The 57,671-nt window shown below is 37.9% G+C and carries 50 protein-coding genes and 1 other RNA gene (2 of these 51 cut by a window edge); 35 read left to right on the forward strand and 16 right to left on the reverse strand.

Features of this window, described 5'->3' with window-relative positions; translation table 11 throughout:
- The 9 genes from ACFIKY_RS02820 to gshB all read right to left on the reverse strand — a co-directional run.
- Positions 1-776: the 5' portion of an aminopeptidase gene (locus tag ACFIKY_RS02820; RefSeq protein WP_375635966.1), read on the reverse strand. Its footprint begins 472 nt before the window's first position; 776 of the gene's 1,248 nt are visible here — the first part of the coding sequence; its start codon is at positions 774-776; the stop codon falls past the left edge of the window.
- Positions 777-950: 174 nt separating this feature from the next.
- On the reverse strand, positions 951-1,787 hold the full coding sequence (locus ACFIKY_RS02825; protein WP_375661385.1) for a cell wall hydrolase: 837 nt from the start codon (positions 1,785-1,787) through the stop codon (positions 951-953).
- A 229-nt stretch (positions 1,788-2,016) separates the two neighbouring features.
- Entirely contained in the window at positions 2,017-2,283 is a 267-nt protein-coding gene (locus tag ACFIKY_RS02830) for a hypothetical protein (protein WP_375661386.1), read from the reverse strand.
- Between the two features lie 88 nt (positions 2,284-2,371).
- On the reverse strand, positions 2,372-3,094 hold the full coding sequence (gene phoU / locus ACFIKY_RS02835) for a phosphate signaling complex protein PhoU (protein ID WP_375635969.1): 723 nt from the start codon (positions 3,092-3,094) through the stop codon (positions 2,372-2,374).
- 21 nt (positions 3,095-3,115) lie between these two features.
- The gene (pstB, locus tag ACFIKY_RS02840) at positions 3,116-3,874 is read right to left on the reverse strand and encodes a phosphate ABC transporter ATP-binding protein PstB (RefSeq protein WP_273787813.1); all 759 of its coding nucleotides are present in this window, start codon (positions 3,872-3,874) and stop codon (positions 3,116-3,118) included.
- 51 nt (positions 3,875-3,925) lie between these two features.
- Positions 3,926-5,215, reverse strand: a complete 1,290-nt coding sequence (pstA, locus tag ACFIKY_RS02845; protein ID WP_375635970.1) for a phosphate ABC transporter permease PstA — start codon at positions 5,213-5,215, stop codon at positions 3,926-3,928.
- Positions 5,212-6,672 (reverse strand): phosphate ABC transporter permease subunit PstC, encoded by a 1,461-nt coding sequence (gene pstC, locus ACFIKY_RS02850; protein WP_375635971.1) that lies wholly within the window; start codon positions 6,670-6,672, stop codon positions 5,212-5,214. The genes pstA and pstC overlap by 4 nt, the downstream gene beginning before the upstream one ends.
- Before the next feature lie 75 nt (positions 6,673-6,747).
- The gene (locus tag ACFIKY_RS02855; RefSeq protein WP_375635972.1) at positions 6,748-7,794 is read right to left on the reverse strand and encodes a PstS family phosphate ABC transporter substrate-binding protein; all 1,047 of its coding nucleotides are present in this window, start codon (positions 7,792-7,794) and stop codon (positions 6,748-6,750) included.
- A 142-nt stretch (positions 7,795-7,936) separates the two neighbouring features.
- Positions 7,937-8,875: a glutathione synthase gene (gshB, locus tag ACFIKY_RS02860; protein ID WP_375635973.1), complete on the reverse strand. Its 939-nt coding sequence runs from the start codon at positions 8,873-8,875 to the stop codon at positions 7,937-7,939.
- 87 nt (positions 8,876-8,962) lie between these two features.
- On the opposite strand from gshB, the gene ACFIKY_RS02865 reads away from it, so the two are divergent.
- Positions 8,963-9,757, forward strand: a complete 795-nt coding sequence (locus tag ACFIKY_RS02865; protein ID WP_375635974.1) for a molybdopterin-synthase adenylyltransferase MoeB — start codon at positions 8,963-8,965, stop codon at positions 9,755-9,757.
- An 892-nt stretch (positions 9,758-10,649) separates the two neighbouring features.
- Here the strand turns inward: ACFIKY_RS02865 and ACFIKY_RS02870 are convergent.
- Complete coding sequence (locus ACFIKY_RS02870) at positions 10,650-11,213, reverse strand: c-type cytochrome (RefSeq protein ID WP_375635975.1); 564 nt, start codon at positions 11,211-11,213, stop codon at positions 10,650-10,652.
- Between the two features lie 104 nt (positions 11,214-11,317).
- Here ACFIKY_RS02870 and ACFIKY_RS02875 point away from each other — a divergent pair, with 104 nt between their 5' ends.
- The 24 genes from ACFIKY_RS02875 (at position 11,318) to truB (ending at position 37,130) form a co-directional block, all read left to right on the forward strand.
- The gene (locus ACFIKY_RS02875) at positions 11,318-12,049 is read left to right on the forward strand and encodes a 3-deoxy-manno-octulosonate cytidylyltransferase (RefSeq protein WP_375635976.1); all 732 of its coding nucleotides are present in this window, start codon (positions 11,318-11,320) and stop codon (positions 12,047-12,049) included.
- On the forward strand, positions 12,046-12,909 hold the full coding sequence (locus ACFIKY_RS02880; protein WP_375647129.1) for a prephenate dehydratase: 864 nt from the start codon (positions 12,046-12,048) through the stop codon (positions 12,907-12,909). The genes ACFIKY_RS02875 and ACFIKY_RS02880 overlap by 4 nt, the downstream gene beginning before the upstream one ends.
- 344 nt (positions 12,910-13,253) lie before the next feature.
- On the forward strand, positions 13,254-13,661 hold the full coding sequence (locus tag ACFIKY_RS02885; protein WP_375635978.1) for a hypothetical protein: 408 nt from the start codon (positions 13,254-13,256) through the stop codon (positions 13,659-13,661).
- A gap of 1,587 nt (positions 13,662-15,248) precedes the next feature.
- Positions 15,249-15,346: signal recognition particle sRNA small type (gene ffs / locus ACFIKY_RS02890), an RNA gene on the forward strand.
- Between the two features lie 223 nt (positions 15,347-15,569).
- Positions 15,570-17,510 (forward strand): DNA polymerase III subunit gamma/tau, encoded by a 1,941-nt coding sequence (locus tag ACFIKY_RS02895; RefSeq protein WP_375661387.1) that lies wholly within the window; start codon positions 15,570-15,572, stop codon positions 17,508-17,510.
- Between the two features lie 14 nt (positions 17,511-17,524).
- A complete protein-coding gene (locus tag ACFIKY_RS02900; protein ID WP_012754643.1) occupies positions 17,525-17,848 on the forward strand; it encodes a YbaB/EbfC family nucleoid-associated protein in 324 nt (107 codons plus the stop codon).
- Positions 17,849-17,877: 29 nt separating this feature from the next.
- Positions 17,878-18,483, forward strand: a complete 606-nt coding sequence (gene recR / locus ACFIKY_RS02905) for a recombination mediator RecR (protein ID WP_012754642.1) — start codon at positions 17,878-17,880, stop codon at positions 18,481-18,483.
- A gap of 49 nt (positions 18,484-18,532) precedes the next feature.
- Positions 18,533-19,561 (forward strand): YeiH family protein, encoded by a 1,029-nt coding sequence (locus ACFIKY_RS02910; protein ID WP_375661388.1) that lies wholly within the window; start codon positions 18,533-18,535, stop codon positions 19,559-19,561.
- 739 nt (positions 19,562-20,300) lie between these two features.
- Positions 20,301-20,987: a tRNA (adenosine(37)-N6)-threonylcarbamoyltransferase complex dimerization subunit type 1 TsaB gene (tsaB, locus tag ACFIKY_RS02915; RefSeq protein WP_375652637.1), complete on the forward strand. Its 687-nt coding sequence runs from the start codon at positions 20,301-20,303 to the stop codon at positions 20,985-20,987.
- On the forward strand, positions 20,987-21,469 hold the full coding sequence (rimI, locus tag ACFIKY_RS02920) for a ribosomal protein S18-alanine N-acetyltransferase (RefSeq protein ID WP_375652636.1): 483 nt from the start codon (positions 20,987-20,989) through the stop codon (positions 21,467-21,469). Before tsaB ends, rimI begins: the two co-directional genes overlap by 1 nt.
- Positions 21,470-21,509: 40 nt before the next feature.
- The gene (gene miaB / locus ACFIKY_RS02925) at positions 21,510-22,886 is read left to right on the forward strand and encodes a tRNA (N6-isopentenyl adenosine(37)-C2)-methylthiotransferase MiaB (RefSeq protein ID WP_375656052.1); all 1,377 of its coding nucleotides are present in this window, start codon (positions 21,510-21,512) and stop codon (positions 22,884-22,886) included.
- 158 nt (positions 22,887-23,044) lie between these two features.
- The gene (locus ACFIKY_RS02930; RefSeq protein WP_375661402.1) at positions 23,045-24,169 is read left to right on the forward strand and encodes a PhoH family protein; all 1,125 of its coding nucleotides are present in this window, start codon (positions 23,045-23,047) and stop codon (positions 24,167-24,169) included.
- Complete coding sequence (ybeY, locus tag ACFIKY_RS02935; RefSeq protein ID WP_375635984.1) at positions 24,166-24,657, forward strand: rRNA maturation RNase YbeY; 492 nt, start codon at positions 24,166-24,168, stop codon at positions 24,655-24,657. The genes ACFIKY_RS02930 and ybeY overlap by 4 nt, the downstream gene beginning before the upstream one ends.
- An 85-nt stretch (positions 24,658-24,742) precedes the next feature.
- Positions 24,743-25,768 carry a hemolysin family protein gene (locus tag ACFIKY_RS02940; protein WP_375635985.1) on the forward strand — a complete coding sequence of 342 codons (1,026 nt, stop codon included), beginning with the start codon at positions 24,743-24,745 and terminating at the stop codon, positions 25,766-25,768.
- Positions 25,731-27,365 (forward strand): apolipoprotein N-acyltransferase, encoded by a 1,635-nt coding sequence (lnt, locus tag ACFIKY_RS02945; RefSeq protein WP_375661390.1) that lies wholly within the window; start codon positions 25,731-25,733, stop codon positions 27,363-27,365. Before ACFIKY_RS02940 ends, lnt begins: the two co-directional genes overlap by 38 nt.
- 148 nt (positions 27,366-27,513) lie before the next feature.
- Positions 27,514-27,927 carry a helix-turn-helix domain-containing protein gene (locus tag ACFIKY_RS02950; protein WP_012754634.1) on the forward strand — a complete coding sequence of 138 codons (414 nt, stop codon included), beginning with the start codon at positions 27,514-27,516 and terminating at the stop codon, positions 27,925-27,927.
- A gap of 130 nt (positions 27,928-28,057) precedes the next feature.
- Positions 28,058-29,326: a methionine adenosyltransferase gene (metK, locus tag ACFIKY_RS02955; RefSeq protein WP_273787797.1), complete on the forward strand. Its 1,269-nt coding sequence runs from the start codon at positions 28,058-28,060 to the stop codon at positions 29,324-29,326.
- Positions 29,323-30,024, forward strand: a complete 702-nt coding sequence (locus tag ACFIKY_RS02960; protein ID WP_375635987.1) for a tRNA (guanine(46)-N(7))-methyltransferase TrmB — start codon at positions 29,323-29,325, stop codon at positions 30,022-30,024. The genes metK and ACFIKY_RS02960 overlap by 4 nt, the downstream gene beginning before the upstream one ends.
- A gap of 127 nt (positions 30,025-30,151) precedes the next feature.
- On the forward strand, positions 30,152-30,802 hold the full coding sequence (gene rimP, locus ACFIKY_RS02965) for a ribosome maturation factor RimP (RefSeq protein WP_375652677.1): 651 nt from the start codon (positions 30,152-30,154) through the stop codon (positions 30,800-30,802).
- Positions 30,803-30,849: 47 nt separating this feature from the next.
- Complete coding sequence (gene nusA / locus ACFIKY_RS02970; protein WP_375625637.1) at positions 30,850-32,481, forward strand: transcription termination factor NusA; 1,632 nt, start codon at positions 30,850-30,852, stop codon at positions 32,479-32,481.
- Positions 32,482-33,117: an RNA-binding protein gene (locus tag ACFIKY_RS02975; protein ID WP_375661392.1), complete on the forward strand. Its 636-nt coding sequence runs from the start codon at positions 32,482-32,484 to the stop codon at positions 33,115-33,117.
- Complete coding sequence (infB, locus tag ACFIKY_RS02980) at positions 33,114-35,633, forward strand: translation initiation factor IF-2 (RefSeq protein ID WP_375661393.1); 2,520 nt, start codon at positions 33,114-33,116, stop codon at positions 35,631-35,633. Before ACFIKY_RS02975 ends, infB begins: the two co-directional genes overlap by 4 nt.
- Before the next feature lie 122 nt (positions 35,634-35,755).
- Positions 35,756-36,163: a 30S ribosome-binding factor RbfA gene (rbfA, locus tag ACFIKY_RS02985; RefSeq protein ID WP_375635991.1), complete on the forward strand. Its 408-nt coding sequence runs from the start codon at positions 35,756-35,758 to the stop codon at positions 36,161-36,163.
- Positions 36,164-36,167: 4 nt separating this feature from the next.
- The gene (gene truB, locus ACFIKY_RS02990) at positions 36,168-37,130 is read left to right on the forward strand and encodes a tRNA pseudouridine(55) synthase TruB (protein ID WP_375635992.1); all 963 of its coding nucleotides are present in this window, start codon (positions 36,168-36,170) and stop codon (positions 37,128-37,130) included.
- Between the two features lie 468 nt (positions 37,131-37,598).
- Here the strand turns inward: truB and ACFIKY_RS02995 are convergent, their stop codons facing one another.
- Positions 37,599-39,227, reverse strand: coding sequence for an MFS transporter (locus ACFIKY_RS02995; RefSeq protein ID WP_375635993.1), 1,629 nt, complete (start codon positions 39,225-39,227; stop codon positions 37,599-37,601).
- A gap of 314 nt (positions 39,228-39,541) precedes the next feature.
- Here ACFIKY_RS02995 and rpsO point away from each other — a divergent pair, with 314 nt between their 5' ends.
- From rpsO to ACFIKY_RS03010, 3 genes are all read left to right on the forward strand, one after another.
- Complete coding sequence (gene rpsO, locus ACFIKY_RS03000) at positions 39,542-39,811, forward strand: 30S ribosomal protein S15 (protein WP_005774142.1); 270 nt, start codon at positions 39,542-39,544, stop codon at positions 39,809-39,811.
- Positions 39,812-40,062: 251 nt separating this feature from the next.
- The gene (pnp, locus tag ACFIKY_RS03005) at positions 40,063-42,258 is read left to right on the forward strand and encodes a polyribonucleotide nucleotidyltransferase (protein WP_375635994.1); all 2,196 of its coding nucleotides are present in this window, start codon (positions 40,063-40,065) and stop codon (positions 42,256-42,258) included.
- A 72-nt stretch (positions 42,259-42,330) separates the two neighbouring features.
- Entirely contained in the window at positions 42,331-43,326 is a 996-nt protein-coding gene (locus ACFIKY_RS03010; RefSeq protein WP_375635995.1) for a class I SAM-dependent methyltransferase, read from the forward strand.
- 18 nt (positions 43,327-43,344) lie between these two features.
- Here ACFIKY_RS03010 and hslU read toward each other — a convergent pair whose 3' ends face one another.
- The gene (hslU, locus tag ACFIKY_RS03015) at positions 43,345-44,655 is read right to left on the reverse strand and encodes an ATP-dependent protease ATPase subunit HslU (RefSeq protein WP_012754622.1); all 1,311 of its coding nucleotides are present in this window, start codon (positions 44,653-44,655) and stop codon (positions 43,345-43,347) included.
- The gene (gene hslV, locus ACFIKY_RS03020; RefSeq protein ID WP_012754621.1) at positions 44,656-45,237 is read right to left on the reverse strand and encodes an ATP-dependent protease subunit HslV; all 582 of its coding nucleotides are present in this window, start codon (positions 45,235-45,237) and stop codon (positions 44,656-44,658) included. It lies immediately after the preceding gene.
- Between the two features lie 220 nt (positions 45,238-45,457).
- Here hslV and ACFIKY_RS03025 point away from each other — a divergent pair, with 220 nt between their 5' ends.
- The 4 genes from ACFIKY_RS03025 to ACFIKY_RS03040 all read left to right on the forward strand — a co-directional run bounded on the left by ACFIKY_RS03025 (position 45,458) and on the right by ACFIKY_RS03040 (position 49,975).
- Positions 45,458-46,447, forward strand: coding sequence for an asparaginase (locus ACFIKY_RS03025; RefSeq protein WP_012754620.1), 990 nt, complete (start codon positions 45,458-45,460; stop codon positions 46,445-46,447).
- 121 nt (positions 46,448-46,568) lie between these two features.
- Positions 46,569-47,567, forward strand: a complete 999-nt coding sequence (gene coaA, locus ACFIKY_RS03030) for a type I pantothenate kinase (RefSeq protein WP_012754619.1) — start codon at positions 46,569-46,571, stop codon at positions 47,565-47,567.
- Positions 47,568-47,580: 13 nt separating this feature from the next.
- Positions 47,581-48,954, forward strand: a complete 1,374-nt coding sequence (locus ACFIKY_RS03035; protein WP_375661394.1) for a M17 family metallopeptidase — start codon at positions 47,581-47,583, stop codon at positions 48,952-48,954.
- Positions 48,955-49,111: 157 nt separating this feature from the next.
- On the forward strand, positions 49,112-49,975 hold the full coding sequence (locus ACFIKY_RS03040) for an NlpC/P60 family protein (RefSeq protein ID WP_375639199.1): 864 nt from the start codon (positions 49,112-49,114) through the stop codon (positions 49,973-49,975).
- 790 nt (positions 49,976-50,765) lie between these two features.
- Here the strand turns inward: ACFIKY_RS03040 and mutT are convergent.
- From mutT to ACFIKY_RS03055, 3 genes are all read right to left on the reverse strand, one after another.
- Positions 50,766-51,179 carry an 8-oxo-dGTP diphosphatase MutT gene (mutT, locus tag ACFIKY_RS03045; protein ID WP_012754616.1) on the reverse strand — a complete coding sequence of 138 codons (414 nt, stop codon included), beginning with the start codon at positions 51,177-51,179 and terminating at the stop codon, positions 50,766-50,768.
- 126 nt (positions 51,180-51,305) lie between these two features.
- Positions 51,306-52,538 (reverse strand): bifunctional glutamate N-acetyltransferase/amino-acid acetyltransferase ArgJ, encoded by a 1,233-nt coding sequence (gene argJ / locus ACFIKY_RS03050; RefSeq protein WP_375636000.1) that lies wholly within the window; start codon positions 52,536-52,538, stop codon positions 51,306-51,308.
- Between the two features lie 131 nt (positions 52,539-52,669).
- Positions 52,670-53,623 carry a peptidylprolyl isomerase gene (locus ACFIKY_RS03055; RefSeq protein WP_273787784.1) on the reverse strand — a complete coding sequence of 318 codons (954 nt, stop codon included), beginning with the start codon at positions 53,621-53,623 and terminating at the stop codon, positions 52,670-52,672.
- Between the two features lie 435 nt (positions 53,624-54,058).
- On the opposite strand from ACFIKY_RS03055, the gene secA reads away from it, so the two are divergent.
- The 3 genes from secA to prfA form a co-directional block, all read left to right on the forward strand.
- Complete coding sequence (gene secA, locus ACFIKY_RS03060) at positions 54,059-56,776, forward strand: preprotein translocase subunit SecA (protein ID WP_375661395.1); 2,718 nt, start codon at positions 54,059-54,061, stop codon at positions 56,774-56,776.
- The gene (locus ACFIKY_RS03065) at positions 56,715-57,206 is read left to right on the forward strand and encodes a Fur family transcriptional regulator (protein ID WP_026500203.1); all 492 of its coding nucleotides are present in this window, start codon (positions 56,715-56,717) and stop codon (positions 57,204-57,206) included. Before secA ends, ACFIKY_RS03065 begins: the two co-directional genes overlap by 62 nt.
- A 222-nt stretch (positions 57,207-57,428) precedes the next feature.
- Positions 57,429-57,671 carry the 5' end (the start) of a peptide chain release factor 1 gene (gene prfA / locus ACFIKY_RS03070; RefSeq protein WP_375644642.1) on the forward strand. The gene runs 834 nt beyond the window's last position, so 243 of the gene's 1,077 nt are visible here — the first part of the coding sequence; it begins with the start codon at positions 57,429-57,431; its stop codon lies off the right edge, out of view.

Genomic DNA, 57,671 nt, shown 5'->3' on the forward strand with positions numbered 1-57,671 from the left:
GTGAAAACTTCTTCTGTCGGAATATTCGGATTGCAAATAACACCATTTTGAGCAACGGATGCACCACCATGCCATTCATGATCATCTGCCAAACCAACAGTTAAATCAGTCCCTGGCCCTGTAAAGTGTAAGGCAGAGAAACGCTGCTCATTAAGCCAAGATGATCGTTTCTTTAAATTCTCGTTATGGACACCCCACGCATGTACTGGATCTTCTTCTGTAACACGTGAAGCAGAAAAAATTGCATCGGCTAATTTTTTAATCGCCTCATTCAGTGGTAAAGAAGGAAACATTGCCTCAGCCCATCCTGCTGTTGGATAAGCAACAATTGACCAATTTATAGAAAAATTCGATATTTTTTTGAGAGCAGGCTGGTAAGCTAGTGAAGTCGCCTTATTCAAACGCGCAACCTTATCAAAATCTTGATTGGAAAGGAGCAAAGGATTATCACCAACAATTGCTAAACGCGCTGCCCCATTTTCAAAAGCCTTTGCCATTCCCTCATAAAGCCAAGAAGGGGCACAATCAAAACTAGCTGTATGGGCATTTTCAAAACGTGTAATCGATAACATATCATCACTAAAAATTGGTGTAATGACACCAGCACCAACCTTATAAGCATGATATGCAATACGCCGAACAAAAGGTAATGCTGAAACTGGAGCAGTCAAAACAAGATCTTGCCCCTCTTGTAAATTCAACCCCACTTTTACTGTAATTTCTGCAAGACGATTAAGCATTTCAGGCGAAATTGTCTCATGAATATCAAAGTACATTACCAATACCCTTCTTTAAATAAAATGCGTTCTTTACGTCGTCATATTATAAATTGTTTTTTAGATCCTTTGAGTTTACTTTCTCTACGTATATTGATGCGTGTCATTATCGCTAAAGGATCACTTAATTCATAAACCGCAATGGGCGTATAACCCTTCTTTTGTCGTGAAAACTTACCAGTTTCTGTGTCGTTTTTCTAACATTGCAACAATTGCATTTAATTGATCTGATGAAGGCAAAGTCATAATCGTTTTATTTTCCTCTTTCCTAGCTAGATGTTGAGGTGCATAGGCAGGAATAGGAACTTTATCAAGCTGTACCATAGCAAAATGCGCAGGATGTGCCGTTTTGGACTGTGCTACTTCCATCGAAGGAGATGCACTTTTCTCTACCTTTACTCCCCTACTTTCTGTGCCTTCATCTATAAAGCTTGGCGCATGACCAGAACGTTCTTGAGCAAAAGCATAAGCAACATCATAAGGGCGATTATTTGTAGGAACTTGAAGTTCCCCATCACGTGATCGTTTTTCATAAAAAGCATTTCCCCCTGCAACCTGAACATAATGCATGTTTTTATACGGAAAAGACAAACCAGCGGTATGAAAAAACTTAGCGTGTTTAACTTTCTTATCTCGTTCACCCCGTAAAACAGCATCAGCCGCCTCTCTTACACGAGCAACAGATGCTTTCTCCGTCATAGGACGCGTTAAAACACCAGGAGCAAACTGCTTATATTGACCAACAACACCACAAATCGTCTTAGGATAGGCGGTTGAATTAACACGATTCATAACAACCGTCCCAACGGCAATCATTCCTTCACGGCTTGTGCGATTTGATTCAAAATACATCGCTCGCATAAGACATTGACGCTCTGTCAATGGATACGTAACTGTTTTTGTCTTATTATTATTTACTTTTCCAGTATCTAAACGATTTGAAGCACACCCCACAACAACTAACGGCGCTACACAACAGGTAACAAAAACATTCCAACGATTTTTTTTCATCTTATGCAACACATTCCTATAATCTCTGAGCTATTCAAATTTTGAAATGAGCTTTAAATGTATCTCTTAATAAAGTACATAGCCGATTGTTACCACTCAGTAAAATTTTAATACAAGAGGTAATAAAAAAATATCTATGCAAAATAAAAAATAAAAAACTCTTAATTTACAGATCAATATTGTTATTCTTCATGGTCCAATATAGGCCATAATAACCCACACGTTTCAATTACAATAAAGCAACACTATCCACTTCTTCTACATCCAAAAAAATTTGGATACCAAAACTCTTTGCATCGATATTGAAAAAAATAATACAGATATCCCCTTTAATATAAAAACATAAAATTTTAACAAAATGATCTGGAAGAAAACTCCCCTCCGGCCATAATACGAGTGATGATATCATCCAATATACAAATATGTCAAACCAAGAGTTAGCAATCTGCCATGCTTCTCTGAAAAAACTCTTTGTTGCTTCTTTGTACTTTTCCATAATATGGCTATCTTATTCTTTCTATAGCCGCACTGTAAGAAAATACTCATAGTATCTACAAACTTATCTTATACATATAAGAAAAATTTTAATCTATTTTCTTCTCACCTACCCCAACTTTATAAGTAAGGTCATCGCGAGGACGATCAGAAGACATATGGTAACCCGTTATGATATAATGCAGCATTTCAGCAATATTAGTAACATGATCACCAATTCGTTCAATATTCTTTAAACAAAACAGCAAGTGTGTACAAACCGTAATATTGCGCATATCTTCCATCATATATGTCAAAAATTCACGAAAAAGAGAAGTATACAAAGCATCAATCTTCTCATCACGCTCACGCACAGCGTCAACACGCTCTAATAGGCGACTCGTATAAGCATTTAAGACTTCTTTTAATTGATTGAGTGCTAAAGCTGTAATTGTTTCAAGCCCATGATAAACAGAAGCAGATTGACGTATTTCTGAAAGTGCAACTGTCCTTTTAGCAATGTTTTTAGCCATATCCCCAATCCGCTCAAGATCAGAAGAAATACGAATGGCTCCAATAATTTCACGCAAATCAACAGCCATCGGTTGGCGTTTGCAAATAATAGCAACCGCTTTTTCATCAATGTCACGTTCTGCTTCATCTAAAAACACATCATCGGCAATCACTGTCGTTGCAAGTTGAAGATCACTACACACAACCGATGCGACAGAACGTTCAATCATCCTTTCTGCATGGCTCCCCATTTCTGTAATCCTTGCTTTTAAATATTTTAGTTCTGCATCATAAGAACGGACAGTATGGTTCATAGACATATCTTACACTCCTCAATTCACCTATCCAAAACGCCCCGTAATATAATCTTGCGTCCGTTGCTCTTTTGGTGAGGTAAAGATCATTTCAGTTGCACCAACTTCTACCAAGTGCCCTAAATGAAACATAGCCGTATATTGAGAAACACGTGCAGCCTGTTGCATGGAATGCGTTACGATAACAATTGTATAATTTTGCCGTAATGCATCGATAAGCTCTTCAATCCGTGCCGTCGCAATGGGATCAAGAGCTGAACAGGGCTCATCCATCAAAATAACTTCAGGACTAACCGCAATAGCACGTGCAATACACAAACGCTGTTGTTGTCCCCCTGATAAACTTGTTCCAAGATCATGAAGACGGTCTTTTACTTCTTCAAATAAACCTGCCTGCCTCAAACTCTTTTCAACTATATCATGCAATTCAGAGCGCGTTTTAACTAAACCATGAATGCGTGGACCATACGCAACATTTTCAAATATAGATTTTGGAAAAGGACTAGGCTTTTGAAAAACCATTCCAACACGAGCGCGCAATTCTACAACATCAATCCTCTGGTCATAAATATTTTCCCCATCTAAAGTAATAAGACCGGTTGTTTTAGCGCCTTCAATCGTATCATTCATACGGTTAAAACAACGCAAAAAAGTCGACTTTCCGCATCCTGATGGACCAATCAAAGCTGTTACTTGATGTTCAGGAATATCAAGTGTAATACCGTGGAGTGCTTCTTTGTCTCCATAAGAAACCTTCACATCCTGACCTCGCATTTTAATCTTCATTGCAAAAATTCACCTTACAAAAATCTTATCAAAACTGTTATTTTATTAAAATTACTGGCGGCGTTCAAATCGTCGACGTAAACAAACCGCAGAAATATTCATGATTGCAAGAAAAATCATTAATACAATAATAGCACCTGACGTCTTTTCAACAAAAGCGCGCTCTGCTTCACCCGCCCACATAAAAATTTGAACAGGCAAAGCCGTTGCTGGATCCATGGGGGTTGTAGGAATATTAACAACAAAAGCAACCATTCCAATCAGAAGCAAAGGCGCTGTTTCACCCAAAGCCTGTGCGACTCCAATAATTGTGCCTGTCAAAATACCAGGCGCAGCTAAAGGAACAACATGATGAAAAATCATTTGTGTTTTTGATGCTCCCAGTCCTAAAGCTGCTGCACGAATAGAGAGAGGAACTGCACGCAGAGCAGAACGTGTTGCAATAATAATCGTGGGAAGAGTCATGAGCGCTAAAACAAGACCACCAACAAAAGAGGCTGAACGTGGTAATCCTAAAAAATTAACAAAAAACGAGAGTCCTAAAAGACCAAACACAATTGAAGGAACAGCTGCAAGATTATTGATATTAACCTCTATAAAATCTGTAAATTTATTTTTGCGTGCATATTCTTCCAAATAAAGAGCCGTTGCTATGCCTATCGGAAGTGAAACTAATAAAACGATGCCTATCATATAAAGAGAACCAATAATCGCAACACCTAATCCCGCAGTCTCAGGACGACTTGAAGCGCCAAATGTAAAAAAACCAATATTAAATGTTTTATAAAGCGTACCATCATGCGCTAAACGCTTTATCCATTCTACTTGTCGATTAGAAACTTTACGGTTTTTTTCTGCTACACGCAGATCAATCTGTCCCTTATAAGCAGAATCAATATCCGCAGATGCCAAAACCTTAACTTTTTGCATTGTGCCAATCAGTTTTGGATTCTTTGTTACCATTTCACGCAGCTGAACGCGGACACCATTTGAAAACATACGGTTAACTTCTCGAAGAGAGGCGCGGTCATTTTGATCTATATTAAGTTTCTTTGCTAAAGCATTGCGTACAAGAAGTGGATAATTCGCCGTCATGAGCACTCGCGGTTTTGTTTTATGTTGACCACTTGGATCAATGATCTTTTCATCCAAATAAATCAATAATGTCATTTCACTTTGAAAAAAAGCTGTATAACCCTGACTAATGATAGACCATAAAAGCGTAAATAAAAAAAACAAACCAATAAAAATAGCAATCAAACCATAGGCACGAAAACGACGTTCAGCCCAATACCGACGCTTGAGGCTAATATTGCGACGAGGGAAAAAATCTTCATTCATTCATATTGTTCCCGATATTTACGCACAATATAAAGAGCCAGAATATTCATCAAAAGTGTCATAACAAAGAGCGTCATCCCTAAGGCAAAAGCCACCAGAGTTTGTGGAGAATTAAACTCAAAATCACCGGTCAATTGATTAACAATCTTAACAGTCATCGTAGTCATTGCTTCGAAAGGATTGAGTGTTAAGTTTGCTGCAACACCTGCCGCCAAAACCACAATCATTGTTTCTCCAATTGCACGCGATGCCGTTAACAAAATGGCCCCCATAATCCCTGGAAGCGCTGCTGGTATAACAACTTTTTTAATTGTTTCAGATTGCGTTGCGCCTAAACCATAAGAACCTTCACGTAAAATGCGTGGAACAGCCGTAATAACATCATCCGATAAAGAGGAAACAAAAGGTATCAACATAATTCCCATCACAACTCCAGCGGTCAAAACACTTTGTGCCATAATAAACCCAACCCCATCTGAGAGAGAAACAGAGAGATCACGTAAAAATGGTCCTACAACCTTCAAAGCAAAAAAACCATAAACAATGGTTGGAATGCCAGCAAGAACTTCTAATAATGGTTTTACAATTGCTCGCAATCGCGCAGAAGCATACTCAGCCATATAAAGAGCTGAAAATAGCCCTATAGGTACAGCAAAAAGCATGGCGACAAATGCAATATAAAGCGTACCAGCAAGAAGCGGTATTAAACCAAATTGTCCTACTTCATCGCTTGAGCCGCTCGCGGAAAAACGCGGATCCCAAACTGTTCCTAAAAAGAAATTTGAAAATGATACAGACTGAAAAAAGCTTACTGTCTGAAAAAGCATAGAAAGCGCAATGGCTATTGTTGTCAAGACTGCAACAATAGATGCACAAATTAATCCAATAATAATAAAAGATTCAACCTTATTGCGCGCACGCTGATGAGGCGCAATTTGCACCATTCCACAGATAAAACCCAAAGACGCAATAATAAAAAGGAAACCATAGCCTATAAACTTAAGCTTTTCAGAAAAGAATACCCACGACTGTGCTATTTTGAACACATCATCCGATGCTTCACTAGGTAAAATCAATCCCTTCGCGAATAACTGTGCCTGCACTTCCTTATAGGAAGCGGTAGAAAGATTCCCCTCAAAGCGATGAATCATTTTGACGAGACTTCGAAGTGTCTCCCAAAGTAGATCATGATTTACAGACTTTGTTACATGCGCACTATACGCCCCAAGCTCTCGAGAGGCATTATATTCTAAATAAATTGTACTCCCAGCATCCCAAACAATTAAAAAAATAAAAGCTGGAATAACAGTAATCAAAAATGTCCACCAGCCATAATAATACGCACGAGAATGCATCTTATGTTGTTTGTATTCAAGAATGCGTGCTCGCATATAAGAAATACAAAAGCCACAAAATCCAAAAATCAATAATAGAAAAATAATGAAGGAAATGCGCATTTTATCTTTCAGTTTTTATAAAAAATAGCACCTAAATTTCCTATCCCAGAAATCCAACCAATTATTCCCTGCAAATTATTTCAATGTCATTACTCGACCAGTAGAAAAATCAGAACGCTGTGCTTGACGCTCCTTTTCAGGAGAAACAATCAAACCATATTCAGCCAAAGGACCATCTGGACCAATCATTTGATCAGAAAGAAAAAAGTCAACATACTCTCGCAAACCTGAAACAATATCTAAATGTGCTTTCTTAATATAGAAAAAAAGCGGTCGAGAAACTGGATATTGTCCACTAGAAATCGTCTCAACTGTTGGCGCAAAACCGTTAATATCGGCAACCTTTAGCCTATCAGCATTATTTTGATAAAAAGACAAACCAAAAATACCAACCCCTGTTTTATTAGAAGTTAGACGCGCAAATGTTTCAGAATAATCACCATCAATATCAACCGCTTTTCCATCCTTACGTACCGCAATACAAGCAGTGTGTATCTCCTTATCATCCATTCCTAAAGACTTCATCACCTCAACTGCCCCACTCTCTTTACACCCCTCAGTAAGTAATTTTTCCTCAAAAACTTCACGCGTCCCATGCTTCTCTCCAGGAATATACGCTGCTATCGTCCAATCAGGAAGAGCACTATTAACTGCACTCCATTTCAAAACATTATTCGGTTGCAACTTTCCATCTATAATAATTCGAGCAGCAAGAGCTTTATAAACATCTACTGGCTTTAATTTCCAATCAGGACCTTTAATATCTGTTGCAAAAACAATACCATCATACCCAATACGTATTTCCTCAACATCTTTTACACCAGCATCAACACAAGACTGTAATTCACTCGGTTTCATGGCTCGCGAAGCATTAACAATATCAACGGTGTTCTCCCCAATACCACGGCAGAATTCCTTAATACCAGCTCCTGTTCCACCCGATTCGATAACAGGAACCTTAAAATGGGGATAAATTTCTCCAAATGTCTCAGCAACAATCTTTTGATAAGGTAAAACTGTAGATGAACCAGTAATCTGTATTTGATCGCGCGCATTGCCTCCATTTGCTGACAGCAGTAGCGCAAAAATCAATCCCACTCCAATTGATAATACCCTGCTCATCTATAAACTCCCTAAAAATTGAGGACAAAGCCTCTTAATTTATATCATACGGTCATTCTAGTTCACATTTGCAACATAACAAATATAAAAAACAACATGGATCATTTTTTTAAAACCATGTTTTTGTCCTCTGTCAAATAAATTAATTTGAACGCTTGAACTCAATAACATCCCAAAACAAATGAGCAACATCTGTACCGCAGAAGTGTTTAATTTCACGAATTCCTGTAGGAGACGTCACATTAATTTCTGTTATATAATCTCCGATCACATCAATCCCCACAAAAAGAAGACCACGTTCCTTTAAGGCTGGAGCAATGCGTTCACAAATCTCATAATCACGTTTTGTTAACTCAACATTTTCCGCGCGACCTCCAACATGCATATTAGAGCGCACATCTGTTTTTGTCGGAATTCGATTAATAGCTCCAACGGGTGTACCATCAAGCAAAATAATCCTTTTATCTCCTTTTCGTACTGCCTCTAAATAGCGCTGAACAATAAAAGGTTCATGATAAATTTCTGCAAACATTTCCAACAATGATGCTAAATTGCGATCATCTTGTTTTAAATAAAAAACACCAGCGCCCCCATTTCCATAAAGTGGTTTAACAATAATATCGCCAAATGTCTCTCTAAAAGCTGTTATTTCTTCAATATCTTTGGTAATTAATGTTTCTGGCATCAGATCAGAAAATTCAGTAACAAAAATTTTTTCTGGACTGTTGCGTACCCATGCTGGATCATTCACAACGAGTGTTTTAGGATGAATACGTTCTAACAAATGAGTCGTCGTGATATAATTGAGATCAAAAGGTGGATCTTGGCGTAAAAGAACCACATCCATATCTGTTAATTCCGTGCGAACAGGCTTTTCTAATTGATAGTAGTTTTCCTCTTTATCATGCACAATCAATGGCTCTAGTCGTGCAATCACACAACCATCGCACAGAGATAAACGATCTGGTGTATAATGGAAGAGAGAATGTCCACGTTCTTGTGCTGCTAAAGCGAGTGCAAATGTCGTATCTCCTTGAATCCGAACTGTTGAAATATGATCCATCTGAATAGCAATTTTCATAAATAAATCCTCCCTATCCTAAAAGCAGACTGGTCTATGCACCATAAACTTAGTAAACAATAAAAGAACTATGACAAGAGAAAATTTATGACACAAGAAACAGATACAAAATTAAACAACAAAGAAATCGAACGCTATGCACGCCACATCATTTTGGCTGAGATTGGTGGTGCAGGGCAACAAAAGCTAAAAAAAGCACGTGTTCTTGTTGTGGGCGCTGGTGGTCTTGGTGCTCCTGTCTTAACCTATTTGGCTGCCGCAGGTGTTGGAACCCTTGGAATTGTCGATAACGACATCGTTTCACTTTCCAATTTACAACGCCAAGTTATTCATAAAACAAATGCAATAAACAAAAGAAAAACAGACAGTGCTGAAACCACTATAAAAGCAATAAATCCCCATGTTGTAGTTGAAAAACACACCCTACGCCTAGATAAAAGTAATGTGGATAAACTGCTCAATGCTTACCACATCATTGTTGATGGAAGTGATAATTTTACGACACGCTATCTTCTTGCTGATCACGCTGCCCAATGCAAAAAACCTTTAATAAGTGGTGCTGTAGAACGTTTTAATGGTTCATTAACCGTCCTTATGCCGTATAAAGACAATAATCCTCACTATCGCGATTTATTTCCCACGCCTCCGGCTCACGGAACTATCCCAACATGCGCTGAAACTGGAATCATCGGTGTTTTACCTGGCGTTATTGGGACCCTACAAGCAATGGAAGTTATTAAAATGATCACAAATATTGGTGAACCCTTAGTGGGAAAAATTCTTCTCTACAATGGATTATTAGCGCAATTTAATATTATTACTTATAAACGCTCAAATTATAAGGAAAATGCCATAGTTATTAAGAAGCTTGGGGAATCATGATTATGTCTCCTCGCGCATTAATTTTTAGCACTCTCGCAATATGTATTGAAATACTGATGTTTTATCGTAAGTCATCGAAACACTGTAACCAATGGAAACTATTAAATTTATCACAAATATGGAAGACCTTTTGTGAAAAAATAATTCTCTATAATAGCTTATCAGCATAATTTCATGTCATCGTCTATAAATGAACAAAGACTCGTGCAAACTTAGCTGCCATCAGTATTCTTGTGTAAAAAATTTTCGAAGTAGATAAAAATATAATCAGCAGAACTCTATTTTACTATTTACACATAAAAATTGCTTCACATGAAAGTGCTTACTTCAAACCATAACCTGTAAATAAATAATCTAAATCATAGTTTAGTTATCGATACTATAAAAGATCAATGATCTGTCCCTACACCTCTAACCTCAAGAGAAAACGTCTATTCATCAAGCATCATAAAACGCAGCTTAGGATTATTGCACGTATAAGAATAATCAATTGTCTCTGTCCATAAGAAAAATACATGGGTATTGATGTGTACAGAAAGATTCTGTTAAACCTCATGGAGAGCTTTAATTACATAATTATTGCATTCAGAAGAAGAAAGCTGCGGCTCATGAATTTATAATCCTTCAGCAATAATTTCACAGACAAGCATATGTAGAAAAAGTGAAGCAAACGAATCTTGAAAATCAATCTGCAGATGACAGCGTAAAGAGTGCATTTTTATAAAAGATCTCTTTAAAACAAGCGAGTAAATATGTAACATTAAATGTATTCTGTTTTGAATGAGGGACGTTCCCCCTAACAAAACATCGATAAGAGCTCTTTTGATAAAACCGTGAAACTAAAATTACAAAAAATCAGACTTCTTTCTAAAATTAACATCTATGGTATAAGTTAATTTGGCTCGTTCGCTTTATTATTATCCATTGGTAAAGGAACAGGATGATCGGATAAACTGCGTAAATAAAGCAAAAGATCGGCACGATCTTGATCATTTTTAATTCCACGAAAAGACATAATAGTCCCAGGAAAAGCTTCACGTGGAGAATGTAAATAACGATCCAAAGTGATAAAATCCCATTTTTGATCAGAATGAGAACGCAATGCCCGTGAATAAGCAAAACCTGCTGCTGATGCCAAAGGGCGATTAACAATCTCCCAGAGAACTGGACCAACACGCCCTGCTTCATTGCGTCCAGAAGTATGGCATATGGCACATTGGCGAAAAAGTTTACGGCCATTTTCAAAATTGCCTTGTCGAAGACGGCTATTTAGTGATAGAGAAACATCAGGTGCTTTTTGTTTTTCTTGAAATGTATCATTCTTGGCAACTGTATGATAATATTGGGCTGATGTAGGATGATCGTAAACTATATTGCTGAGTGTAGAAATCCCCACAATAATGACCAGCACACATAAACAAGCACAAATAAAATAAATAAATCTCGAGCGATTCATAAAAACTCAAATGTTCACGGTTTCATTACCATTTTTAGTTTAAGCTTTTTCTTTATAACACACAACATCATAAATGCATCACAGATGACATTTGGAATCTTACAATGGCTCTTGAACCAATTATTCTTATTCCTGCTCGTATAGGCTCAACCCGTCTTCCTCAAAAAGCTCTCGCTGAAATTGGCGGAAAGCCGATGATTGTACATGTCGCAGAACAAGCCAAAAAAGCTGCAATAGGGCGTACGATCGTTGCAACAGATCATAATGATATTGCTAAAGCTGTTGCAGATTATGGGCATGAATGTATCATAACACAAGGTGATCATAAGTCTGGATCTGATCGTATTTATGAAGCTTTAATGCGTATTGATCCTGAACAACGTTACAATACCATTTTAAATATACAAGGTGACTTACCAACAATAATGCCTCGTGAAATCATTCATGCGCTACGCCCTTTAGAAAATAGCTTTACTGATATTGCAACCTTGGGTGCTCGAATCATTGAAGAAAATGAAAAAAGAGATCCCAATGTCGTCAAAATCATTGGTACACCTCTTTCTCAAAATCGCCTTCGTGCTCTTTATTTTACGCGCACCACAGCACCTTATGGAGATGGTCCTCTTTATCATCATATTGGAATATACGCTTATCGGCGCGAAGCACTTGAGAAATTTATATCATTCAAACCCTCTACACTCGAGCAACGCGAAAAACTTGAACAATTACGTGCATTAGAACATAATATGCGCATCGATGTGGAGATAGTTGATACAATTCCCTTAGGCGTAGACACACAACGTGATCTCGATAAAGTGCGCGAGATTTTAGCATGAAAATACTTAAAAAAACCAATAAAATTTCTTTCCAAGGAGAATACGGCGCTAATTCCCATATTGCTTGCTCCAATATGTTCCCCAATATGGATGCTGTTCCCTCTGCTACTTTTGAAGATACCCTTAATTTAGTGGAAAGTGGGAAAGCTGATCTTGCTATGATCCCTATTGAAAATACTCTTGCGGGACGCGTTGCAGACATTCATCATCTTTTACCGCAATCATCTCTTTATATTATTGATGAATATTTTTTACCTATCCATTTTCAATTAATGGTTTTGCCCGGCGTTACATATGACGAAATTAAAACCGTCCACAGCCATACGCATGCCCTTGCACAATGCCGAAAAATCATACGAAACAACGGTTGGAAACCTGTTGTTTCTGCTGACACCGCTGGAGCTGCAAAATTTATTAAAAAAAATGCTAAACGTTCACAGGCTGCCTTAGCTCCTCTGATCGCAGCAGAACTCTATGGACTTGATATTCTTGAAAGGGATGTTGAAGATACCCCTCATAATATTACCCGTTTTGTCATCCTTTCACGCTCCAAACGACATGTTCCCAAGCCTAAAAATGGCGAAAAAATCATCACCAGTCTTCTTTTTCGAGTGCGCAATGTCCCGGCTGCTCTCTATAAAGCTATGGGAGGATTTGCAACGAATGGTATCAATATGACAAAATTAGAAAGCTATCAAATTGGTGGAAATTTCAATGCAACACAATTCTTTGTTGATATTGAAGGACATCCTGAAGATCCGATGATGAAACTTGCCTTAGAAGAATTATCTTTCTTTTCTGCAGAACTGCGTATTATCGGTACTTATCCGGCACAAAACGATCGAACATCGTATATATAAAAGCAATTCAACTTGTATAAAAATCAATGTAAAAACACAGTAACCAAACATAAAAACGCTTGTACCATATATTTCCCTTTATATATTAAAGAGAGGTTCTTGAGAAAAGTCATTTCTTCTGACAATTTATTTCAATAAAGATAACGAACTTCCAAATTAACTCTCAAAACAATTCAAATTATTATACATAATAGAGCATTCAAATCTCTTAGACTGATATCATTCTGAACATGGTTTAAAGCTAGAAAATGCAACTTAGCCCTGCTTTTAGCATTAAGTTTGAACTTTCATTTTTATAAAAACTGATTTATGATTCATCTCACTTTAGAAAAAAGGAAAGGATAATGAAAAAAATCTTCGCGCAAGGATTATTAGCCGCAAATATTTTCGCCTACTCTAGTGTTGCATTTGCTGGCTTTGGTGAGAGAAAATGGAATTTTTCGCTGGATGAAAGTGTTGTGATCACCCCATCCGATATTGTCCATCAAGGAGTTGAATACTCTTGTAGTATCTTTAAACCGAATAAAGTATCCTTCACTTTATCGTACTCTACCCCTTCTGATCTAAACAAATTGAGAATTGTTGTTGATGATGAAAAGAAAATAACCCATGATAAAGAAAAGAAGGTCTTTACACTAAAAAATATAAAATCTCTTCATATAAGTTTTCCTTCGTCAGGACATTATATTTTTAAAAATATTACGAAGAAAAAAGTTGTTGGAACGAATTGTGACACAGGAGATTATGATTAATAATATTTCTATAACATCTAAATTTGAGTAGAGTTATTCTTTTTTCAGGTATTTTTTTCAAAATACGACATGATAAGCTGTTAAAACTAATCGCTGAAGAGGTATTTTTATACTAATATGGAAAAACCTTAAGCTGCTCAGAACATTAGATATTGAAGGACTTTTGCAAAAACTAAAAGACTAAACTTAAATTGTTCTGGATTTTCTACTATAAAAGCTATTTTTTAATAAGAATATGACTTCTATCTTCGTAGCTGCTTCATTTTAAGTGCTATGAAGCACATCTTACCCAAATCACTTAGATAAACAGAAAAGCAAAATTTTCTCTATAGATGCATTCCTCGCTGCATTTTAAATCACACTCATTCAGCTTTTTGTAAAAATTCATCTCGTTTTTCCCTCCTTGTTAAAGAATATAATTATTTGAAACTATAAAATGTCGCTTATATCGAATAAGAACCATTTTTACGCTTATAAAACCAGTACCCCCTTATTTCTATAGCGCTGAATGTTGCATCTTCTCTTGTATGAGCACAGTCACTTAAAAAATATATGAAACCTTTTCTCAAATGATGAAAATTCATATATTGATCCATCTTGTGATAAACATCGATGTTTTTTAATTAAAAGAACAAGCACGCAAAGAGCGATAACATCTACTCAGTATTTATATTCGTATATGTTAAAAGAAAAAATATTACGTATTTGATATTCTCATTCACTATAGAAATCAGGTGGTGGTCTTATAAGATATTTAAGATATTGACTTATCATTATAAGACTTTGATTTTTTATACTGAATTACAATCACAAATAAAGTAAGATCCTCCCATCTTAAATCTTCATATTGAATCAATTAAAATCGTTTCCTTGAAAGTTACAAATGGGGGTGGTGTGTGAGTAAAAACGATTAAAAAAGGAATAAAAATGCTTCTTATAAAGCCTCTCAAGTGCAAGGGATCGCAACATTGGGAATTGTTAATAGTATGAGGGCTCAAATTTATACTTTTATTAAGCATAAAGAGGGTAGTGTACAATGGATTTATACCTCAAGGGAAGTATGTATACTATTTACGAGCGGGGTTTGAAATATAGTTAACAGTACTGAGCAATAGCTCTTTAAAAAGCATGTGAATGTAGAACATTAAGTTATTCTGTTTGGGATGTTCTGTTTTGTGTGAGAGGAGCAACACCATTAAAGCAATATTTGCTAATTATTTAAATAGCACTCTTCCCCCTAACTTTCGAATGTTAGCCAATTACATGATCTATCTACTTTATTTGCTTCTTTGACTGTTGTAAATTTTTGATGATTCAATTTCGTAGTTTTAGAACAGACGTATCTATCCTAACACTCTTACATGTTTCAGCGAATGAGAATAATTATACATTCAGATTATCTTAAGCGAAAAATATTTTCATACCAAATAAATATGAAGAGCTACTGCTATGAAAACTGGTAAATCCATAATCTCTTTGTTGTTTATATGTCAATAAATTAAACGCAAAGGAAAATTCTTCGTCGTTCTTAGGATATTTTTCGTTTCTGAGCTTGATTTTTCATTCCAAATCGACAATATGAACTTGGGAGGTTGGTGGTGGACGAACTGCTCGCCAACTGGGTCAGGTCTGGAAAGAAGCAGCCCCAACGAGTTTTGGTACGGGTCATCGTGCCAACCTCCTATTTTGCTGAAGAAATTATTTTTTATGCTGTCTTTTAGCGAGGTGCCTTTAATCTTCAGAGCGGCATTTTTATGCAGCAAATAAAGGGGTTTGGTTATTTTTTAACAAATTGTCCCATAAATAATTTGATTAAGAAAAAATCCTTTTATATGAGACTACAGTATTGATCTATGCTTTTGTATTATCAAAATGTACGCATAAAGAACTTCGAAGTTGGAAATATTCATGGAAAATGTACCGGTAGAAACAGCCTATCGTGTTCTTGCTCGTAAATATCGACCCCAAAACTTCTCTGACCTTATTGGTCAGGAAGCTATGGTGCGTACTCTCACCAACGCCTTTGAAAAAGGTCGTATTGCACAAGCGTGGATGTTAACAGGGATTCGTGGCGTAGGTAAAACCACAACAGCACGTATTTTGGCACGTGCGCTTAATTATAAAACAAAAGATATTGACCAACCGACAACCGTATTAGACTCTCTTGGTGAACATTGCACACAAATTATCGAAGGACGCCATATTGATGTTATAGAAATGGATGCCGCTTCTCATACGGGCATTGATGATATTCGTGAAATTATTGAACAAATACGCTATCGTCCTGTTTCTGCACGTTATAAGGTTTATATTATCGATGAAGTACATATGCTCTCAACACAAGCCTTTAATGGTTTATTGAAAACTCTTGAAGAACCACCGTCCCATGTGAAATTTATTTTTGCCACAACAGAAATTCGCAAAGTCCCTATTACAATCCTTTCGCGTTGCCAACGTTTTGATTTGCGGCGTATTGAATCAAAAGCTTTGAGTGCACATTTGCGCCAAATTGCGAAATATGAAAAGGTAGAAGTAGAAGATCAAGCACTCTCTATGATTGCCCGTGCTGCAGAAGGATCTGCACGTGATGCATTATCCATTTTTGATCAAGCGATTGCCCATAGCAATGGCAATGTTAATGCCATTGCGGTGCGTACAATGTTAGGATTAGCGGATCAAGCACGTATTATTGATCTTTTTGAATTTATCATGAAAGGCGATGTTGTTAATGCATTACATGAATTACGCAGTCAATATGAGGCAGGTGCTGATCCTCTTACTATATTGACAGAACTAGCCGACTTTAATCATTTGGTCACACGTTTACGTTTTACACCAGAAATAGTGGAAGATTTCTCACTGACTGAAGAACAACGTTTAAGAAGTTTAGACTTTTCAAAAAAACTTTCCGTTCCTATTTTATCCCGAAACTGGCAAATGTTACTCAAAGGTTTACAGGAAGTTAATCAAACTGCACGTCCGCTTCAAGCCGCTGAAATGCTTTTAATTCGTCTTGCTCACACGGCTGACTTACCAACTCTTGATGAAGCTTTAAAAAAGCTTACGCAAGAAAAAACACCTCTCACACTGGTTAAAAACTCTTCTCATCAAGAATCTACAAATGCAGATAATATAACAAAAGAAACAATGGTCGAAGCCCATGCTTCCTCGAGCGTTTCAAATACATTACCAGATCAATCAGATTTAAAAACATCCTTGAAAAACCAATTAGATCATTCCTTACAACCGGAAAATTTAGTTAGAAATCAAAAACCTGACAAAATCAACGTCCAAGAAGTAACAGAAACTCTTGAAAATTCTCAATCTATTGATCTTTCTGAAAAGAATGCAAATTTATCGCATTCTGTCACGCAAACAACAGAAAAGATTACTCAACCTAAAACTCTAGTGATTAATTCTTTGCACGATATTGTTCAATTAGCCGAACAGCATAATGATGCCCCTTTCAAACTTCTTATTAAAGAATTTGTTCATCCTGTTTCTTTTGAAGCTGGGCATATTACCTTAAGACTTTCTGAAAATACCCCACAATTTCTTGCTCATGATATAGAAAAAAAGATATCTCAATGGACTGAAAAACGCTGGACAATAACTTTTGTTAATGAAGGAGGTGGCCCAACCTTACAGGAGGAAAGTATAGCGATTCAAAAGACTCTTTTTTCCAATGCAGAAACAGATCCTGATATCGCGAAAATCCTCAACCATTTCCCAGAAGCAAAAATTGTCGATATTCGACTCAATAAAGAAGAAAATGATCTTGATTTACTCCCCAATACCTTTAAAAATGCTGATATTTTTAAAAATAAAAATGATATCAATGATGAATAAGGATACCTATTCCTATGCGTGAAATGATGAGTATGATGAAAAAAGCCAAAGAAATGCAAGAAAAAATGCAGAAGATTCAGGAAGAAATAGCTAATCTGCAAGCTACCGGCACTGCAGGCGGAGGTCTCGTCAATATCACTTTAAATGGCAAAAATATTATAACAGCAATTCAAATTGATCCTTCATTACTCAAACCTGAGGAAGCTGAAATTCTCGAAGATCTCATTATGGCAGCTTATAATGAAGCAAGAACAAAAATCGAAATCGCAATAGAAGAAAAAACCAAAAGTATAACGGCAGGGATACCGCTCCCTTCGGGTTTCAAGCTTCCATTTTAATGAAACGGATTTTTCCGTGGGACAAAAATATGTCTAAATACATTGCAGGACCTGAGATTGAACGTCTCATTCAGATTTTATCACGTATACCAGGTCTTGGTCCACGTTCAGCGCGTCGTGCTGCGCTTCATCTTATCAAAAAAAAGGAAACATTGCTGGAGCCTTTAGGAGCAGCTATACAAGCAGCTATAGAAAAAGTCGGCATTTGTTCTGTTTGTGGAAATGTCGATACCATTGATCCTTGTTCAATTTGTACAGATTTGCGCCGCGATGATACAACAATCATCGTTGTTGAGGATATTGCTGATCTGTGGGCTCTTGAACGCGCAAAAACTTTAGCCGCACGTTACCATGTATTGGGTGGACGACTCTCCCCCTTAGATGGAATAGGTCCTGACGAACTCAACATTGCCACCTTAATACAACGTGTTGTACAAAATCCTATTACGGAAATTATTCTTGCTGTCAATGCGACTGTCGAAGGTCAAACAACTGCTCACTATATCACCGATCAGCTCTCTAACTTCTCCGTTAAAATTACGCGACTTGCTCATGGTGTTCCTGTAGGAGGCGAGCTTGATTATCTTGATGATGGAACTTTAGCAGCAGCTGTACAAGCACGAACAAATCTCTAAAACTTTTTCCTCTTCACCTTTAGCTCTTTAATGACGGGGGAATATTAAAATGTCAAAGAAAAAACTCTCATTTTTGAACGACCTTGGTCCAGGTATTCTATTATGCCTGCTCATATCTGCCTTAGCTTATGGTTTAGAAGTAATAGAAAAACAGTTTTTCGCAGAAGCGTGGCTTGAAAGCCTTGTTTTGGCAATTCTTTTAGGATCAATTACTCGTAGCTGTTTTAATCTGCCCAAATATTTCCAAAAAGGTATAGTCTTTTGTGCAAAAACGCTTCTTGAAATTGCTATTGTTCTTTTAGGGGCAAGCATTAGCATCCGTGCTGTTCTTTCAGCCGGTTGGAATTTGCTTGCAAGCGTCGTATTCGTTATATTTATAACGATCCTCATTAGTTTTGTTATAGGCAGACTTTTTGGACTTTCTGCAAATTTAGCAATGCTGGTCGCTTGTGGTAATGCCATTTGTGGCAATTCAGCTATCGTTGCAACTGCCCCTGTCATTCATGCTAAACATGAAGATGTAGCGGCAGCAATTGCTTTTACCGCTCTTTTAGGGGTTCTTATTATTTTATTTCTCCCTTTTTTACACCCACTTTTGAATTTATCATTTAACCAATACGGTGTGCTTGCTGGCATGGTTGTTTATGCTGTACCACAGGTCTTAGCAGCAACAGCGCCAATATCTTTCGTGAGCGTTCAAATTGCAACAATTGTCAAATTGGTGCGGGTTTTAATGTTGGGCCCTGTTATTTTTATCCTATCCATCATCTATCGTCGATCAGCACAAACACATTTTCGTCTACATACTCTCGTCCCATGGTTTATCATCGGTTTTATTATCATGATGCTTATTCGTTCAAGCGGACTTATTCCTGAAACGGCTATAAACCCGATCAGACTTATTGCTCAACTGTTCACGGTCATTTCAATGGCAGCTTTAGGATTAGGTGTTGATATCCGCTCATTAAAAAAAGCAGGATGGCGCGTTATTTTAGCTTCAACTTCCTCCATACTCCTTCTTGGCGCGTGTAGCCTTATCATGATAGGATTGATTGATCTGAACCATATAACATTTTGAAATATGCATTAATTATTTTTTTTCAATGGAGCATGCAATCAATCCAAAGGTTCACTAATATTAAAATCAGTTCTTTCATACAACCAGAAAAAGTTCTAAAATACTGCTCATTATTCTATACAAAAAAATTGAAAGAGCTGATATTTAAGTGAAAACTGTCAAATTTGCTTTTCAGTCCATAATGATTTGCAACGACGTAGTATTAAAATACGTAACTCATGCAAAACAATGCCATTTCTTTCATCTGCTCTCATTACGCTGAAGTTTTTATATAAAGACTGATAGAATATGCTCTTATTGGGAAAAAATGTGGGGTCATGGCTTTCCCCCTTTTAACTTACTTTTACTTACTATGGAATACAAATGGCATCATCATACTATTTGATAGCTCAAAATGTTTGTGACAATCCTTACATTTAAACGATTCGTGAAAGGAGTTTTTATTCTTTTCTTCAACAGTTTTTATTCACACCCTAATTCCGCTTGTAATATACAAGCTAATAACTTTAATTGTCTCACCATAAGTAGATTTGAAATAAGAGAATCTTACAATATTCAAGGTACTCATTCAAAAAGTGAAAACAAATAGGGATTAAATCAACATCTCGTTCTATCCCATAAAAAGATATTGTTGCTTATTGGCACTAGTAACTTTCTTACAAATGAAATATACGATAATAAAAAGATTAAAAATACAGCAGAACTTTTGTTTATCGTTTTATTCAACTAAAATATTTTTATGCTTATCCTTGCTATAGATACTGCTTCAATTTATTGTGCTGTTGCGCTCATTCGTCATAAATCTGTTATTGCGCGTATCAATGAGCGCATGAACAAAGGGCATGCTGAAAAACTTATTGGGCAGATTACACAAACAATGACACAAGCCAATATGACGCTTGATCAAGTTGAGCGTATTGCTGTCAATATTGGACCTGGATCATTTACTGGTGTACGTGTCGGTGTTGCAACAGCGCGCGCTTTGGCATTAGCACTTGAAATACCTGCTGTTGGAGTAAGTGCTCTTGAAGCGTTAGCAGCACAAGTAATAAACAGTAAAAGTACAGCATCAGCAATTACTGTTGTCATTGAAGCAGGGAGAGAGATGTTCTACCATCAAAATTTTCATAATGATCTCACACCTTTGGGAGCGCCTGGATTAAAAACAATTGAAAATATCCTCGAAGATTTACCAAAAAAAACCCGACTGACCGGCCCAGCTACTGATGTCATTGTGGAGCATATTAAAAGCCATAAAATAAACGAAAAAATTGTCCTAGAAAAAATCCCCTGCGAAGCGGCTGATATTGTAAACTATGCTTATCTTGCCGCAAACAAACAATCAAAAAATTCTCCTCGCCCACTCTATCTACGCAGCGCTGATGCAAAACAACAAACCAATTTTGCTTTACCACAAAAAAAATAATGCCCAAATTTTCATTGACAAAAAAGAATTTTGGAATTGCTCCGCTACAAGTTAATGATGGTGCTCCTCTTCATCAAATTCATCAACATTGTTTTACTCCGTCTTGGGGAAAACAAGCTTTTGATAATTTCTTAACAGATCACTCTATCTTCGGATACAAAGTGTTTCTCATTGATCGCTCTGATCAAATTTTAGGCTTTTGCCTATGCCGCCTCATCCTTGATGAAGCAGAAATCATCACAATTGCTGTTCACCCTCATTATCGTCAACAAGGAATTGGTACCTTTCTTATCGAAAGCACAGTGCACCATCTTCACGACAAAGGCGCTATAAAATTATTCTTGGAAGTAGAAGCCACAAACCTTTCTGCTTTGAACCTTTATCAACGCTTTGAATTTCAAAAAATTTCTGAACGTCTTGCCTACTACCCGTCAAAAGATGGTCGTGGTGATGCAATTATCATGCAAAAAACTTTTAAGTAAATAGATTGAGATTTGTGTAAAAAACATTTACACATGCACCATGAATAAAGAAAATCCTAAAAATACGCCTCCTGTTGCTCCGAAAAAGGTTTTTATCAAAACCTATGGATGTCAAATGAATGTTTATGATAGCCAACGGATGACTGATAGTCTCAGTTCGCAAGGCTATGTGACAACACAAATTCCCAATGAGGCCGATCTTATTCTTGTTAATACCTGTCATATTCGTGAAAAAGCAGCAGAAAAACTTTATTCTGATCTCGGTCGTTTGCGCGTTATGCGTCAAGAGCGCACACCTGATAAACCCCTGATGGTTGGTGTAACGGGTTGTGTTGCACAAGCTGAGGGAAGTGAAATCTTGCGCCGTGCTCCAACAGTGGATCTTGTTATTGGTCCGCAAATGTATCATCGCTTGCCAGAATTGTTAGAGAAAGCCAAACAAGGAAAAAAAATTATCGAAACAGACTATGCTGTTGAAGATAAATTTGCTCATTTACCGCCCCATAATAAACATGCAGTAAGAAAACGAGGTGTTAGCGCATTTTTAACAGTACAAGAAGGTTGCGATAAATTTTGCACTTTTTGTGTTGTGCCCTATACACGCGGTGCCGAAATATCACGATCCGTTGAGCAAATTACTGAAGAAGCCCTTCAACTCATCGAAGCGGGTGTCAAAGAAATTACGCTGCTTGGACAAAATGTCAATGGTTGGCATGGGCAAAGTGCTGATGGCAAAACTTGGCGTCTTGGCGATCTTCTTTATCATCTTGCAAAACTCGATGGTTTAAAGCGTTTGCGTTACACAACCAGCCACCCACGTGATATGGATGACAGCCTTATTGCCGCGCATCGAGATCTTGATATGTTAATGCCTTACCTCCATCTTCCTGTTCAATCAGGTTCAGATCGCATCTTAAAAGCTATGAACCGCCAACACAAAAGCTCTCATTATCTTCATCTTATCGAAAAAATTCGAACCGCACGGCCAGATATTGCCTTTTCAGGCGATTTCATTGTAGGGTTTCCAGGAGAAACAGATGAAGACTTTGAAGAAACCATTAAACTTATTCAACAAGTACAGTACAGTTCAGCTTATTCTTTTAAATATTCCCCCCGTCCTGGAACAGTGGGAGCCACAATGAAAAATCATGTTGATGAATCTGTAAAAGATGCCCGCCTTCAACATTTACAAGTCCTTCTCCTTGAGCAACAAAATGCGTTTTTGCGTTCTAAAATTGGTCAAAAAACTAACGTTCTCATCGAAAAACCTGGACGTCACTCAGGGCAAATGGTAGGACGTTCCCCTTGGCTTTTACCTGTTGTCGTAGATACAGAAGTCTCTACAGGTAGCGTAATAGAAATTCATATTAAAAATGCAAGCTCAAACAGTTTTGTTGGTGAAGTGACAAATAGATAAACATACTTCTAAAACCTTGTTCACAATAAATATTTTGGAAAACTCTTTTATTTTAAAAGAAAATGATTACATCTAAAACGTGCACTTTTTTTAAAAAATGTCTTTTATAGAATTTACTTAACAAAACGTGCAATATTTATGTAGATATGGAGAATAGGCTGAAAGCTTCAACCGAAAAAATAAAGCGTATTAAAGAAAAAGTAAATATGTCCCTTGAAAAGGCTGATACCTTGAAACAAACAAGCGCTTCAGATCCGAGCCAAGTTGTTTTGATTTTCGAAAATAATAAATATGCAAAAGCAGTTTTTGGTAAATTTGACGAAAATCTCGCTTATATCGAAAAAAAACTTGAACTTAGTATTCATCCGCGTGGTAATGAAGTCTTAATCCGTGGAAATATTTCTGTTATAAAACGTGCGCAATATGTATTGCAGCAACTTTATGAACGTGCCAAAACACACCAAGAGCTCACTTTATCAGATATAAAAGGAGCGCTTGCTATGGCAAATATACCAAAGAAGCAGAAAGAAGACACAATAACACACAAATCTGCAACGAAACGTATACCAGCACGGTTGAGTACCCATAAAAAAATAATTCATGCAAGAACTCCAATACAAGATGCTTACATACGCGCTATGGAGCATACTGAACTTGTGTTTGGTGTAGGACCAGCAGGAACAGGCAAAACGTATCTTGCTGTTGCTCATGCTGCAATGCTTCTAGAACGTGGTATCATTGAGCGAATTATTCTCTCACGTCCGGCTGTTGAAGCTGGAGAACATCTTGGTTTTCTTCCCGGTGATCTCAAAGAAAAAGTCGACCCATATTTACGACCACTTTATGATGCTCTTTATGATATGATGCCCGCTGAAAAAATAGAACGCATTTTAGCTTCTGGTGTCATAGAAATTGCTCCTCTTGCCTTTATGCGCGGACGAACACTTGCCCATGCTGCTGTTATTCTTGATGAGGCACAAAATACTACGCCCATGCAAATGAAAATGTTCCTCACACGTCTTGGAGAAGGAACACGTATGATTGTTACCGGTGACGTAAGCCAAATTGATTTGCCTACAGGGCAAAAATCAGGTCTCATTGAAGCAATTCGCATTCTTTCAAATGTAGAAAATATTGCGATTGTACATTTTGATGAAAAAGATGTTATACGCCATCCACTTGTTGCTGCTATCGTTCGTGCTTATGATCGCGATTCCGAAATACAAAATAAAAAAAAATCATTCGCATACGGTGCATTAAAAAATGAATTTGATTCATCATGATTATTATTGATATAATGGTTAAAAGCGCAGGGTGGAATGATGAGAAAATGCTTTATAATATCACTGAAAAAGCATTAATGACGACTATGCATCATGTTTCATTGGCAAATGTTGTAAGCGAGATTAGCCTGCTTTTTACGGATGATAAACATATGGCACAAATCAATGCACAATGGCGCAACAAAAACAAATCTACTAATGTATTATCCTTTCCTGCTTTTCCACTTAAAGCTGGAAATCGACCTGGTCCCATGCTCGGTGATATTATTATTGCGCGAGAGACTGTTGTTCTCGAAGCAGAAAAACAAGGAAAAACATTTCAAGACCATTTAACGCATATGATTGTTCATGGTATCTTGCATCTGCTTGGCTATGACCATGAAACTGATAATGAAGCATATCAAATGGAAAAGCTCGAAAGAGAAATTCTGCAAAAGCTTTCCATAAAAGATCCTTACGCTGAATTGTCTATAAATGATAAAATTTAACTTTTAAAATCAATATTACGAGCATACCATTTAAAGCCTCTCATTCACCTAATTATAAAAAGAAAGTTTAGAAGATTTCAAAACCATGACAAACAAAACAAATGCACAAAATAATAGTCAAACATCTTCTAATAATGAAAAAAAAACCTCTCAACAGACGAATCATACAGAAAAATATTCTCTGATGAATCATTTGTTTTCATTCTTACGGGGTCGTAATTGTGTGTCTACATCACTGCGCGATGATCTTACCGTTGCACTCACGACTGACAATGAAAAAGACACTGCCCTCTTCTCACCTGAAGAACGTACTATGTTACATAATATTTTACGCTTACGTGAAGCACGCGTGGATGATGTTATGATACCACGTTCTGAAATCGAAGCACTGGAAATAAACACTTCACTTGGAGAAACCCTTAAATGTTTCGCAAAAATTGGTCATTCTCGCTTACCTGTTTATGCTGAAACTTTAGATGATCCGCGCGGCATGATTCACATCCGCGATATTCTTAACTATATGACACGCTTTATTGTCATCCCAACAAAAACCGAACAGAAATCCGATTTGCTTCAATTAAACCATACAGACTTACATACCCCAATCGGTGAATTGGATCTGATCCGAACTGTTCTCTTTGTTCCAAGTTCCATGCTTGCAAGTAAATTATTAACACGAATGCAAACTACACGAACTCAAATGGCTTTAGTTATTGATGAACATGGGGGAACAGATGGTCTCGTTTCAATGGAGGATATTGTTGAATTGGTCGTTGGTGATATCGAAGATGAACATGATAATGTCGACAATGCTATCGTACGTGAACCAAACAATAAATGGCTCGTTGATGCAAGAACTGAACTAGAAGATGTGGAGAAAGCTCTTGGTCCTGATTTTATCGTAGGGGAATATGGTGATGATGTTGATACGATTGGTGGTTTGATCGTCTCCATTCTTGATCGCATTCCTGCCAAAGGTGAAATTGTCGAAGCTGTACCTGGTTATAGATTTCGTATTTTAGAAGCTGATAAACGCCGGATTAAGCGATTGCGTATTTTTCGCATTCCAAAAAATGAGAATCTTGAGAACAATGTCATCCCTAAAGAATAGTCCAGCGTTTTTAAACAATTTCATCGTTTTTTTGTCCTCTGTTACCGGTTGGAAGCGCCAAGCATGGATATTTCTGTGTGGTGCTCTTACTTCTTTTGCACTTCCACCCTTTTATTTGACACCTCTTTGCTTTTTAACTTTCCCTCTCTTTATTGTTTTACTTGACTCAATACGGGCCGCAAAAAACAATAAAAAACATTTTTTTATTTATGCTTTAAGCTGTGGAACCTTTGGTTTTAGTTATTTTATTTGCGGACTTTGGTGGCTATGCAATGCTTTGTTAACAGATCCAGATTCTTTTGGTTGGGCAGTCCCATTAGCCATTTTAGTTCCTCCACTCTACCTTTCTCTTTATTGGTTTTTTTCTGGTTTCATTGTTGGTTTATTATGGACAAAAGGAATAGCACGCTTTTTTGTTTTAGCCTTTGCATTAGGATTGGCCGAGTGGTTGCGTGCGTTTTTATTCACAGGATTTCCATGGAATGCTCTTGGCTATACAGCCATGCCAACCCCAATGTTCATGCAATCTGATGCAATCGTGGGACTTTACGGAATGAATATTCTTGCTGTCTTAGCCTACAGTTTGCCAACTGTTTTATTAACAGATGAAAAAAAGAAAGTAGCACTTTCTCTCTGCTTATCACTTATATTTATTCACAGTGGTTTTGGGTTTTATCGTCTTCATACTATAGAAAACACAGCTGAAAATCAAAAAAGTTCTTATTGGGTGCGCATTGTTCAACCTTCCATCCAACAAAATATAAAATTGCGTGATAATACACGAGAAGCTATGTTGGAAGCGCATATGAATCTAAGTGCAATGCCAACAACTGACCAAAATTCAGAACCCGATTTTATCGTATGGCCCGAAGCTTCCGTTCCTTACCTTCTCTATGATAACTCATCTATCACAATGCGCATTGCCTCTCTTTTAAAACCTAAACAATGGGCTATTATCGGAGCAATACGAGCCAGCAATGATCTACCTCATTCCCAAACACAATATTTTAATACAATTGCAGTCATTAATGCTCAAGGTAATATTTTAAATACTTCCGATAAACTTCATTTGGTTCCTTTTGGTGAGTATCTTCCTTATCAGAATTTATTGAAAAAAATTGGATTGCGTACCATTGCCGATAATATTGGTGGATATAGTGCTGCAAGTGTGCGCAAAATTGTTACACTGCCAAACGGATTTTCTTATCTACCCTTGATTTGTTATGAAGCAATATTTCCCCATGAAATGACTTTTAAAGGCTCCCCGCCTCAAGCAATTATTAATATTACAAATGATGCATGGTTTGGTGTAACACCAGGACCCTATCAACATCTTCAACAAGCACAACTTCGTGCCGTTGAACTGGGAATCCCCCTCATACGAGCAGCCAATAATGGAATATCAGCTATTATTGATTCTTATGGACGAATCGTTGTAGCTCTTCAACAAGATGCTGTGGGCATTATTGATTCACAAGTTCCATCATCCATTACCCCTATAGGAAGCAATGAATACAGAACTTTCTCTACTTTTATCTTATTCATCCTTATGCTATTGTGTCGTGTTGGTTTTGGTTCTACAAAACAGCTTAAATGATTCAAGTGCCCTTTGTACGGTATTATGTTGCGTGTACCAGTAATATTGGGAAAAAATATTACATATTATCTTAATTATATGATGAATCAGCTTCGTATAAATATGATGTTGGCTTAGAAGAAACGTGCTGGAAATAAAGAGTTGCATTATGACCGAAACTAGAAAAAAACCTGACCCTATAGATATCTATGTTGGAACTCGTATCCGTTTACGTCGTAATATTTTAGGACTCACTCAAGAGAAACTAGGCGAAAAATTAGGAATTACTTTTCAGCAAATCCAAAAATATGAAAAAGGAACAAACCGTATTGGTGCCAGTCGTCTTCAAGCGATAGCGGAAATTATGGATGTTCCTGTTTCTTACTTTTTTGATAAAGGTATTACCTCCCAACAAGTAGAGGGTTTTGCTGAAAGTGATCACAATTTTATAGACTTTTGTTCTAGCAGCGAAGGGATTCAGCTCATGCGCGCTTTTACAAATATATCTGATGCTAAAGTGCGTCGAAAAATTATTGACTTGGCAAAAGCACTTTCTGAGGAAGATTTGACAAATAAGCTATAAATTAAAATTATATCTTTTTTCTTTTATTCATATAAATTTTCATTGACGATTTGCTGTAGAATTAGCAAATCGTGACAACTTTAGTAAGCGATTAATTAAATCGTTGATTTTCTTTTTTGAAGGAGTTCCTATGCCGCATCAAGATTATCTTTTTACGAGCGAATCGGTATCGGAAGGACATCCTGATAAAATTTGTGATCGTATTTCCGATGAAATCGTTGATATGATCTATAAAGAAGCTGAAAAGACTGGTACTGATCCATGGTTAATACGCGTTGCCTGTGAAACTCTCGTCAGTGTCAACCGTGTTGTTATCGCTGGTGAAGTGCGTGTTCCCGATACGCTATTAAAAAAAGATAAAAATAAAGAATTTATCTATGATGAAACTGGCTTTCCACTCATTAATCCTACGCGTTTTCGTACAGCAGCGCGCCGTGCTATTCGTACCATTGGCTATGAACAAGCAGGTTTCCATTGGAAAACTGTTAAAATTGATGTTCTTTTGCGCCCTCAATCAGCTGACATAGCAAGAGGAGTTGATAATGCTACGGATCGGCATGGTGAAGAAGGAGCAGGTGATCAAGGCATCATGTTTGGATATGCTTGCCGTGAAACACCTGATTTCATGCCTGCGCCGATTTATTATGCGCATAAAATTCTCAAACTTCTTGCCACAGCCCGTCATAAAGGAGAGGGAGAAGCTGGAAAATTAGGACCAGATGCTAAAAGCCAAATAACCATACGCTATAAAAATGGAAAACCGATAGAGGTCACATCCATTGTTCTTTCAACGCAGCACCTCGATGAAAGCTGGGATTCCAACAAGGTACGTACAGTGGTTGAACCTTACATTCGTCAAGCTTTACATGACATTCCCATTGCAGATCAATGCAGTTGGTATATTAACCCAACAGGAAAATTTGTCATTGGTGGTCCTCAAAGCGATGCCGGATTAACAGGACGCAAAATTATTGTGGATACTTATGGAGGTGCAGCACCCCATGGAGGCGGTGCTTTTTCAGGAAAAGATACAACAAAAGTTGATCGTTCTGCAGCCTATGCGGCACGCTATCTGGCTAAAAATATTGTTGCTGCTCATTTAGCAGAGCGATGCACCATTCAACTCTCTTATGCAATTGGTATTGCACAACCTTTATCTATTTATCTCAATCTTCACGGAACAGGAAAAGTCGATGAAAAAGTTATTGAAGCAGCCATTCGCAAAATAATGGACCTTTCACCTACCGGCATTCGAAAACATCTTGACCTCAATAAACCTATTTATGCGAAAACAGCTGCCTATGGTCATTTTGGGCGAAAACCAAAACACGATGGTTCGTTTTCATGGGAAAAAACTGATCTCGTGAAAACGCTTCAAACAATGATCCAAATCCCATGATTAAATATAATACACGCAAGAGTGAAGCATTTTTTGGACGCCGACAAGGAAAACAACTTCGAAACAGTCATCTTACACGTATAAAAATGCTTCTCCCCAATTTAAATATTGATTTAAATGTCCCACCTCCCTCAAACCTTACATCCTTATTTTCAAGCAAAGTAAGAGAAATTCGACTTGAAATCGGCTTTGGTGGAGGTGAACATTTACTTCATGAAATGGAATATTTTCCAAAAACCGGTTTTATCGGCGTCGAGCCCTTTATCAATGGCATGGCAAAAATATTGTTGTCTCTTGAACAGCATCAAAACTATCAAAATCATCTTCGCCTCTATAATGATGATGCTACACGCCTCCTTGATTGGCTCCCTGATAACTCGCTTGATGGAATAGACCTCTTCTATCCTGATCCTTGGCCGAAAAAGAAACACTGGAAACGACGTTTCATCAACACAAAAAATCTTAACCGTTTTGCTCGTGTTCTTAAAATAGGGAAAATTTTTCGCTTTGCTAGTGATATCGACAGTTATGTAAACTGGACTTTGTACCATTGTGCACAACATGATCACTTTGAATGGAAAGCAGAAAACCCTCAAGACTGGAAACTCCCTTATCCACTATGGAAAGGAACCCGCTATGAAGCAAAAGCTTTACGCGAAGGACGGACGCCCGCCTATCTTACCTTTATCAAGAAATAAATGATCAAGCGCTTTTCTCATAAACAACTTGAAAAATTTTGAATTTAAGAGTATCAATAGCTAAATTCTTGGTCTTATGATGAAGGGTGGGCCGTTGGACCCGCTCTTTTTTAATATCATAAAACTGATGAAAACAACTTGGATAAAATGTATGAACGAAGCTGAAAAAATAAGCAATCTTGACGAACCACGCCTGTTTGAAGAAGATGGTATCGAAGCACAGGTTGCTGCTCTTGTCATACCACTACTTAAACCTTTAGGTTTTCGTTTGGTTCGTGTGAAACTTCTTGGTCAAAATGGTTTAACACTTCAAATTATGGTTGAACGTGCCGATGGTTCTATGACCGTAGAAGACTGTGAAACTGTTAGTCGAACTGTTTCCCCCCTCCTTGATGTACAAAATGTTATTGAACGCAAATATCATTTAGAAATCTCATCACCTGGAATTGATCGTCCATTGGTAAGAAAATCTGACTTTTTTCATTGGCAAGGGCATCTTGCAAAAATTGAAACCAAAATAACAATTGATGGACGCCGAAAATTTCGCGGGACATTTACAAATATCACGCAAGATGGATTTATTTTAAACACTGATAAAGCTGCTTATGGAGAAGCCATGTATACCCCTATTTCCTTTTGTGATATCATAAATGCGCATTTAGTGCTTACCGATGAGCTTATTCGCGATGCATTGAAAAAAAATAAAGAGTTAAGTCAACAATTCATTGCTGAAGAGAAAGCTAACGACTCTATACAGACGCTCAATTTCAAAAAATAATATCACTGGGAAATACCCATCGTGTGGCACAAAGAAGGAGAAAATTGATGGCTACAAGCGCTAACAGGCTTGAGATTCTGCAAATTGCAGATGCTGTTGCACGTGAAAAGTCAATCGACCGTGAAATTGTCATTTCTGCGATGGCTGATGCTATTCAAAAAGCAGCACGTTCTCGTTATGGTCAAGAAACAAATATCCGTGCTGAAATCAATTCTAAAACAGGTGAAATTAAATTACAGCGCCTGCTTAAAATCGTTGATGTCGTTGAAGACTACACAACGGAAATTACTTTGTCTGATGCTCTTAAACATCAAGCAGAAGCAAAAATTGGTGATTTTTTTGCTGATCTTTTACCTCCTATGGATTTTGGACGTATCGCAGCACAATCTGCTAAACAGGTTATTGTACAAAAAGTACGCGACGCAGAACGTGATCAGCAATATGAAGAATTCAAAAATAAAGTTGGTGAAATTATTTCTGGTACAGTTAAGCGTGTGGAATATGGTAATGTTATCGTTGATCTCGGGCGTGGTGAAGCTATTGTGCGCCGTGATGAATTAATTCCTCGTGAATCATTCCGCTATGGAGATCGTATTCGTGCTTTTGTCAATGATGTACACCGTGAAACGCGTGGTCCGCAAATTTTCCTTTCACGCACACATCCCCAATTTATGGTAAAACTTTTCACTATGGAAGTGCCAGAAATTTATGATGGTATTATAGAAATCAAATCTGTTGCTCGTGATCCAGGTTCACGGGCTAAAATCGCCGTTGTTTCACGCGATGGTTCCATTGATCCTGTTGGAGCATGCGTTGGAATGCGAGGAAGTCGCGTACAAGCTGTTGTTGCTGAATTACAAGGCGAAAAAATTGATATTATTCCTTGGTCGCCTGATGCGGCAACATTTGTCGTTAATGCACTGCAACCTGCTGAAGTTTCTAAAATCATCCTTGATGAAGATGCTGAACGGATTGAAGTTATTGTGCCAGATGATCAACTTAGCCTTGCTATTGGACGACGTGGACAAAATGTTCGCTTGGCTTCGCAACTAACAGGATGGAACATTGATATTTTAACGGAAAAGGAAGAATCTGAAAATCGTCAAAAAGAATTTACTGAACGGAGTAAATTGTTTATGGAAGCCTTAGAGGTTGACGAAATGATCGGGCAGGTTATGGCATCAGAGGGTTTTTCTTCTATTGAAGAAATCGCCTATATTGATCTTGAAGAAATCGCTTCTATTGATGGTTTTGACCATGATACCGCCGCTGAAATCCAAAGTCGTGCCCGCGAATATCTTGATCATCAAGAAAAAGAACTTGATGAAAAACGCAAAAAACTCGGAGTTTCTGACGAATTGCGAACACTTCCTGGAATGACAAGTGCTATGTTGGTTGCTGTAGGTGAGGATGGTGTAAAAACAATAGAAGACTTTGCTGGATATGCCGTTGATGATTTAGCTGGTTGGAGAGAACGCAAAGAAGGTCAAACACAGAATTTTTCTGGTATTTTAACCCCTTTTGACATTACACGCGCGGATGCAGAAGCTATGGTTTTAGCCGCACGTGTACAAGCAGGCTGGATAGACCAAGCTGATCTTGTTACAGAAAATCCTGTAGAAGATGAAAACTCTGCAGAAAATGAAAAAACAGATGATTTGGATGTGGATACACTTTAAATGAATGAACGGACTTGCATTGTGACTAGAAAAAATGCTTCAGCACAAACGCTGATCCGTTTTGTTATTGGTCCCAATAACCAAATTGTTCCTGATCTTAAAGCGAATTTACCAGGGCGTGGCGTTTGGATTTCTGCCCATCATGCTGTTATTGAGAAAGCAATTAAACAGAAAGCTTTTCATAGAAATTTTAAAACAGATGTTGAGGTTGCACAAAATCTTGTGCATGTTGTTGATACGCTTTTACTAAAAGCCGCTCTTTCAAGCCTTTCCATGGCACGAAAAGCGGGAGCAATTGTTATGGGAGCAACAAAGGTTGATGCTGCTATCCGCTCTGGTAAAGTTATTCTTGTACTTCATGCTAAAGAAACAACGGAAGATGGGAAACGAAAAATTGCACAGGCCATCCATTCAATACAACAACAAACAAATCGGACTATAAAAACCATATCTTTATTTACAAGTGATGAAATGCGAGTGGCTTTTGGCTCTAATCCTGTAATGCACGCGGCCTTATTGGACACAAAAGCTGCTGAGGTATTTCTCAAAACGACATATAAATTGATCAGCTATCGTGACGACAAGCATAGTAAGCCTAGTGAGATGACGGCACAAGCCGTGAAGGAAATACAATGAGTGAAAATAACAACGACAAAACAACAGTCAAGAAGACACTAACTCTCAAGCGGTCTGTCTTGGAAACGAGCACGGTCAAACAAAATTTTAGCCATGGCCGTACGAAGGCTGTCGTTGTCGAAACCAAACGGCGTAAAATTACGCGACCTGATGAAAAAGCTGAAACCCCACAGCCCATTACAAAGCCACATGTGGCCCCCCAGCGCTCTAAGCCGCGTTTTGAGGGAAAAAAGCCTCAAGAATCTGTGACCAAAAGCAATCTTTCATCGACTGAAATGGAAGCGAGACTTCGCGCATTAGAAGAAGCACATATCCAAGAAAGAATAACGCGAGAACAAGCCGAAGAAGAAGCAAGACGCGCTAAAGAGCGTGAAGAAATTTTACAGCAAGAAATTAAAGAAAAAGAAATACATCTCCAACAAGAAGAAGAAATATCGCCAGTACAGGCTCCACCTGTTCCTCCTCTCATTGAACAGACAGATATTCCTATTGCGCCTAAAAACACAACTGTAGTTGAAAAACGCAAAATAGATGAAAATAAAGAGGAAGAACGGCATAGTCGGCGTGCTAATCCTGCTAAATCAGAAATACGTGTACCAAAAGTTGTCAAAGGAGCTGATGAGCGGCGACGCGGAAAGCTAACTCTGAATAGTGCACTGGACGAAGAAGGAAGCGCACGTGGACGCTCAATGGCTGCAATGCGGCGTAGACAGGAAAAGTTTAAGCGTGCACAAAATCAAGAACCAAGAGAAAAAATTTCTCGCGAAGTTGTTCTTCCTGAAACGATTACCATTCAAGAGCTCGCACAACGTATGACTGAGCGTTCTGTTGATGTGATTAAATTCTTGATGAAACAAGGACAAATGATGAAACCTGGCGATGTTATTGATGCAGATGTTGCCGAACTCATCGCTGTTGAATTTGGCCATACTGTTAAACGTGTTTTAGAATCTGACGTAGAGGAAGGTATCTTTAATATAACAGATAATCCTCGAAACATGCAGCAGCGCCCTCCTGTTGTAACCATTATGGGCCATGTTGACCACGGAAAAACTTCTCTTTTGGATGCTATTCGTAAAGCAAATGTTGTTTCTGGCGAAGCGGGAGGTATTACGCAGCATATTGGTGCCTATCAAGTAGAACAAAACGGTCAAAAAATTACCTTTATTGATACACCAGGACATGCTGCATTTACGGCTATGCGCGCACGTGGAGCTCGTGTTACCGATATTGCTGTTCTCGTTGTAGCCGCTGATGATAGTGTTATGCCCCAAACGATTGAATCAATCAATCATGCGAAAGCCGCTGGTGTACCTATCATTGTTGCTATCAACAAAATTGATAAACCAGCTGCGAATGCACAAAAAGTGCGTACAGAACTTTTACAACATGAAGTGTTTGTTGAAACTATGGGCGGAGAAACTTTGGACGTTGAAGTTTCTGCTAAAACTGGTCAAAATCTTGATAAACTTCTCGAAGCTATCCTTCTTCAAGCTGAAATGCTTGATCTGAAAGCAGATTCTCAACGAACTGCAGAGGGCGTTATCATTGAAGCCAAATTGGATCGCGGACGTGGATCTGTTGCAACAGTTCTTGTTCAAAAAGGTACATTACACCCTTCTGATATTATAGTTGCCGGAAATGAATGGGGTCGTGTGCGTGCTTTGATTGATGACCATGGCCGCCATGTCAAAGAAGCCGTTCCCTCTACACCGATTGAAATTTTAGGCATGCAAGGAACGCCACAAGCCGGAGACCGTTTTGCTGTTGTCACACATGAAGCAAAAGCGCGTGAAATTTCTGAATACCGTCAACGATTAGCACGTGATAAAGCTGTTGCGCGGCAAACTGGTTCGCGTGGTTCTCTTGAGCAGATGATGACAAAATTGCAAACGACTGGTGTTAAGGAATTTTCTCTTATTATAAAAGGGGATGTGCAAGGATCAATTGAAGCAATCGCTTCAGCATTGGAAAAACTCGGAAATGATGAGGTTCGTGCGCGTATTGTACATTCTGGTGCTGGAGGAATTACCGAAAGTGATATTTCTCTTGCGGAAGCTTCTAACTCTGCTGTAATTGGTTTTAATGTTCGAGCCAATAAGCAAGCACGTGATTTTGCTAAAACACAAGGAATTGAAATTCGTTATTACAACATCATTTATGATCTTGTTGACGATATCAAGGCTGCCATGTCTGGATTACTCTCACCAGAACAGCGTGAAACTTTCCTTGGTAATGCTGAAATTCTAGAAGTCTTTAACATTACAAAAATTGGAAAAGTTGCAGGATGTCGTGTTACAGAAGGTAAAATAGAACGAGGAGCCGGTGTTCGCCTTATCCGCGATAATATCGTTATTCACGAAGGAAAGCTGAAAACACTCAAGCGCTTTAAGGATGAAGTCAATGAAGTGCAAAGTGGTCAAGAATGTGGAATAGCCTTTGAAAATTATGAAGACATGCGCGCAGGAGACATCATTGAGATCTTCCGTATCGAACATATTAATCGCACATTATAAAATAATCCAATAACTTTACTCTGTTGTAAAATGAAGAAAGTTATTAGGTTTTATACACAATATCTCTTTTCCCTTATCTAAATGGTCAAAAAAAGAGATCTTGTAGCAAGGATAAAACTTTGATGAAAAATGCAAGGCCATCACAACGGCAACTTAGAGTAGCAGAGCAAGTACGTCATGCAATAGCGCATATATTACAGCGTGATATTTTGCTTGATGATATCTTGAAAGATATTGTTATTTCTGTCTCTGAAGTACGTATGTCACCAGATTTAAAAATTGCTACTTGCTTTGTATCACCTCTCAGCACTCTTAAAAATGCTTCTCATACCGATGTTGTTGATACCCTCAATAAACATAGTCGTTTTCTCCGTGGAGAAATCAGTCATGCGTTGCGACAAATGAAATATATGCCTGAACTGCGTTTCCGACTTGATAATAGTTTTGATAATTTTTCAAAAATTGATGCTCTCCTTCGCTCGCCTGAGGTTGCACGCGATCTTCACCATAGTGATAAAGATGAGGATTAAAGATATGGCACGGCAACACAAAAAAAAAGGGCGTCCTGTTTCTGGCTGGGTCATATTTGATAAACCAAAAGGAATGAAATCAACAGAAGCTGTCTCACAAATCAAATGGCTCTTTCATGCACAAAAGGCAGGACATGCAGGAACACTTGATCCTCTTGCTTCTGGTCTTCTTCCCATTGCATTGGGCGAAGCAACCAAAACCGTCCCTTACGTGATGCAAGGCAAAAAAACTTACCGTTTTCATATCGCTTGGGGAGAAGAGCGTTCAACAGATGATCTAGAGGGCGAAATAACGAAAACTTCTCTCAAACGTCCAACACAAGAAGAAATACTTGCTCTTCTTCCTCAATATACAGGTATTATTTTGCAAACGCCTCCGCAATTTTCAGCAATAAAAATTGCCGGAAATCGTGCCTATGATTTAGCGCGTGAAGGGGAAGTTGTTGAAATTCCGCCCCGTGAAGTGGAAATAGAAACTTTCAAATTATTAGAAATGCCTACTAAAAAGCACTCTGTCTTTGAAATAACCTGCGGAAAAGGAACTTATGTGCGCTCTTTAGCACGCGATATGGGACGTGATCTAGGTTGCTATGGGCATATTGCTGATTTAAGGCGTATTTCCGTCGCACCTTTTGATGAAGAAGATCTCATTACATGGGACGAACTAAAAGCGGCCGTTCCGCCAAATAAAAACACTACAGATGAAAATAATCGTTCTTTTGAAAAAAACTTCACAACACTCGATGAGCTCTTAATTGAAACAAGCGCTGCATTGGATTGCCTCCCTCACTATATCCTTAATGAAACTCAAGCACAGAGAATTATAAAGGGGCATTCTATCCTCTTAAGTCATCACAAAGTACCTCTTGACGAAGATGAGATTTTTGTCCTCTACAAAGAACAACTTCTTGCCATTGGCACCCTCGACAAAAGTTTATTTAAACCGAAGCGGATTTTCACAATTTAATCGATTCTTTTCCTCACCTACCTTTTGCGGAAAGATATTTTTCTCTATCAATTAAGAAAAATATGGTACTTTCCATTGTCTATATTTACCGTATTCATATCAAAATTTAAGTCAGTGCTATAAACTAACACCACCACACACTTTTTCCTCTTAATGTCGCAACAATCCTTGCGTTTGAAAGGATTCATAAGAGGCTTTTTATTTCTTATTCAATCGTTTTTTACTCACACTTTAACCCTCATTTGTAATGTGCAAGCGAAGATTTGGACTGATTTACTCTAAATAGATTTGAAACGAGAAAAGCTTAAGATTTTTAGGACTATCACTCAACATGAAAAACGACAAATAATCATTATAAATCAATTTATTAACCATTTAAACAGCAATTTTTTGTTATGATTATGCTAACAAATCGATCGAAATAATATTAACTAACGTATTTAATATTTTACAAAAACTGTTTTAACCCTAAGGGAGATGATCAGAGGAGGCTTTTAAAAGCATCTCATTGGCTTGGGGTATTGTTTGGCGTTCAATCATACGATGCACTCTTATGCCGTTAGGAGCACAATTTAAATGACGCAAACGCTTATTGACTTCTGCATCCGCTTTTGTACGACGATGATTATGGCGTAAATAATCCACCCATGTTGGCATATGATAAGCCTCTGTCCAATATTCAGGTCTTTCAAGATCTCGTAAAAGGACCCACTGACGCGCACCATCACGTAACCGGATATGGCGTCGACGCGTCATCACTTTGAGAAACTCTTCGAGATCATTTTCATGAATTTGATAATCAATCATTATCATGATCGGACCACTTCTTGCTTTGAGGTCGAGTAATAGTTCCGGCTCTCTAAAATGATCAAGAGGATTTAAATCTATCTGAGGAATTTCTTGAATTCTAAATTTTACCCCCGCAAGAGCACCAAAAATCAAGAATAGAGAACAGATACTCAAAGCAATTGTTGGAGAATAACCATCAGCTAAGCCTCCCCAGATTGCACTTCCAATAGCCATCCCCCCATAAGACGCCGTTTGATAAAGTGCTAAAGAACGTGCAACAACCCAGCGTGGTGTAGAGAGTTGTACAGATGTATTAAACAATGATAATGCCAAAACCCAACATAAACCTGCAGGAAATAAAGCGATATGGCTTATAATTAGTGAACGGCTGATTCCCAATAAAAAGCAAGAAAAGGCGAAACCAATAAATGCACTTGCAATAATTGTTTCTGAACGAAAATGATGCCGTACAACTGCATTAATAATACCTGCTATCATGGCTCCTAACCCAAAACAACCGAGCAATGTACCATAAAGAAGGGCACTTCCTCCAAGAACTTTATGCGCAACAATTGGCAAAAGTGCTAAAATAGAAATAGCTCCTATACCAAAAAGGAACGCTCGAACCATAATACTCAGGAGATTAGGTGACATCGCAACATAACGCAAACCATCTGAGACAGCTCCTAACAGCCTTTCTCGTGGCAATGAGTTTTTTTTATAATTCGACTTCCAGAAAAATAACGCACCGATAAGAGGAATATAGCTTATAGCATTAAACAAAAAAGCAGCAGATGCCCCCAAAGTTGCAATGATGGCACCGCCAATAGCAGGACCAACACTCCGCATCAAATTAAAGCCTACACTATTCAAACTAACAGCAGCAGGAATATTTTCCCTGCTCACAATATCTCCTATCGTTGCTTGCCAAGAAGGATTATAAAAAGCTGTACCACATCCAATCAAAAACGTAAAACATAACAAAAGCCAAGGTGTTAGAAATCCCATATAGGCTAAAACAGATAAACTCATGGATATGACCATCATCATAATCTGCGCACACAACATAATTTGACGCCGATTAAAATTATCCGCTAATGCCCCTGCCATCAAAGAAAACATAACAAGTGGTAATGTTGTGGCACTTTGAACAAGCCCCACCATGGAATGCGAAGAACTGATCAACGCCATTAACCACCCTGCTCCAACAGCCTGTATCAGCCCCCCTAAATTAGAAATAAGAGTAGATGACCATAAATTTCGAAATACCGAATTACGAAAAAGTTTTAATGTTGAAATGCTCTGCATCTTTTTCCTCCAAATCGGTATTTATCATCTTTGTTAGCACACACACGCTCATAATCTTTGTATCAAAAGGATGCATAATTCTTAAAAAAACTTCTCATAAAACTCTATTTAAATCAATATTTCAAAACAAAAGCTTTTATTTAAAGAAAGACTTCAAAATGCTGTCAAGGACTAGTATTTTAACCTTCTTTCCTATATAAGGACGAAAATAGGTAAGAGTCTTCGACTCTTCTTGTTTCCTCACAGACCCTTGCTGAACGACATCTCGGCTATGGGTGACTTTATGTTTCTTCGTTTTTGGAAAGGATAATACGATGTCGATTACAGCTGAACGTAAACAAGCTCTTGTCGCAGAATACGCAAATAAAGTTGGTGATACAGGATCACCGGAAGTACAGATTGCTGTACTTTCTGAACGTATTTCTAATTTAACAAACCACTTTAAATCTCACAAAAAGGATAATCATTCTCGTCGTGGTCTTTTGAAGATGGTGTCTCAACGCCGGCGCCTTCTTGATTATCTTAAAGGAGTTGACCAAAATCGTTATCAGACACTTATCAAGAAGTTAGGTTTGCGTCGCTAAAAGAAAAATGGTGGTGGTGTTAAAAAAAACCGCCCATTTTTTCAACGTATTGCTTTTAATTAAAAAATTTAAAAACTGACAAGTTATTATGGGATAGGACTGCTCATCATTTTGCATTTAAGGCAGTTTACTTCTCTCTTCTCGTAACAAAGATAAAAAGTATGTTGTCCACCCCAGAGCTTGGAAATATGCTACGCAAAACCAGAATGTGAGCAATCAAAGATTTAAACACTGGTCATTAAGGATAAAAAATGTTCAAAACGCACAAGATAGAAATTGAATGGGCTGGGCGTCCTCTCACCCTTGAAACAGGGAAAATAGCACGTCAAGCTGATGGTGCAGTGATTGCTACCTATGGAGAAACTATTGTCTTAGCAACCGTTGTATCAGCCAAAAGTCCAAAACCAGACCAGGATTTTTTTCCACTCACTGTTAATTATCAAGAAAAATCCTATGCTGTTGGTAGAATACCTGGGGGCTATTTAAAACGTGAAAGTCGACCAAGTGAAAATGAAACTTTGGTTTCACGTTTGATTGATCGCCCAATTCGTCCCCTTTTCGTTGAGGGATATAAAAATGATACGCAAGTGATTGTTTCCGTTATACAGCATGATCTCGAAAATAATCCCGATATCCTTGCGATGATTGCATCTTCTGCTGCATTGACCCTGTCAGGTGTTCCTTTCATAGGGCCTATAGCTGGTGCCCGCGTTGGCTATTGTAATGGACAATATGTTCTCAACCCTCATATCGATGAAATGCCTGAATCAAAACTTGATCTTGTTGTTGCTGGAACAGAAAGTGCTGTTTTGATGGTTGAATCAGAAGCACAAGAATTACCGGAAGATATCATGTTGGGTGCTGTGATGTTTGGTCACAAAGGCCTTCAACCTGTCCTTGATGCCATTATAAAGCTTGCTGAAGTTGCTGCAAAAGATCCTCGTGATTTTGTTCCTGAAGATCTTTCTGAACTTGAAAAAGCAATGCAGAAAATGGCAGAACAGGATATACGAAAGGCTTACACAATTACTGATAAGCAAGAACGTTATGCTGCAATTGATGCACTAAAGACAGAAATCCTCAATAAATTTATGCCCGAAACAGAAGAAGACTGTAAGTTTAGTGCAGATCAAATTGCAACCGTATTTAAACAGTTGCAAGCAAAGATTGTTCGCGGGAATATTCTTGATACCCAAAAGCGGATTGATGGACGCAATCTTTCTACCGTGCGCCCTATCCAATCAGAAGTAAGTATTTTACCCCGCACACATGGATCAGCACTCTTTACCCGCGGAGAAACACAAGCTATTGTCGTTGCAACACTAGGAACTGGTGAAGATGAACAATATGTTGATTCCTTAACGGGAATGTATAAGGAAACATTCCTTCTCCATTACAATTTCCCACCATTTTCAGTGGGTGAAACGGGACGCCTTGGTTCTCCTGGTCGTCGTGAAATTGGACATGGCAAATTGGCATGGCGAGCAATTCACCCCATGTTGCCAACGAAAGAATCTTTTCCTTATACTATTCGTGCTGTCTCAGAAATCACTGAATCCAATGGATCTTCTTCTATGGCAACGGTTTGTGGGACCTCACTTGCTCTCATGGATGCCGGCGTTCCTTTAGCACGCCCTGTTGCTGGTATTGCTATGGGCTTGATTAAAGAAGGAGAACGCTTTGCTGTTCTATCTGATATTTTAGGGGATGAAGATCATCTTGGAGATATGGACTTTAAAGTCGCAGGAACAGAAAATGGTATTACTGCCTTGCAAATGGATATCAAAATTGATGGTATTACCGAAGAGATTATGAAAATCGCGCTTGAACAAGCCAAAGGTGGACGAATCCATATCCTCAATGAGATGGCAAAAGCTTTAACCAGTGCACGTGCTGAGCTGAGTGAATTTTCTCCACGAATCGAAGTTATGAATATTTCTGTCGATAAAATCCGTGATGTTATCGGCTCTGGTGGTAAAGTTATTCGGGAAATCGTGGAACAAACTGGAGCAAAAATTAATATTGAAGATGATGGTACCATTAAAATTGCTTCTGCTGATGCTAAAACCATTGAAGCAGCAAAACGCTGGATCCATTCTATTGTCGATGAGCCTGAAGTTGGTGCTATCTACCAAGGAACAGTTGTAAAAACTGCAGAATTTGGTGCATTTATAAACTTCTTTGGTTCTCGTGATGGACTCGTTCATATCTCTCAGCTTGCATCAGAACGCGTCACCAAAACAACCGATATTGTGAAGGAAGGTGACAAAGTTTGGGTTAAATTAATGGGCTTTGATGAGCGTGGAAAAGTTCGGTTATCAATGAAGGTTGTTGATCAAAAAACCGGAAAGGAAATCACCGGTGATAAAGTGATGAATGAAGAAAAGTGCGTGGATGAAAAAAAACAACCTGAAAATAAGCACCGCCGCAAGAAAAAAGAAGAGTAAGTTTTTCCTCTTATCGTATCATGAAATGCCATCCCAACATTGGAGTGGCATTTTTCTTTGAAAGAGTCATATGTGTTATTATTTTTGCCTTTTGAAAATCATGAACTCCCGTATCCTAATCCAAACCAATGTTGGTTAAGTTTCGGTTTAACAGAAATCCCAGCTCCAGAATGGGCACAGAATTTAAAAGTTATTACGCCTTGGCGACCAGATTTTTTAAAATTTGTCGATACTCAATTTCACTGCTCTCCTCAAATAGATAAAACCTTCAGCTATGATGGTGCATTTTTACATTTGAGCAAATATCGTGGTTTTAACCAAAATTGTTTTCTTGATTTATTAGAATGCGTTAAACCCAATGGATGGATTGTAATCAGTGGGAATAAAACTGCTGGTGCTGCTTCAATGATGAAGTGGGTCAAAACAATTGTTCCCATCACCAACAAATTGTCTAAAAATCACGGTCTTGTATTTTGGTTGCAAGTTCCTCAACAAATTGAGAGACATAACATTGCACAATTGCGCTCACCACCGCTCACTTTTGGTAAATTTCAAACCACTTCTGGTATGTTCTCACACGGACGTATTGATCCAGGATCCGCTGCACTTGCTTCTTATATGCCCAAAGTTATTTCTGGAAAAACGGCTGATTTTGGTGCTGGATGGGGCTATCTTTCTCACGTTGCGCTTGAAAGAAGTGAAAAACTCACGGCTCTCGACCTTTATGAAGCAGACTACAACGCTTTGAGAGCGGCAAAACAGCACCTTAAATCCATAACAGCTCCTTTTTCAATTCATTTTTATTGGCACGACCTTGTGCATGAACCTATCACAAATCTGTATGACACAATCATTTCAAACCCACCGTTTCACACGCAACAAACGACAGATATTTCATTAGGAAAAAATTTTATTATAAATGCTGCAAAGTGCCTAAAACCAAGCGGCAGCCTGCTTTTTGTTGCAAACCGCCACCTGCCTTATGAAACATTATTAAAAAATATTTTCCGCACAGTGTTGATACATGAACAAGCCCATGGTTTCAAAATTATCGAAGCGCGCAGATAAAGAAAAAAAGCGATAACTCTAAAGAATAAAACGTGAAAGATCGATATCAGCAGCAAGCTCGCCAATAGATTTTCTCACATAAGCGGCATCAATTGTAAAGGATGTTCCAGCTTTATCAGGTGCCGTGAAAGAAATTTCATCCAAAACGCGCTCCATCACTGTTTGCAAACGACGTGCCCCTATATTTTCAATCCTTGCATTTAAATCTACAGCAATATCTGCTAAAGCATCAATTGCATCATCGGTAATTTCCAAATGAACCTCTTCTGTTGCCATAAGAGCAATATATTGTTTAATCAAACTAGCTTCTGGTTCCGTTAGAATACGCCGTAAATCTTCTCTTGTTAAAGGGTTTAGCTCCACACGAATGGGCAAACGTCCTTGAAGTTCCGGTAATAAATCAGATGGCTTAGAAACATGAAATGCACCTGAGGCAATAAAAAGAATATGATCTGTTTTGATTTGCCCATATTTTGTACTAACCGTTGTTCCTTCAACCAAAGGCAAAAGATCACGTTGAACGCCCTCACGCGAAACGGCAGCACTGGCTCCACCATCCCTAGTTGCAATTTTATCAATCTCGTCAATAAAAACAATCCCGTCATTTTCAGCAACACGAAGCGCTTCTTGAATAATTTGATCCTGATCAAGGAGTTTTTCAGATTCATCATCAATAAGCGGCTTAAAAGCATCCCTTACTGTCGTCTTACGAACTTTTGTACGACTACCCATTTTGCCCAAAATATCTGATAAATTCATAATACCCATTTGTGCCCCAGGCATACCAGGAATATCAAAGGTTGAAGCACTATTGCTATTATTATCGGCGACTTCAATTTCAATCTCTTTCTCATCCAATTCACCTTCACGCAATTTTTTGCGAAAACTATCACGGGTAGCGGGACTGGCTGTTTTACCAACAAGGGCGTCTAAAACGCGCTCTTCAGCATTCACGTGAGCCTTTTCTTTTATTTCATCCCGTTTCTTTTCACGCACAAGAGAAATGGCAATTTCAACAAGATCTCGAATAATTTGCTCAACATCACGTCCCACATAACCAACTTCAGTAAATTTAGTCGCTTCTACTTTAACAAAGGGTGCTCCAGAAAGTTTTGCTAATCGACGTGCAATACCAGTTTTACCAACACCTGTTGGCCCTATCATTAAAATATTTTTTGGCATAACTTCTTCACGCATCGGCTCATCAAGCTGTTGTCTACGCCACCGATTGCGCAGTGCGATAGCTACAGAGCGTTTGGCATCATTTTGGCCAATAATAAAACGATCAAGTTCAGAAACAGTCTCACGAGGGGAAAATACAACACACATTTAAATAGCTTTCTCTAAAGAAGATAATTCTGCATCCAATGTTTCAATCGTAAAATGATCATTGGTGTAAACACAAATTTTAGCGGCAATAGCCATAGCTTTACGAGCAATAGTTTCTGCATCCAAATCCAAGTCCATGAGTGCACGCGCTGCTGAAAGAGCAAAATTTCCTCCAGAGCCAATTGCCATAACCCCATCTTCTGGTTCTAAAACATCACCAAGCCCTGTTAGAGCCAAAGTTACTTTCTTATCAGCCACGAGCATCATTGCTTCGAGACGACGCAAATAGCGGTCTGTTCGCCAATCTTTTGCAAGTTCTACACATGCACGCATAAGCTGATCAGGATATTGCTCAAGCTTTGTTTCCAATCTTTCCAGTAATGTGAAAGCATCTGCCGTAGCACCTGCAAAACCAGCAATAACCACTCCGTTCTTTCCAAGACGACGCACTTTACGTGCATTACCTTTCATAATTGTCTGCCCAAGAGAGACCTGACCATCACCGGCCATCACGACTTTTCCACCTTTTCGTACCGTAATAATTGTTGTACCATACATTATGTCTGGCTTATGTTCTGTCATAAGGAGACTCCTTAATATTAACTTTACTTTTTAATATTGATTTCTTTTCATACAATGTAAAACTCAACTACTATTGTCCTATTTAAGAACATATACAGCAAAACACAATGATTCAGCATAACTCAATTTGTTGAAAATGGAAAAATGATATCATTGTTGTCAATGTAAATTACTGCTAAATAGCTTTATATAAACAGTTTGTGCCTTTTAGAGGAAAATTATGAAAAAAATAGCCATAGGGACCTTAGGTGGAACAATTGCAATGACTGCTGATCGTTTTGGTCACATGCAACCGACTTTAACTTCAGATAACCTCATAAAAAGTGTTCCTGATTTAAATAACGTTGCTGATATTCATGCACAAACATTAATGCAAATACCAAGTGGATCTTTATCGTTTCAAATTCTTTTTGAAATAATCGAGTGGGCAAAACAACAAATAAATGCTGGTGCAGAAGGTATTGTTTTAACACAAGGGACTGATACTCTGGAAGAAACAGCTTTTTTTCTTTCTCTTTATTGGAAGGAAGCTGAACCACTCATCATAACCGGCGCTATGCGCATGCCTCATGAAGCAGGCGCAGACGGCCCCGCCAATATTTTAGCAGCCACTCGTGTCGCAGCAGCCCCACAAAGTCGTAACAGGGGCGTTCTTGTTGTCATAAATGATACAATTCATTCACCTTATTGGCTCTATAAAAGCCATACCGTCAAAGTCGAAACATTTCAATCAGGTCTTGCAGGTATTTTAGGAACTATTTTAGAGGGAAAACTTATTTATTTCAATGATCAAAAGCTTTTTCCGACGACGTTTGATCTTCCCCAAAACCACGATCATCAAATTGCACTCCTCTATTCCTCTTTATCATCTGATGCACAATTAATGAAGCTATGCCTTGAAAGTGGGTATTATGCTGGAGTTGTTATTGCTGGTTTTGGTGCAGGACACTGTAGTTTTCAAGAAGCAGACCTTGTACAACAATATGCACAAAAAATACCAATCATTATTGCTAGTCGTTGTTGTAATGGCTCAACAACTCGTATAACTTATGGCTATAAAGGCTCAGAAATCGATATGATTGCTTCTGGTGCTCTCATGTCTGGTTATTTATCAGCCGTAAAAGCGCGTCTACTTTTATGGGCTTTTTTAGCGCAAGGGCACTCATTAGCACAAATCCGTGCAAACTGGAATGACTGGACTATAAGTTAATGAAAAATGATCTATTATCTTAAAGAAGAGAGCATGCAAAACAAAATTTATTTGAAAATCAAGCCGCTCATCTGTCCAATTTTAATCGATTGCTGCGGCAAAAAATTCTCGACCAATACAAATGATTGATACGATTATACAAAAAATTAATCAGGAAGATAATCTGGTCAAATGCGTTTCTGACCGATATTCACCCTATCGTGTTTTTACTGCACAAGAATGGTCAGAGTTTCGTGCAGACACACCTCTTACTTTGACTTTTGATGAAATTAAGCGTTTGCGCTCTATTGATGATCCTATCGATCTTAAAGAAGTCCAACGCATTTATCTTTCTTTATCGCGTTTGTTATCATGCCATGTTGAAGCAGTACAGGAACTTTTTCACAAACGTCAGCAGTTTCTCCATCAAGAAGAGAGTAGAAAAACGCCCTTTATTATTGGAATTGCTGGTTCTGTAGCAGTAGGAAAATCAACCACGGCTCGCATTCTTCAAGAACTGTTGAAACGATGGACATCTAGTCTTAAAGTTGATCTGATCACAACGGATGGTTTTCTCTATCCTAATGCAATCTTACAGCAAAAAAATCGTATGAATCGTAAAGGATTTCCTGATTCCTATGACATTAAAAAATTGCTGTGCTTTCTTTCGGCTATAAAAGCAGGTATCGGAAATGTCCGTGCCCCGCTTTACTCACATATGACTTATGATGTTCTAGAAAATCAGACAATTACCATTGACCGTCCTGATATTTTAATTGTTGAAGGTATTAATGTATTACAGGTCAGTGATCTTCCTAAAGATGGAAAAGCTATTCCTTTCGTATCAGATTTTTTTGATTTTTCAATCTATGTCGATGCCGAAACAGAAGTCATTCGTCACTGGTATTTAGAGCGCTTTAAACGTTTGCGTAAAACAGCTTTTCAAAATCCTGAATCCTATTTTCATCGTTATGCCCTGCTCAGTGAAAAAGAAGCCTCAAAAATCGCTGAGGATCTTTGGCAAACAATTAATTTAAAAAATTTACAAGAAAATATATTGCCAACACGACCACGATCCAATCTCATTCTACGAAAAGGAAAAAATCATTTGGTCGAGTATGTCGCACTTAGACGACTATAAGGATCTCATAACTATGCAGCATTATCACATTCATTTTACCTCAACGCGTATCGATAACAGTTGCCCTATCATCTTGGTAAACCAAAGAACTCTTGCCAACTTATCACTTGATGCGTCAACAACAGCATGGATAAAAGTTAATGACTTTACTGGTAAAGCAGGACAAATACTCTTTGTTCCTCACGAAACGGGGCATTTAAAAAAAGTTTTATTTGGAATTGGAAATGGGAACGATCCCTTTATCACAGGACTGCTTGCTCAAAAACTTCCTGCTGGTCAATGGCATTTAGAAGGTACGACCTCTGATGAAATAAATGCCTATCTTGGATTAGCATTCGGTAGCTATCAATTTAATCGCTATCGTCAAAATTCTTCTTTCAAATCATTGTCTATCCATGTCAATGAGGCCGTTGATCTTAATGAACTCCAACGAATTTATGAGGCTGTCTTTTTTGTCCGTGATCTCATCAATATTCCAGCCAATGATATGACCCCTGATGCTCTCGAAAAAGAAGCACGAAAACTAGGAAAAACCTACGGTGCTCATGTCCAAAGTATTTGTGGAGATGATCTCTTAACCCATAATTTTCCGATGATTCATGCCGTAGGACGAGCAGGCAGTACTGCACCGCGACTGATTGAGTTACACTGGGGGCAAGAACATCATCCTAAAATAACGTTGGTAGGCAAAGGGGTAACTTTTGATACGGGAGGACTCGATATTAAATCAGCCAATAACATGTTGCTTATGAAAAAAGACATGGGGGGTGGAGCAAACGTTTTGGGATTGGCTAAACTTATCATGGATGCCAAATTGCCTTTCCGTCTACGTATTTTGATTCCAGCTGTAGAAAATGCAATTTCTGCGAATGCTTACCGACCAAGTGATATTCTCAAAAGTCGTAAAGGCTTAAGTGTTGAAGTAGGTAATACAGATGCTGAAGGGCGACTTGTCCTTGCCGATGCGCTCGCCTATGGTGATGAAGAAAGTCCACAATTCATGCTTTGTATGGCTACTTTAACAGGGGCAGCGCGTATAGCATTAGGACCAGATCTCCCCGCATTTTATTGCAATGATTCAATATGGGCACAACAAATCTCTGAATCTGCTCACGCTGTTTTTGATCCTCTTTGGCAAATGCCCCTTTGGAAACCTTACCAAGAGATGTTATCATCACCAATTGCTGATCTTAACAATGTAACTGGAAATAGCTTTGCTGGCTCTATAACGGCTGCTTTATTTCTTAATTCTTTTGTTGAAAAAGCTGAACATTTTGCGCATTTTGATCTTTATGGATGGATTCCAAAAGAAAAACCAGGATACCCTATTGGTGGATCAGCACAAACTATTCGTGCCCTTTATAATATTTTTAAAAATGAAGTTTGACACACAATATCCACAAAGATAGACAATTTTACATCTTAAAGAATAATTGCAATCGTCTTAAACTGTGTTCTTAGTTTTGTTTGAGGATAAAAAACTTACCAATAGAGTTTTCATGAGTTTGTTTAAAAGTAAGAAGTAACAAAATGGAAGCAAAAAGATGACCTCTAAAGACCCAAGGCTTTATGCATTCAGAGATGATCTAGCAGATCAACGTCTTGAAACAGAAATTACAGCCCAGCGCTTTGTTCAAGGTGAAAAAAAACGTGTTAATACAGCGGTCGCTGGACTTTTTAAAGAAAATAGTAAAAAAAGTGAAAGACAAACAGAATGCTTATTGGGAGAAGAACTTCTCATTTTTGAACAAGGGGAAACGATGTCGTGGGGGCAATCCCTTAAAGATGGTTATGTTGGTTATATTGATACAACAGCCCTTTGTACATCAACTATAAAACAAACGCATATAGTTTCAGTCCCACGTACATTTAAATATTCACACGCTGACTTACGTGGACCAATAGTGTCTCCGTTATCTATGGGAAGCAAAGTCAGTGTTGTTGATGAAATTGAAGTCCGTGACACAATGTATTCTATTCTTGAAAATGGAACAGCAATCATTACGAGCCATCTCAGCCCCATTGGACGTGTATACGAAGATTATGTCACAGTTGCAGAAACCTTTATCCGTACACCTTATCTTTGGGGTGGTGTCAGCGGTTTTGGAATTGATTGTTCGGGACTCATTCAACTCTCTATGATGATGACTGATCAAATAGTTTTACGTGACACCGATATGCAGCAAGAAACTATAGGCAGTCCTCTTACAGATACTGATAAACTTCAACGAGGCGATTTAATTTTTTGGAAAGATCATGTTGCTATTATGGTTGATCATGAAAATATTATTCATGCAAATGGTTTTTCCATGGACGTTATGATCGAGCCATTAGAAGAGGCAATTACGCGTATAGCTAAAAAAAATCAATATCCCATCGCAAAACGTCGTCCAATGCAAGAAACTTAATACATGCCTCCTATAAAAAATAATATCTTTCTCATATTATTTATATTTCTCGTTTATATACTTATTTATGGAGATTTTTTCTTTATCTCTCATACTATATAAGGTACAGTAATATAATTCCCTAAGAAGTCTTCTTTTCATGTGTTTCTTTTATATTTAATTATTCATTAACCATATGTTTTATTTGTTTTAAAATTGTTTTTCAAATTACATACCACTCTTTTTATTCGTACGTTATTGAACATTTTTTTGATTGAGAAATTGTATAACATCAAGAAAAATAAAAGAAAATTTATGGTTATAAAACAATATGTTATTATATAATCATGTATTACAATAATAATTTAAGCTTTTGGTCATGTAAAACGATCTCTAACAACAAATACAAAGCGTTCTTTTTTAAAGCATTTTTGAAATTTTTCCTATTATCGATATCTCATGAAATAAATACTCCTGATATCTCTCAGTGCATCCAAACCCATCTCACAATGATACGCGTGAAAAGGCATCATTATACACTTTGCCAATTCTCAATGTTACGATGACCCTTGGCTACTGGAGAGTGTTCTTTCAGTACGTATTTTATTTCTTTCTTAAATAATTTTATCCACATGACTTTCCCCGCTTGGAACGTACAAAAGAATGGTTTTGGTTAATTTAATATAAAACAGATTTGAAATGAAAAAAAATTACGACTCTGGACTTTTACATTCAACATAAAAATTATAAATTATCATTTTAAATCAATATATTGAATTATATTTAAACAATATTTTCTTCTTATAACACATTAAAGAAGATGATTTTTCAATACCTGAACCAATGGTTTATCAGCATCAGGCATAGGGTATTTATCAAGATCATTAACAAAAACCCATTCTAAATTTTGCCCCTCTCGTCCTTGCGCAACTCCCTCATAATGATAACAAAGATACAACGGCATCAAGAGGTGAAATGTTGCATAGCTATGGCTTGCAAACGTTAAAGGTAATAAATTATTTGCCTGAACATACACACCAAGCTCTTCTTCTAGTTCACGAATCAATGAAATTTCTGGAGTTTCACCTTGCTCAACCTTTCCACCAGGAAACTCCCATAAACCAGCCAGCGATTTTCCTTCAGGACGCTTGGTAAGCAAAACACGATTATTTTGATCTAACAGTGCACATGCAACAACAAGAAGAAGGGAACTTTTTATACACATATCACTCTCCAATGAGAATATAAAGATAACTGTCTCTTTCTAGTATATTCCCTTACCTCAAAAAGAACTCACATATCTCATTCTCTTAAAAAAATAATCGGCAGTTAAATATAGAGAGTGCATCCTTTAACTTCTGTAATCACTATTGATCATAACGTACTCTTTTGTTAAATCGCAAGACCAAACCGTCGCCGTGCTCTTACCTAAACCGATATCAACACGAATTGTGATGTGCTTACCTTGCATATAAGTACCTATTGTCTCTTCACAATACTCAGGATCTCGTACGCCATTCACGGCCACACGATGCTCACCAAACCAAATCGTCAATAGATCACGATCGACTTCAACACCGGCCTTCCCAACTGCCATAACGACCCGCCCCCAATTCGCATCTTCACCAGCAATAGCCGTTTTTACGAGCGGTGAATTTGCAATTGATAAAGCAATAGTTTTAGCTGCATTGTTTGTTGTAGCCCCCATCACATTAACCTCAATTAAATGACGAGCACCTTCGCCATCACAAACAACTTGTAGTGCAAGTTCATGCAAAAGTGCACTCAATTGTTTCACAAAAACTCCATAACGCGGATCAGATTTACTTGTAAGACATGGGAAATGTTCTTTTCCTGTCGCAAACAACATAAGCGTATCTGAAGTTGAGGTATCGCTATCAACAGTAATTGAATTGAAAGAACCCTCAACTGCCTCTGATAACATGGATTGGAGTACATCCGAAGAAATAGTAGCGTCACTAACCACAAACGACAGCATTGTCGCCATATCGGGTGCAATCATACCAGCACCTTTTGCAATCCCGTTAATGGTGACAGTCTCGCCTCCACAATCAAATCTGCGTGTAGAAAGTTTTGGAAATGTGTCCGTTGTCATTATGGCTTTTGCAGCTTCCAACCAATTTCCCTCTTCTGCTGTCTCTGCCATAGTTGGTAAAAGATTCACAACGCAAGAAGCATCCATTGGCTCACCAATAACCCCCGTAGAAGCTATAAAAATTTCATCTCCTCTAACCTTTAAAGCGTTCGCTGCTGCACAGATGATTTCATTGGTTGTGTGCTTTCCTTTGCTTCCTGTAAAAGCATTTGCATTTCCAGAATTCACAACAACACCCCTCGCCACCCCATGAGGAAGCGATGCACGACAATGCTCTACAGGAGCAGACGGACATTTTGAACGGGTAAAAACACCGGCCACACTCACTGGCTTATCGAATATGATGAAAAGAAGATCTGTACGATCTTTATATTTAATCCCAGCTTCAGCTGTTGCTATCCGTACCCCAGATAAGGGAGAAAGCTCCTGGATCTTTTGAGGCGACAAAGGAGAAATTTTCAAAACCACAATATGCTCTCTGTAAAAATAAATGAAATGATTGCAGATCAATAACCCCTCATAGAAAACTGCTAGGCTTTTTGAACAAAACTAACCTAGCAAATTATCTATTAAAGAGGCTATCCACTTATTTTTCCTAGCTATTCTGTATCTTCTTCATCTGATGTCTCATCGGGAAGTAGCGTCCCATTTTGATGAAGCGATTCCATGATTTTTGTAACATTAGGATCAGGGTATTTCACATCCATCTTGCTACGCAAATCAACAATCAGTTCTTGATAGCGCTTTTTTATCAGCTGTGTCCGTAACATCTCTTTAACATCATCAAATGCAGGAGGTTGTTTCAAACGACGATCTTCTAATTTAATAATATGCCAACCAAAAGGACTTTCAACGGGTTGTTTAGTGTATTCGCCAATTTTCAAACCAAATGCAGCATCTTCAAAAGGCTTGACCATTTGACCATGGCTAAAATAACCAAGATCACCCCCAACGGCAGCAGAACCATCTGTTGAACTTTTCTTTGCAATCTCTTCAAAATTTTCGCCTTTATTTAAATGCTTAATGATAGCTTCAGCTTCTTTTCTCGTTTTGACCAAAATATGACGCGCTTTAACCTCATCTTCTTTAGGTAAAGCAGCGACTTCTTGCTTATAAAGAGCTTCCAAATCAGTATCCGAGATTTTGTCAACAATCGCCTGTTTAAAATAAAGCTGTTGAAGAACATTGTCACGCATGACTGCCATACGTTTATCGTAAGCTTCTGTCTTATCAAGACCTTTGCTTCTTGCTGCTTTTGCAAGTGCCTGCATATCTAAATAAGCTTTTAGAACCATCATACGGCGTTGTTCATCAGGAAAACGTGCTAAATTAGGATTTATTTCAAGCGCTAAATCATCCAATTGGCCTGCTGTAATATTTTTCCCATCAATAACCGCCATAACATGAGAAGGAGAAACGGCTTTTTCAGAAGCTTTCTCCAAAGTCTTTAAATCATTCGACGATGAATTCAAACCTTCTTGGGCTCTCACCCCTAAACTTGTACTTGCCAATAAAGTTGATGCTAAAAAAAGCGTGATAAAGTTAAATTTCATAAATATACTCCTTAAAAATGAAGGCAGGTTCAAGATTCCAATTTTCTTTACCATAACACTTTAACCTTTAAACATAGAGAAATAAATTAGTAATTTTATTTTAAAAAAGTATAAAATTGTCCTTTTATCTGAGTTGCTCCAATCCTATCTAATGCAGATGAAAAACATGATAATAGAGAAAAATGACATATTGTATCTTAAATTACTTTGTATTGTATCAGTTAAATAGCGTACCTAAAGTTGACATAGAGCGCTTAGCCTCTTATCTCTACTTTACAATTAAAGTGAAAAATTGCACACCAACAAGTATAATGGTACCATCTGCATTTCATGATGTCTCTAATCATATCAGATAACTTGAAGAAAATGTAGAGTATGGGGAAAGCGTATGAATTACCCAACAAGAGTGACAACAATTAAAAGAAAGGGCCAGAGATGGTCAGTTTAGGTGTTTTTGCCCGTAAGTTTTTTGGTTCAGCTCATGAGCGACGTCTCAAAGCACTCCGCCAAAAAGTTGTACAAATTAATGCTTTGGAAGAACAATTTGTAAAATTAAGTGATGAGCAGCTTTGCCAAAAAACAGATGCCTTTCGTAAACGTCTTAGTGAAGGTGAAAGTGTTGATTTGCTCTTACCAGAAGCTTTCGCAACTGTTCGTGAAGCCGCAAAACGTGTTTATGACATGCGTCCTTTTGACGTGCAACTTATTGGTGGAATGGTCCTTCACGACTGTGGCATAGCTGAAATGCGTACTGGTGAAGGTAAAACATTAATGGCAACTTTACCAATTTATCTCAATGCATTGGAAGGTAAAGGCGTTCATGTTGTGACAGTAAATGATTATCTCGCCAGTCGTGATGCTGAAACAATGGGAAAAATTTTTAGTTTTCTAGGGCTTACAACAGGCGTGATTCTCCATGATCTTGATAGTGATGCCCGCCGAGAGGCCTATGCATGCGACATCACCTATGCCACAAATAATGAACTAGGTTTTGATTATTTGCGTGATAATATGGCCTTTGATCGTAGTCAAATGGTCCAACGTGGACATCATTACGCAATTGTTGATGAAGTTGATTCGATTCTTATTGATGAAGCCCGTACACCCCTTATTATTTCTGGTCCTCTAGAAGATCGTACTGACTTCTATAACCTTATTGATACATTTATTCCTGCCTTAACTCCAGAAGACTATGAAATAGACGAAAAACAAAAAACAACGACTTTTACCGAAGTTGGTACTGAAAAAATTGAAAAAATGCTCGAACAAGCTGGACATCTTAAAGGTGAAAGTCTTTATGACATAGAAAATGTCGCTATTGTTCATCATGTCAATAATGCTCTAAAAGCTCATAAACTGTTTGCTCGCGATAAAGATTACATTGTTCGCAATGATGAAATCGTTATTATTGACGAATTTACAGGGCGAATGATGCCTGGGCGGCGTTATTCTGAAGGACTTCATCAAGCGTTAGAAGCTAAGGAGCATGTTGCTATTCAACCAGAAAACCAGACACTTGCTTCCATCACTTTCCAAAATTACTTCCGTATGTATAGGAAATTATCTGGAATGACTGGAACTGCAACAACAGAAGCCGAAGAATTCAGAAATATTTATGGTCTTGACGTTGTTGAAGTCCCTACAAATTTGCCAATACAACGTATTGATGAAGATGATGAAATTTATCGAACAGCAGAAGAGAAATATCGGGCAATTGTGCGTGATATCCGTCAAGCACACGAAAAAGAACAGCCTATTCTTGTTGGAACAACCTCTATTGAAAAATCAGAACAATTGGCAGAGCGTTTGCGAAAAGAAGGCATTACCGATTTTAGAGTCTTAAATGCTCGCTATCACGAACAAGAAGCATACATCATTGCGCAAGCAGGAGTTCCTAGAGCTCTCACCATCGCAACCAACATGGCAGGACGCGGTACGGATATACAACTTGGTGGTAATGTTGAAATGCGCATCCGACAAGAGTTACAGGATATCCCCGAAGGTCCAGAGCGAACAGCTAAAATTGAAGAAATAAAAAAAGATGTTCAGAAGCTTAAAGACAAAGCTTTAGCGGCTGGTGGTCTTTACGTCATTGCGACGGAACGTCATGAAAGCCGTCGTATTGATAACCAGCTTCGTGGACGTTCTGGTCGCCAAGGCGATCCAGGTCGCTCAAAATTCTTTCTTTCTCTTCAAGATGATCTTATGCGTATCTTTGGCTCCAATCGTATGGATGGTATGCTGCAAAAACTTGGATTGAAAGAAAATGAAGCTATTATCCATCCATGGATTAATAAAGCCCTTGAAAAAGCACAAAAAAAGGTCGAAGCACGAAACTTTGAAATTCGTAAAAATCTGTTAAAATATGATGATGTCATGAATGATCAACGCAAGGTTATTTTTGAACAGCGTATGGAGATCATGGACGCAGATGATTTATCAGAAATGATCCTTGAAATGCGCAATGAAGTCGTAGAGGATCTCGTAGAGGCTTGTATTCCATCAGGGACATATTCTGAAAAATGGGATGTAAAAACTCTCGAAGAAGAACTTCAACAACTCTTTAATCTTGAGCTTCCAGTAGAAGAGTGGGCAAAAGAAGATGGAATTGCCGAGGAGCAAATTTTGGAGCGTGTATCAGATGCTGTTACAAAACTTGAAAATGAACGTACTGAACGCTATTCTCCAGAAGTTATGGCTTATTTTCACAAGGCAGTATTGCTCGAAACTATTGACACGTTATGGCGTGAACATCTGGTGAGTTTAGACCATTTGCGTTCTGTTGTTGGTTTTCGTGGTTATGCGCAGCGGGATCCGCTCAATGAATATAAGACAGAATCTTTTGAACTCTTTCAAAGTATGTTGAGAAATTTGCGCCGAATTGTCACTTCTAAGCTTATGCGCTTTGAAATCATTCAACAACCTACAGAACCGACCATGCCTGAGCAAACTGATGCTACTTCTTCTGTCTTTAATGATCAAAGTCAAGAAAATGCTCCCACCTTATGGGCACGATCACAAGAAAATAGATTTGTTAATCCACAAGATCGTGACCCTAATGATATAACCACATGGGGAAAAGTTGGACGTAATGAGCGTTGTCCTTGCGGTTCAGAGAAAAAATACAAACACTGTCATGGAGCCTTTGTTTGAAAAGCAAACTATGAAAATGAATAAAAAGCGAAATTATGAGCAAGAATTGCGCACAGCTGGTTTAAGAGTAACACGTCAACGACGAGTTATTCTTGATATTTTGACTGACACAAATGACCATCCCAATGCATTTGAAATTTTTCAGCGTGCAAACAAAATAGATTCGAGTATTTCACTCTCAACTGTTTATCGAACCATGAAAACATTAGAAGGAAATGGAACAATTCATCGCCATAGCTTTAGTGGTGGTCCATCTCGTTTTGAGCAAGCAGATGGGCAACATCATGATCATCTCATTGATATAGAAACAGGACAAGTTATCGAGTTTCATTCTGATGTTATTGAAAAGCTTCAAGAGGAAATTGCAAAGTCCCTTGGCTATGATATTATTCATCACCGCCTTGAACTTTACGGAAAAAAAAACTCTTAAAAAAGTGATTATATATCATTAGATAAAATACCTCAGGTAAATCGAGTTTTATAAAAATTTACCTTTAAGATATAATAGTTTCCATTGGCAAAAAAAAATTTTTGCTCTATTACCCCTTTTTGTATGATGCTATACGGTAATTCATTGTCAGTATTATAACAAAAAATCATTGCAACAAAATATTATAAAAATTGTATTATGAAAAATTAGGCCAATATTATCATGGTTTCCTTGCCACAAGATCGTATGAGACAGCTTGAAAAGCGCTTTGAAATAATTGAAAGCCAAATGACGACTAATCCAAATGCTGAAACATATGTCAAATTAGCTTCTGAATATGCAGAACTACAACCCGTTATTGCCTCTATACGCGCATTAAATGCTCTTTACAAAGAGATTACAGAATTAGAAACAATTATCAATGATAAACAAACAGACGTAGAGATGCGTAATCTTGCCCAAGAA

It is taken from the genome of Bartonella sp. CR127HXZ (assembly GCF_042194555.1).
In the GTDB taxonomy this organism is placed as follows: domain Bacteria; phylum Pseudomonadota; class Alphaproteobacteria; order Rhizobiales; family Rhizobiaceae; genus Bartonella; species Bartonella grahamii.

Bases quoted from the DNA above. Each gene is read 5' to 3' on its own strand.
- ACFIKY_RS02825 (WP_375661385.1), bottom strand. From the start codon at position 1,787: ATGAAAAAAAATCGTTGGAATGTTTTTGTTACCTGTTGTGTAGCGCCG.
- ACFIKY_RS02830 (WP_375661386.1), bottom strand. From the start codon at position 2,283: ATGGAAAAGTACAAAGAAGCAACAAAGAGTTTTTTCAGAGAAGCATGG.
- phoU (WP_375635969.1), bottom strand. From the start codon at position 3,094: ATGTCTATGAACCATACTGTCCGTTCTTATGATGCAGAACTAAAATAT.
- pstB (WP_273787813.1), bottom strand. From the start codon at position 3,874: ATGAAGATTAAAATGCGAGGTCAGGATGTGAAGGTTTCTTATGGAGAC.
- pstA (WP_375635970.1), bottom strand. From the start codon at position 5,215: ATGAATGAAGATTTTTTCCCTCGTCGCAATATTAGCCTCAAGCGTCGG.
- pstC (WP_375635971.1), bottom strand. From the start codon at position 6,672: ATGCGCATTTCCTTCATTATTTTTCTATTATTGATTTTTGGATTTTGT.
- ACFIKY_RS02855 (WP_375635972.1), bottom strand. From the start codon at position 7,794: ATGAGCAGGGTATTATCAATTGGAGTGGGATTGATTTTTGCGCTACTG.
- gshB (WP_375635973.1), bottom strand. From the start codon at position 8,875: ATGAAAATTGCTATTCAGATGGATCATATTTCAACAGTTCGGATTCAA.
- ACFIKY_RS02865 (WP_375635974.1), top strand. From the start codon at position 8,963: ATGACACAAGAAACAGATACAAAATTAAACAACAAAGAAATCGAACGC.
- ACFIKY_RS02870 (WP_375635975.1), bottom strand. From the start codon at position 11,213: ATGAATCGCTCGAGATTTATTTATTTTATTTGTGCTTGTTTATGTGTG.
- ACFIKY_RS02875 (WP_375635976.1), top strand. From the start codon at position 11,318: ATGGCTCTTGAACCAATTATTCTTATTCCTGCTCGTATAGGCTCAACC.
- ACFIKY_RS02880 (WP_375647129.1), top strand. From the start codon at position 12,046: ATGAAAATACTTAAAAAAACCAATAAAATTTCTTTCCAAGGAGAATAC.
- ACFIKY_RS02885 (WP_375635978.1), top strand. From the start codon at position 13,254: ATGAAAAAAATCTTCGCGCAAGGATTATTAGCCGCAAATATTTTCGCC.
- ACFIKY_RS02895 (WP_375661387.1), top strand. From the start codon at position 15,570: ATGGAAAATGTACCGGTAGAAACAGCCTATCGTGTTCTTGCTCGTAAA.
- ACFIKY_RS02900 (WP_012754643.1), top strand. From the start codon at position 17,525: ATGCGTGAAATGATGAGTATGATGAAAAAAGCCAAAGAAATGCAAGAA.
- recR (WP_012754642.1), top strand. From the start codon at position 17,878: ATGTCTAAATACATTGCAGGACCTGAGATTGAACGTCTCATTCAGATT.
- ACFIKY_RS02910 (WP_375661388.1), top strand. From the start codon at position 18,533: ATGTCAAAGAAAAAACTCTCATTTTTGAACGACCTTGGTCCAGGTATT.
- tsaB (WP_375652637.1), top strand. From the start codon at position 20,301: ATGCTTATCCTTGCTATAGATACTGCTTCAATTTATTGTGCTGTTGCG.
- rimI (WP_375652636.1), top strand. From the start codon at position 20,987: ATGCCCAAATTTTCATTGACAAAAAAGAATTTTGGAATTGCTCCGCTA.
- miaB (WP_375656052.1), top strand. From the start codon at position 21,510: ATGAATAAAGAAAATCCTAAAAATACGCCTCCTGTTGCTCCGAAAAAG.
- ybeY (WP_375635984.1), top strand. From the start codon at position 24,166: ATGATTATTATTGATATAATGGTTAAAAGCGCAGGGTGGAATGATGAG.
- ACFIKY_RS02940 (WP_375635985.1), top strand. From the start codon at position 24,743: ATGACAAACAAAACAAATGCACAAAATAATAGTCAAACATCTTCTAAT.
- lnt (WP_375661390.1), top strand. From the start codon at position 25,731: ATGAGAATCTTGAGAACAATGTCATCCCTAAAGAATAGTCCAGCGTTT.
- ACFIKY_RS02950 (WP_012754634.1), top strand. From the start codon at position 27,514: ATGACCGAAACTAGAAAAAAACCTGACCCTATAGATATCTATGTTGGA.
- metK (WP_273787797.1), top strand. From the start codon at position 28,058: ATGCCGCATCAAGATTATCTTTTTACGAGCGAATCGGTATCGGAAGGA.
- ACFIKY_RS02960 (WP_375635987.1), top strand. From the start codon at position 29,323: ATGATTAAATATAATACACGCAAGAGTGAAGCATTTTTTGGACGCCGA.
- rimP (WP_375652677.1), top strand. From the start codon at position 30,152: ATGAAAACAACTTGGATAAAATGTATGAACGAAGCTGAAAAAATAAGC.
- nusA (WP_375625637.1), top strand. From the start codon at position 30,850: ATGGCTACAAGCGCTAACAGGCTTGAGATTCTGCAAATTGCAGATGCT.
- ACFIKY_RS02975 (WP_375661392.1), top strand. From the start codon at position 32,482: ATGAATGAACGGACTTGCATTGTGACTAGAAAAAATGCTTCAGCACAA.
- infB (WP_375661393.1), top strand. From the start codon at position 33,114: ATGAGTGAAAATAACAACGACAAAACAACAGTCAAGAAGACACTAACT.
- rbfA (WP_375635991.1), top strand. From the start codon at position 35,756: ATGAAAAATGCAAGGCCATCACAACGGCAACTTAGAGTAGCAGAGCAA.
- truB (WP_375635992.1), top strand. From the start codon at position 36,168: ATGGCACGGCAACACAAAAAAAAAGGGCGTCCTGTTTCTGGCTGGGTC.
- ACFIKY_RS02995 (WP_375635993.1), bottom strand. From the start codon at position 39,227: ATGCAGAGCATTTCAACATTAAAACTTTTTCGTAATTCGGTATTTCGA.
- rpsO (WP_005774142.1), top strand. From the start codon at position 39,542: ATGTCGATTACAGCTGAACGTAAACAAGCTCTTGTCGCAGAATACGCA.
- pnp (WP_375635994.1), top strand. From the start codon at position 40,063: ATGTTCAAAACGCACAAGATAGAAATTGAATGGGCTGGGCGTCCTCTC.
- hslU (WP_012754622.1), bottom strand. From the start codon at position 44,655: ATGTGTGTTGTATTTTCCCCTCGTGAGACTGTTTCTGAACTTGATCGT.
- hslV (WP_012754621.1), bottom strand. From the start codon at position 45,237: ATGACAGAACATAAGCCAGACATAATGTATGGTACAACAATTATTACG.
- ACFIKY_RS03025 (WP_012754620.1), top strand. From the start codon at position 45,458: ATGAAAAAAATAGCCATAGGGACCTTAGGTGGAACAATTGCAATGACT.
- coaA (WP_012754619.1), top strand. From the start codon at position 46,569: ATGATTGATACGATTATACAAAAAATTAATCAGGAAGATAATCTGGTC.
- ACFIKY_RS03035 (WP_375661394.1), top strand. From the start codon at position 47,581: ATGCAGCATTATCACATTCATTTTACCTCAACGCGTATCGATAACAGT.
- ACFIKY_RS03040 (WP_375639199.1), top strand. From the start codon at position 49,112: ATGACCTCTAAAGACCCAAGGCTTTATGCATTCAGAGATGATCTAGCA.
- mutT (WP_012754616.1), bottom strand. From the start codon at position 51,179: ATGTGTATAAAAAGTTCCCTTCTTCTTGTTGTTGCATGTGCACTGTTA.
- ACFIKY_RS03055 (WP_273787784.1), bottom strand. From the start codon at position 53,623: ATGAAATTTAACTTTATCACGCTTTTTTTAGCATCAACTTTATTGGCA.
- secA (WP_375661395.1), top strand. From the start codon at position 54,059: ATGGTCAGTTTAGGTGTTTTTGCCCGTAAGTTTTTTGGTTCAGCTCAT.
- ACFIKY_RS03065 (WP_026500203.1), top strand. From the start codon at position 56,715: ATGAGCGTTGTCCTTGCGGTTCAGAGAAAAAATACAAACACTGTCATG.